Origin of the sequence: Sphingomonas sp., from assembly GCF_029239295.1 — a bacterium.
In the GTDB taxonomy this organism is placed as follows: domain Bacteria; phylum Pseudomonadota; class Alphaproteobacteria; order Sphingomonadales; family Sphingomonadaceae; genus Sphingomonas.
The window spans coordinates 226377-281522 of sequence record NZ_JAQZBC010000001.1 but is presented as its reverse complement, the minus strand read 5'-3'; the positions used below and the strand labels follow the sequence as shown (position 1 = coordinate 281522).

General features: G+C 63.7%; 62 protein-coding genes (2 of these 62 running past the window's edge). 36 read left to right on the top strand and 26 right to left on the bottom strand.

The window, feature by feature from the left end; all coding sequences use genetic code 11:
• The 4 genes in view from lptD to rsmA are tightly spaced (at most 47 nt apart) and all read left to right on the top strand, a layout consistent with a single transcriptional unit that may run on beyond the window.
• Positions 1-1655, top strand: partial view of an LPS assembly protein LptD gene (lptD, locus tag K0S66_RS01420; RefSeq protein ID WP_301073287.1) — the 3' portion only. The gene continues 589 nt to the left of window position 1, outside the view; only the last 1655 of its 2244 coding nucleotides appear in the window; its start codon lies off the left edge, out of view; its stop codon occupies positions 1653-1655.
• Positions 1656-1702: 47 nt separating this feature from the next.
• Entirely contained in the window at positions 1703-3097 is a 1395-nt protein-coding gene (locus K0S66_RS01415; protein WP_301073286.1) for a peptidylprolyl isomerase, read from the top strand.
• A 1-nt stretch (position 3098) separates the two neighbouring features.
• Entirely contained in the window at positions 3099-4103 is a 1005-nt protein-coding gene (gene pdxA, locus K0S66_RS01410) for a 4-hydroxythreonine-4-phosphate dehydrogenase PdxA (protein WP_301073349.1), read from the top strand.
• A complete protein-coding gene (gene rsmA, locus K0S66_RS01405) occupies positions 4100-4915 on the top strand; it encodes a 16S rRNA (adenine(1518)-N(6)/adenine(1519)-N(6))-dimethyltransferase RsmA (RefSeq protein ID WP_301073285.1) in 816 nt (271 codons plus the stop codon). The genes pdxA and rsmA overlap by 4 nt, the downstream gene beginning before the upstream one ends.
• A gap of 20 nt (positions 4916-4935) precedes the next feature.
• Here rsmA and K0S66_RS01400 read toward each other — a convergent pair whose 3' ends face one another.
• The 3 genes from K0S66_RS01400 to guaB are packed head-to-tail and all read right to left on the bottom strand — an operon-like array spanning position 4936 to position 8106.
• Positions 4936-5436, bottom strand: a complete 501-nt coding sequence (locus K0S66_RS01400; RefSeq protein WP_301073348.1) for a hypothetical protein — start codon at positions 5434-5436, stop codon at positions 4936-4938.
• A 33-nt stretch (positions 5437-5469) separates the two neighbouring features.
• On the bottom strand, positions 5470-6642 hold the full coding sequence (locus tag K0S66_RS01395) for an RsmB/NOP family class I SAM-dependent RNA methyltransferase (protein WP_301073283.1): 1173 nt from the start codon (positions 6640-6642) through the stop codon (positions 5470-5472).
• A gap of 6 nt (positions 6643-6648) precedes the next feature.
• A complete protein-coding gene (gene guaB, locus K0S66_RS01390; RefSeq protein WP_301073347.1) occupies positions 6649-8106 on the bottom strand; it encodes an IMP dehydrogenase in 1458 nt (485 codons plus the stop codon).
• A gap of 122 nt (positions 8107-8228) precedes the next feature.
• Between guaB and K0S66_RS01385 the strand changes: the two genes are divergently transcribed.
• Entirely contained in the window at positions 8229-9212 is a 984-nt protein-coding gene (locus K0S66_RS01385) for an SPFH domain-containing protein (protein ID WP_301073282.1), read from the top strand.
• Positions 9209-9658, top strand: a complete 450-nt coding sequence (locus tag K0S66_RS01380) for an NfeD family protein (RefSeq protein WP_301073281.1) — start codon at positions 9209-9211, stop codon at positions 9656-9658. The genes K0S66_RS01385 and K0S66_RS01380 overlap by 4 nt, the downstream gene beginning before the upstream one ends.
• An 8-nt stretch (positions 9659-9666) precedes the next feature.
• Here K0S66_RS01380 and K0S66_RS01375 read toward each other — a convergent pair whose 3' ends face one another.
• Complete coding sequence (locus tag K0S66_RS01375) at positions 9667-10743, bottom strand: mechanosensitive ion channel family protein (protein ID WP_301073280.1); 1077 nt, start codon at positions 10741-10743, stop codon at positions 9667-9669.
• A gap of 104 nt (positions 10744-10847) precedes the next feature.
• On the opposite strand from K0S66_RS01375, the gene K0S66_RS01370 reads away from it, so the two are divergent.
• The 9 genes from K0S66_RS01370 to K0S66_RS01330 are packed head-to-tail and all read left to right on the top strand — an operon-like array spanning position 10848 to position 17405.
• On the top strand, positions 10848-11552 hold the full coding sequence (locus K0S66_RS01370) for a response regulator transcription factor (protein ID WP_301073279.1): 705 nt from the start codon (positions 10848-10850) through the stop codon (positions 11550-11552).
• Positions 11521-13086 carry a stimulus-sensing domain-containing protein gene (locus tag K0S66_RS01365; RefSeq protein WP_301073345.1) on the top strand — a complete coding sequence of 522 codons (1566 nt, stop codon included), beginning with the start codon at positions 11521-11523 and terminating at the stop codon, positions 13084-13086. Before K0S66_RS01370 ends, K0S66_RS01365 begins: the two co-directional genes overlap by 32 nt.
• A gap of 4 nt (positions 13087-13090) precedes the next feature.
• Positions 13091-13522, top strand: a complete 432-nt coding sequence (locus K0S66_RS01360) for an HPr kinase/phosphatase C-terminal domain-containing protein (RefSeq protein ID WP_301073278.1) — start codon at positions 13091-13093, stop codon at positions 13520-13522.
• Positions 13519-14433 (top strand): RNase adapter RapZ, encoded by a 915-nt coding sequence (gene rapZ, locus K0S66_RS01355; protein WP_301073277.1) that lies wholly within the window; start codon positions 13519-13521, stop codon positions 14431-14433. The genes K0S66_RS01360 and rapZ overlap by 4 nt, the downstream gene beginning before the upstream one ends.
• A 17-nt stretch (positions 14434-14450) precedes the next feature.
• Entirely contained in the window at positions 14451-14864 is a 414-nt protein-coding gene (locus K0S66_RS01350; protein WP_301073276.1) for a PTS sugar transporter subunit IIA, read from the top strand.
• Positions 14861-15130 carry an HPr family phosphocarrier protein gene (locus K0S66_RS01345; protein WP_301073275.1) on the top strand — a complete coding sequence of 90 codons (270 nt, stop codon included), beginning with the start codon at positions 14861-14863 and terminating at the stop codon, positions 15128-15130. Before K0S66_RS01350 ends, K0S66_RS01345 begins: the two co-directional genes overlap by 4 nt.
• A gap of 14 nt (positions 15131-15144) precedes the next feature.
• The gene (locus K0S66_RS01340) at positions 15145-15960 is read left to right on the top strand and encodes an RNA methyltransferase (RefSeq protein ID WP_301073343.1); all 816 of its coding nucleotides are present in this window, start codon (positions 15145-15147) and stop codon (positions 15958-15960) included.
• Positions 15957-16436 carry an RNA pyrophosphohydrolase gene (locus K0S66_RS01335; protein ID WP_301073274.1) on the top strand — a complete coding sequence of 160 codons (480 nt, stop codon included), beginning with the start codon at positions 15957-15959 and terminating at the stop codon, positions 16434-16436. The genes K0S66_RS01340 and K0S66_RS01335 overlap by 4 nt, the downstream gene beginning before the upstream one ends.
• Before the next feature lie 60 nt (positions 16437-16496).
• Positions 16497-17405: a DUF481 domain-containing protein gene (locus K0S66_RS01330; protein WP_301073342.1), complete on the top strand. Its 909-nt coding sequence runs from the start codon at positions 16497-16499 to the stop codon at positions 17403-17405.
• A 49-nt stretch (positions 17406-17454) separates the two neighbouring features.
• Here K0S66_RS01330 and K0S66_RS01325 read toward each other — a convergent pair whose 3' ends face one another.
• The 4 genes from K0S66_RS01325 to thiE all read right to left on the bottom strand — a co-directional run bounded on the left by K0S66_RS01325 (position 17455) and on the right by thiE (position 20381).
• Positions 17455-18267 (bottom strand): inositol monophosphatase family protein, encoded by an 813-nt coding sequence (locus K0S66_RS01325; RefSeq protein WP_301073273.1) that lies wholly within the window; start codon positions 18265-18267, stop codon positions 17455-17457.
• A 110-nt stretch (positions 18268-18377) separates the two neighbouring features.
• Positions 18378-18941, bottom strand: coding sequence for an elongation factor P (gene efp, locus K0S66_RS01320; protein WP_301073272.1), 564 nt, complete (start codon positions 18939-18941; stop codon positions 18378-18380).
• A 34-nt stretch (positions 18942-18975) separates the two neighbouring features.
• Positions 18976-19425 (bottom strand): M23 family metallopeptidase, encoded by a 450-nt coding sequence (locus tag K0S66_RS01315; protein ID WP_366520762.1) that lies wholly within the window; start codon positions 19423-19425, stop codon positions 18976-18978.
• 278 nt (positions 19426-19703) lie between these two features.
• Positions 19704-20381 (bottom strand): thiamine phosphate synthase, encoded by a 678-nt coding sequence (gene thiE, locus K0S66_RS01310; protein WP_301073270.1) that lies wholly within the window; start codon positions 20379-20381, stop codon positions 19704-19706.
• Between the two features lie 105 nt (positions 20382-20486).
• On the opposite strand from thiE, the gene K0S66_RS01305 reads away from it, so the two are divergent.
• Positions 20487-21176, top strand: coding sequence for a fasciclin domain-containing protein (locus K0S66_RS01305; RefSeq protein WP_301073268.1), 690 nt, complete (start codon positions 20487-20489; stop codon positions 21174-21176).
• Positions 21177-21194: 18 nt separating this feature from the next.
• Here the strand turns inward: K0S66_RS01305 and K0S66_RS01300 are convergent, their stop codons facing one another.
• From K0S66_RS01300 to pgsA, 3 genes are read right to left on the bottom strand one after another with little or no spacing between them, the layout of a single operon-like run.
• Positions 21195-21644, bottom strand: a complete 450-nt coding sequence (locus K0S66_RS01300; protein ID WP_301073267.1) for a molybdenum cofactor biosynthesis protein MoaE — start codon at positions 21642-21644, stop codon at positions 21195-21197.
• Positions 21641-21892, bottom strand: coding sequence for a molybdopterin converting factor subunit 1 (moaD, locus tag K0S66_RS01295; protein WP_301073266.1), 252 nt, complete (start codon positions 21890-21892; stop codon positions 21641-21643). The genes K0S66_RS01300 and moaD overlap by 4 nt, the downstream gene beginning before the upstream one ends.
• Positions 21893-21898: 6 nt before the next feature.
• Complete coding sequence (gene pgsA, locus K0S66_RS01290) at positions 21899-22465, bottom strand: CDP-diacylglycerol--glycerol-3-phosphate 3-phosphatidyltransferase (protein ID WP_301073265.1); 567 nt, start codon at positions 22463-22465, stop codon at positions 21899-21901.
• 159 nt (positions 22466-22624) lie between these two features.
• Between pgsA and K0S66_RS01285 the strand changes: the two genes are divergently transcribed.
• The 3 genes from K0S66_RS01285 to K0S66_RS01275 all read left to right on the top strand — a co-directional run bounded on the left by K0S66_RS01285 (position 22625) and on the right by K0S66_RS01275 (position 25813).
• The gene (locus K0S66_RS01285; protein ID WP_301073263.1) at positions 22625-23920 is read left to right on the top strand and encodes an MFS transporter; all 1296 of its coding nucleotides are present in this window, start codon (positions 22625-22627) and stop codon (positions 23918-23920) included.
• 303 nt (positions 23921-24223) lie between these two features.
• Complete coding sequence (locus tag K0S66_RS01280; protein WP_301073262.1) at positions 24224-24748, top strand: gamma carbonic anhydrase family protein; 525 nt, start codon at positions 24224-24226, stop codon at positions 24746-24748.
• A gap of 87 nt (positions 24749-24835) precedes the next feature.
• On the top strand, positions 24836-25813 hold the full coding sequence (locus K0S66_RS01275) for a nitronate monooxygenase family protein (protein WP_301073261.1): 978 nt from the start codon (positions 24836-24838) through the stop codon (positions 25811-25813).
• Between the two features lie 118 nt (positions 25814-25931).
• Here K0S66_RS01275 and K0S66_RS01270 read toward each other — a convergent pair whose 3' ends face one another.
• Together K0S66_RS01270 and K0S66_RS01265 are read right to left on the bottom strand one after the other, a co-directional pair.
• On the bottom strand, positions 25932-26216 hold the full coding sequence (locus tag K0S66_RS01270) for a DUF3297 family protein (protein ID WP_301073260.1): 285 nt from the start codon (positions 26214-26216) through the stop codon (positions 25932-25934).
• A gap of 131 nt (positions 26217-26347) precedes the next feature.
• Positions 26348-26707 carry a hypothetical protein gene (locus K0S66_RS01265; protein ID WP_301073258.1) on the bottom strand — a complete coding sequence of 120 codons (360 nt, stop codon included), beginning with the start codon at positions 26705-26707 and terminating at the stop codon, positions 26348-26350.
• 139 nt (positions 26708-26846) lie between these two features.
• Between K0S66_RS01265 and K0S66_RS01260 the strand changes: the two genes are divergently transcribed.
• Entirely contained in the window at positions 26847-27254 is a 408-nt protein-coding gene (locus K0S66_RS01260) for an EVE domain-containing protein (RefSeq protein WP_301073257.1), read from the top strand.
• 24 nt (positions 27255-27278) lie between these two features.
• On the opposite strand, the gene K0S66_RS01255 is transcribed toward K0S66_RS01260, so the two are convergent.
• From K0S66_RS01255 to K0S66_RS01240, 4 genes are all read right to left on the bottom strand, one after another.
• Positions 27279-27983, bottom strand: coding sequence for a hypothetical protein (locus K0S66_RS01255; RefSeq protein ID WP_301073256.1), 705 nt, complete (start codon positions 27981-27983; stop codon positions 27279-27281).
• A 74-nt stretch (positions 27984-28057) separates the two neighbouring features.
• Complete coding sequence (locus tag K0S66_RS01250; RefSeq protein ID WP_301073255.1) at positions 28058-29104, bottom strand: oxidoreductase; 1047 nt, start codon at positions 29102-29104, stop codon at positions 28058-28060.
• Positions 29105-29282: 178 nt separating this feature from the next.
• Positions 29283-31106 carry a translational GTPase TypA gene (typA, locus tag K0S66_RS01245; RefSeq protein ID WP_301073254.1) on the bottom strand — a complete coding sequence of 608 codons (1824 nt, stop codon included), beginning with the start codon at positions 31104-31106 and terminating at the stop codon, positions 29283-29285.
• Positions 31107-31244: 138 nt separating this feature from the next.
• Positions 31245-33632 (bottom strand): TonB-dependent receptor, encoded by a 2388-nt coding sequence (locus tag K0S66_RS01240; RefSeq protein WP_301073253.1) that lies wholly within the window; start codon positions 33630-33632, stop codon positions 31245-31247.
• 202 nt (positions 33633-33834) lie between these two features.
• Between K0S66_RS01240 and K0S66_RS01235 the strand changes: the two genes are divergently transcribed.
• The 7 genes from K0S66_RS01235 (at position 33835) to dcd (ending at position 40107) form a co-directional block, all read left to right on the top strand.
• Positions 33835-35046 (top strand): toxic anion resistance protein, encoded by a 1212-nt coding sequence (locus K0S66_RS01235; RefSeq protein WP_301073252.1) that lies wholly within the window; start codon positions 33835-33837, stop codon positions 35044-35046.
• On the top strand, positions 35043-35771 hold the full coding sequence (locus K0S66_RS01230; RefSeq protein WP_301073251.1) for a hypothetical protein: 729 nt from the start codon (positions 35043-35045) through the stop codon (positions 35769-35771). Before K0S66_RS01235 ends, K0S66_RS01230 begins: the two co-directional genes overlap by 4 nt.
• A gap of 91 nt (positions 35772-35862) precedes the next feature.
• On the top strand, positions 35863-36642 hold the full coding sequence (locus K0S66_RS01225; RefSeq protein WP_301073250.1) for a tyrosine-protein phosphatase: 780 nt from the start codon (positions 35863-35865) through the stop codon (positions 36640-36642).
• 135 nt (positions 36643-36777) lie between these two features.
• Complete coding sequence (locus tag K0S66_RS01220; RefSeq protein ID WP_301073249.1) at positions 36778-37362, top strand: hypothetical protein; 585 nt, start codon at positions 36778-36780, stop codon at positions 37360-37362.
• A 77-nt stretch (positions 37363-37439) separates the two neighbouring features.
• Positions 37440-38159 (top strand): response regulator, encoded by a 720-nt coding sequence (locus K0S66_RS01215; RefSeq protein ID WP_301073340.1) that lies wholly within the window; start codon positions 37440-37442, stop codon positions 38157-38159.
• 10 nt (positions 38160-38169) lie between these two features.
• Positions 38170-39486 carry a HAMP domain-containing sensor histidine kinase gene (locus K0S66_RS01210; protein WP_301073339.1) on the top strand — a complete coding sequence of 439 codons (1317 nt, stop codon included), beginning with the start codon at positions 38170-38172 and terminating at the stop codon, positions 39484-39486.
• A 66-nt stretch (positions 39487-39552) separates the two neighbouring features.
• The gene (gene dcd, locus K0S66_RS01205; protein WP_301073248.1) at positions 39553-40107 is read left to right on the top strand and encodes a dCTP deaminase; all 555 of its coding nucleotides are present in this window, start codon (positions 39553-39555) and stop codon (positions 40105-40107) included.
• A 124-nt stretch (positions 40108-40231) separates the two neighbouring features.
• On the opposite strand, the gene K0S66_RS01200 is transcribed toward dcd, so the two are convergent.
• The 5 genes from K0S66_RS01200 to K0S66_RS01180 form a co-directional block, all read right to left on the bottom strand.
• Complete coding sequence (locus K0S66_RS01200) at positions 40232-40576, bottom strand: tetratricopeptide repeat protein (protein ID WP_301073246.1); 345 nt, start codon at positions 40574-40576, stop codon at positions 40232-40234.
• Positions 40577-40770: 194 nt separating this feature from the next.
• Positions 40771-41199, bottom strand: a complete 429-nt coding sequence (locus K0S66_RS01195; RefSeq protein ID WP_301073244.1) for a biopolymer transporter ExbD — start codon at positions 41197-41199, stop codon at positions 40771-40773.
• A 23-nt stretch (positions 41200-41222) separates the two neighbouring features.
• Positions 41223-41708 carry a biopolymer transporter ExbD gene (locus K0S66_RS01190; protein ID WP_301073243.1) on the bottom strand — a complete coding sequence of 162 codons (486 nt, stop codon included), beginning with the start codon at positions 41706-41708 and terminating at the stop codon, positions 41223-41225.
• 87 nt (positions 41709-41795) lie between these two features.
• Entirely contained in the window at positions 41796-42593 is a 798-nt protein-coding gene (locus tag K0S66_RS01185) for a MotA/TolQ/ExbB proton channel family protein (protein WP_301073242.1), read from the bottom strand.
• Positions 42594-42637: 44 nt separating this feature from the next.
• Positions 42638-43303, bottom strand: coding sequence for an energy transducer TonB (locus tag K0S66_RS01180; RefSeq protein ID WP_046410683.1), 666 nt, complete (start codon positions 43301-43303; stop codon positions 42638-42640).
• A 369-nt stretch (positions 43304-43672) separates the two neighbouring features.
• Between K0S66_RS01180 and K0S66_RS01175 the strand changes: the two genes are divergently transcribed.
• Positions 43673-44404 carry a hypothetical protein gene (locus tag K0S66_RS01175; RefSeq protein WP_301073241.1) on the top strand — a complete coding sequence of 244 codons (732 nt, stop codon included), beginning with the start codon at positions 43673-43675 and terminating at the stop codon, positions 44402-44404.
• A 20-nt stretch (positions 44405-44424) separates the two neighbouring features.
• Here K0S66_RS01175 and K0S66_RS01170 read toward each other — a convergent pair whose 3' ends face one another.
• Complete coding sequence (locus K0S66_RS01170) at positions 44425-44796, bottom strand: dihydroneopterin aldolase (RefSeq protein WP_301073240.1); 372 nt, start codon at positions 44794-44796, stop codon at positions 44425-44427.
• A 104-nt stretch (positions 44797-44900) separates the two neighbouring features.
• Between K0S66_RS01170 and K0S66_RS01165 the strand changes: the two genes are divergently transcribed.
• The 4 genes from K0S66_RS01165 (at position 44901) to K0S66_RS01150 (ending at position 47808) form a co-directional block, all read left to right on the top strand.
• Entirely contained in the window at positions 44901-45407 is a 507-nt protein-coding gene (locus K0S66_RS01165) for an N-acetyltransferase (RefSeq protein WP_301073239.1), read from the top strand.
• A gap of 63 nt (positions 45408-45470) precedes the next feature.
• Positions 45471-46031 (top strand): DUF1285 domain-containing protein, encoded by a 561-nt coding sequence (locus tag K0S66_RS01160; protein ID WP_301073237.1) that lies wholly within the window; start codon positions 45471-45473, stop codon positions 46029-46031.
• Positions 46032-46072: 41 nt separating this feature from the next.
• Entirely contained in the window at positions 46073-46630 is a 558-nt protein-coding gene (locus K0S66_RS01155; protein WP_301073338.1) for a CoA pyrophosphatase, read from the top strand.
• Entirely contained in the window at positions 46618-47808 is a 1191-nt protein-coding gene (locus K0S66_RS01150; RefSeq protein ID WP_301073236.1) for a CCA tRNA nucleotidyltransferase, read from the top strand. The genes K0S66_RS01155 and K0S66_RS01150 overlap by 13 nt, the downstream gene beginning before the upstream one ends.
• On the opposite strand, the gene K0S66_RS01145 is transcribed toward K0S66_RS01150, so the two are convergent.
• Together K0S66_RS01145 and parC are read right to left on the bottom strand one after the other, a co-directional pair.
• The gene (locus K0S66_RS01145) at positions 47778-49469 is read right to left on the bottom strand and encodes an EAL domain-containing protein (RefSeq protein WP_301073235.1); all 1692 of its coding nucleotides are present in this window, start codon (positions 49467-49469) and stop codon (positions 47778-47780) included. The genes K0S66_RS01150 and K0S66_RS01145 overlap by 31 nt on opposite strands.
• A gap of 51 nt (positions 49470-49520) precedes the next feature.
• Positions 49521-51776: a DNA topoisomerase IV subunit A gene (parC, locus tag K0S66_RS01140; RefSeq protein ID WP_301073234.1), complete on the bottom strand. Its 2256-nt coding sequence runs from the start codon at positions 51774-51776 to the stop codon at positions 49521-49523.
• A gap of 314 nt (positions 51777-52090) precedes the next feature.
• Between parC and K0S66_RS01135 the strand changes: the two genes are divergently transcribed.
• The 4 genes from K0S66_RS01135 to purQ all read left to right on the top strand — a co-directional run bounded on the left by K0S66_RS01135 (position 52091) and on the right by purQ (position 54699).
• Positions 52091-52840 (top strand): alpha/beta hydrolase, encoded by a 750-nt coding sequence (locus K0S66_RS01135; protein ID WP_301073233.1) that lies wholly within the window; start codon positions 52091-52093, stop codon positions 52838-52840.
• Between the two features lie 125 nt (positions 52841-52965).
• Positions 52966-53745 (top strand): phosphoribosylaminoimidazolesuccinocarboxamide synthase, encoded by a 780-nt coding sequence (gene purC, locus K0S66_RS01130; RefSeq protein ID WP_301073232.1) that lies wholly within the window; start codon positions 52966-52968, stop codon positions 53743-53745.
• A 61-nt stretch (positions 53746-53806) separates the two neighbouring features.
• Complete coding sequence (gene purS, locus K0S66_RS01125) at positions 53807-54037, top strand: phosphoribosylformylglycinamidine synthase subunit PurS (protein WP_301073231.1); 231 nt, start codon at positions 53807-53809, stop codon at positions 54035-54037.
• The gene (purQ, locus tag K0S66_RS01120) at positions 54034-54699 is read left to right on the top strand and encodes a phosphoribosylformylglycinamidine synthase subunit PurQ (RefSeq protein ID WP_301073230.1); all 666 of its coding nucleotides are present in this window, start codon (positions 54034-54036) and stop codon (positions 54697-54699) included. The genes purS and purQ overlap by 4 nt, the downstream gene beginning before the upstream one ends.
• 53 nt (positions 54700-54752) lie before the next feature.
• On the opposite strand, the gene K0S66_RS01115 is transcribed toward purQ, so the two are convergent.
• Positions 54753-55146 carry the 3' portion of a queuosine precursor transporter gene (locus K0S66_RS01115; protein WP_301073229.1) on the bottom strand. It continues 347 nt past the right edge of the window, so the window shows 394 of its 741 coding nt (coding positions 348-741); its start codon lies off the right edge, out of view; the stop codon is at positions 54753-54755.

Here is a 55146-nt window from a genome sequence, read left to right as displayed (position 1 = left end):
GTGCTCAGGTTCACCTGTTCGGCCTCCCGTCGATCCCCTTACCTAGATTCTCCCACCCGGTCGGTGAGGAAACGGCCAGCGGGCTGCTTTCCCCATCGATCCGCTATGACCGGGTGAATGGCCTGGAAGTCGCGACGCCATATCTTTTCCGACTTGCACCTAACCGCAAGCTGACTGTCACGCCGCACGTCTATTCGGCGGTGCTGCCGATGATGCAGGCGAACTACGAACATCTCGACGAACTCGGCGCCTTCAGCGTAACCGGGTATGCCACTGCCAGTCGGCGTAGTGACGATCTGGCAAGCGGCTTCTCCTCCTCCACGGAACAAGCCTTCCGCGGCTATCTCGACGGCGTGGGCCGGTTCCAGTTTGACGAAAAGTGGAGCCTTTCCGGATCGCTTCGGCTCGCCACCGACCGGACGTTCTTGCGACGGTACGATATTTCGAACGCGGATCGCCTGCGCACCACCGCTGCGCTGGAGCGCATCGACCAGGACAGCTACTTCTCGCTCGCGGGCTGGGCCACGCAGACGCTTCGTGTTGGCGAACGCCAGAGCATGCAACCGGTGGCACTGCCGGAGATTGATTATCGCCGCCGGCTTCAGGAAAATGTCCTGGGCGGCACCGTTCAGTTGCACCTGAATACGCTCGCGATCGGCCGTAAGGCGGGGCAAGATACCCAACGCGCTTTTGCAAGCGCCCGATGGGATCTGCGGCGGCTGACGACTTGGGGGCAGGAAGTTACCTTTACGGCCTTCGCGCGCGGAGACGCTTATAATACCAGCGATGCCGCGGCGACCCGGATCGTGAGCTACCGGGGCCTGGACGGTTTCCACACGCGCGCCATCGGCGCCCTTGCGGTCGATGTTCGTTGGCCGTTCGTTGGTGCGATCGGAAACGGCACTCAGCGTATTTCACCGCGTCTCCAGATCGTCGCGTCGCCGAAGATCGAGAACCTCGACATCCCCAACGAAGACGCTCGGTCGATTGACCTTGAAGATTCGAACCTCTTCGCACTGAACCGCTTCAACGGCTATGATCGCTGGGAGGATTCGACGCGCGCAACATACGGCTTCGAATATGCGCTCGATCTTCCCGGGTTCAGCGCAACTGCCAATATCGGGCAGAGCTATCGGTTGTCGGACAGGCCGGCGATCTTCCCCTCCGGAACCGGGCTAAGTGATCGCTTCTCCGACATCGTGGGCCGCACCACGCTGCGTTTCCGCGACTTCGTATCTTTTACCCACCGCTACCGCGTCGATAAGGACAGCCTCGCGGTACGCAGGAACGAGATTGATGCCACAGTCGGCTCGCGCTCGACCTATCTGCTCGTCGGTTATTTGAAGCTCAATCGTGACATCGACGAGTTGGAGGACCTGCAGGACCGTGAAGAAATTCGCGTAGGCGGCCGTGTTCAATTCGCCCGCTTCTGGTCGGCGTTCGCTTCAGGTTTGATCGACCTAACCGATCGCAGAGACGACGTTTTCTCCCTCGCCGATGGATTCGATCCCATTCGACACCGGCTCGGTGTTCAGTATGAAGACGATTGCCTCACCCTTGGGCTAACGTGGCGCCGGGACTATCGGACGACCGGCGACGCTCGGCGCGGGAGCAGCTATCTCTTGACGCTGGCATTCAAGAACCTCGGACGCTAAGCCACGGTTCAGCTACGTATATGCATGTGCCTGCTGGGCACCATGGCGTGCAAGATGGGATTCCGGAACGAGTGACGACGATGGGCAACAAGGCGGCACGACTCGGCCGGCTCGCAGGCTTGGCTTTGGCTGTCGCCGCGGCAGGAGCTGCAACGGGCCAGCAGACCGGAACAACGGTCGAAGATCAGGCTGTTCCGGAGACGGGCCTGAACATTCCGCAGAACCTGCAGATCTTCGGCAATGTCGATCCGAACGTCCGCAAGGCGACGGCCATCGTGAACGACAACGTGCTCACTCGGACTGACGTTGATCAGCGCGTGGCACTGATCCGGGCGGCGAACAACGTGGATCTCAGCGCAGAGGACCTCGACCGCCTGCGCCTTCAGGTGCTCCGCCAGTTGATCGACGAAGTGCTACAGATTCAGCAGGCGAAGACGGCAGACATCACCGTCACCGACGATGAACTGAACCAGAGCTTCGCCCGCGTTGCTCAGAACTTCAATCGCACGCCTGATCAGTTCCGTGAATTCCTGCGTCAGCAGGGCTCCTCCGAACGCTCGATCAAGCGACAGATCGAAGGCGAACTTGCTTGGCAGCGTTATCTGCGTCGACGCGTCGAGCCATACGTCAACGTTGGCGAGGAAGAAGTGAAGGCGATCCTTGACCGCTTGGAAGCGGCAAAGGGCACCGACGAATACCATCTTAACGAGATCTACCTGTCGGCAACGCCCGACCGTACGGAACAGGTGTACGGGGCAGCGAGGCAACTGATCGGGGAGATCCAAAAGGGCCAAGCTCCTTTCGGCTACTTTGCTCGTAACTTCTCCGAAGCGTCCACGCGTGGTGTGAACGGCGACCTCGGCTGGGTGCGCGCGGCGCAGCTCCCGCCGGAATTGTCGGAAGCGGCTAGCCAGATGCAAGTTGGTCAGGTCGTTGGCCCGGTGGCCGTTCCGGGCGGCTTTTCGATCCTCTACCTGGTCGACAAGCGGCAGGTGTTGATGGCCAACGCGCGTGATGCGCGGCTCAGCCTGAAGCAGATGACGATCAAGTTCCCGCCGGGCACGACGCAGGCGCAGGCCAGCCAGCGCACGGCGAACTTCGCCGGTACGATCCGCCAGTTGCAGGGGTGCGGTTCGGTGGAAAAGGTAGCCGCCACGATCAACGCCGAGGTCGTTCAGAACGATTCGATCCGCATTCGCGATCTACCGGCACCGTTGCAGGACATCATGGTTAATCTTCAGGTCGGACAGGCAACGCCGCCATTCGGCAATCCTGAGGAAGGTGTTCGTACGCTGGTTCTCTGCGGCCGCGACGACAGCGCGTCTGCACAGCTTCCGGGTTCGGAGCAGATCCAGACCCAGTTGGAGCAGCAACGCGTCAATCTGCGGGCGCAGCAGGCGCTTCGCGACCTTCGTCGTGACGCCATCGTGGAGTATCGCTGACATCGCGAGCCTAGCACCACTCGCCGTTTCCATGGGCGACCCGGCGGGCGTCGGGCCAGAGGTGATTGCCAAGGCCTGGTCCGCGCGCTCGGCCGCCGCTTTGCCGCCGTTCTTTGCGGTCGGGGATGCCCGGGCGATTGAACGCGTATGGACCGGTCCGATCGCCAAGATCGGTGATCTGCGTGAGGCATCTGCCGTGTTTGATGACGCGCTTCCCGTCCTGACGGTTGAGGATGCCGGTGAGATCACACCGGGAGAACCCGATGCAGATGGCGCACGATGCGCCCTGCACTCACTGGAACTCGCCGTCGGTCTGGCGCGGTCAGGGGCAGCCCGGGCTTTGGTCACCGGCCCCGTATCCAAGGCTCAATTATACGACATCGGCTTTTCTCATCCTGGCCAGACCGAATTTGTCGCTGAGCGTTTCGGCGTTGCACCGGAGAACGCGGTCATGATGCTGGCGGGGCCGTCGTTGCGTGTTGTTCCCATGACGACCCATGTCGCGTTGGCTGACGTACCTGGTCTGTTGTCCATCGATCTGATCATCTCAAAGGCGCGCGCTACCGCTAGGGGCCTGCGCCGCAACTTTGGAATCGAAAATCCGCGCCTAGCCTTCGCGGGGCTGAACCCGCATGCGGGGGAATCGGGCGCGTTGGGTCGCGAGGAAATCGACGTGATCGCACCCGCGGTGGCACTATTGCGCGAAGAAGGGATCGATGCCGTCGGCCCCTTTGCCGCGGACACCATGTTCCACGATCGCGCGCGGACCCACTATGACGCAGCGCTATGTTGCTACCACGATCAGGCGCTCATCCCCTTGAAGGCGCTCCATTTTGATGATGGCGTCAACATCACCTTGGGTCTTCCCGTTGTCCGCACATCACCTGACCATGGAACCGCCTTCTCACTCGCGGGTCAAAACCAGGCCGAACCAGGCGCCATGATCGCTGCAATCGTCATGGCGGCAGAGGCTGCGGCCCACCGGGCTGCCTGCCCTAACCTATGACCGATCTACCGCCGCTGCGCGACGTGATCGCGCGGCATGGGCTTAGCGCCTCCAAGGCCTTGGGCCAGAATTTCCTCTTCGACGCGCAGCTTCTGGCACGTATCGCACGCATCCCCGGCGATCTTGACGGGGCTGAGGTATTGGAAGTCGGGCCTGGTCCCGGTGGGCTGACCCGCGCATTACTGCAAGCCGGCGCAAAGGTGACGGCGATCGAGCGGGACCGTCGGTGCATTCCTGCTCTTGAAGAACTGGGCGAGGCATTTCCTGGCCAGTTATCCGTCATTGAAGGCGACGCACTGGCAATCGATCCGCAGCCCCTGTTCGCGGGGAAGCCACACATCGTTGCCAACCTTCCCTACAATGTCGGGACGGCGTTGCTGATCGGCTGGCTGTCTTCGCCCTGGCTGCCATGGTGGCAATCACTCACGCTCATGTTTCAGCGCGAGGTTGCTGACCGGATCGTGGCCGCACCAGGATCTGACGCCTATGGGCGGCTGGCCGTCCTCGCGCAGTGGCGTAGCATGCCGCGGATCGCGATGCCGGTGCATCGATCCGCTTTCACGCCGCCGCCGAAGGTAATGTCCGCGGTCGTTCACATTGTGCCGGATGAAGCACCCGAGAATGTTGAACTGCGGCGGCTGCAGGCTTTGACCGCAGCCGCCTTTGGCCAGCGTCGGAAGATGCTGCGCCAGACCCTGCGCAGCCTTCCAGGCGCGCTAGAGGCTTTGGAAGCTGAGGGAATAGAAGCTACTCGGCGAGCCGAAACGATCAGCGTCTCAGAGTTCGTCGCGGTCGCGCGAAGGTTGAGCTAGCCCCCGCTGAGCGCAGCCGCTCAGTTCTTGGTGCTGGCTTTCACCGGTACGGTGCTAGCCGTCGTCACCGGGGGACCCTTGGCAATTACACTGGCGAGCGCGTTGGCCTGCGGGCACGCGGTTTTGCATAGCGTTCGGACACGCGCGAGATTGGCCTTGGCGCGTTCCACTGCACCCTTCGCAACCAGCGCTTCACCCTGGCCCTGCAGGGCATTCACGTCGTTCGGCTCCAGCAACAGCGCTTCGCGGTATAGCCTGATCGCCTTCCCCGGCAGCCCGCGCGCTTTGGACAGTTCAGCAAGCTCGATAAAACCTTGGCGGTTACGCGGATCGACGACGACTGCTGTCTCGATCAGATCTATCGCGCCATCAACGTTGCCAGCCGCCCGCGCCGCCCTGCCCTGCTCCAGCAACGCCAGTGACTTGGCGTCGATCTGGTCGTCTGGGCGCGCACCTTGCAGCGACGTCGAGATCGAAACCAGCGCAAGAGCGGCTGCGACGGCGACGGACGTGTAACGCATCAGGGGCTCCAGCTTCGGCACGACGTCAACGAGTTAGCATGGCGCTATCAGGCGCGCGACGAAAAAACCGTCCGTGCCATCGCGGAAGGGGGTCAGGCGAACGCCCCGACCGTGAGGTGCGCCGAACGGAAGATCCAGCGGCGCCGCAACCCATCCGGTGTGACGCCGTAGAAATCCCTCGATTTGGTCCCCACCCTCTTCGTTGAGGAGGGAGCAGACGACATATACCAGGGCACCGCCAGGCCGAACGAGCGCTTCGGCAAGATCGAGAACATGGGCCTGAGTCTCCATCAGCCGTGTGAGCCGGTCCGGCGTCAGGCGCCAGCGCGCCTCAGGGTTGCGACGCCATGTGCCCGTCCCGGAACAAGGTGCGTCAACAAAGACCACGTCGGCCGCACGCTGCAGGTCAGGGATAGCCTCCAGTTCGCGCCCGGGATTGAGCAGGCGGGTTTCGACGATGGGAAGTTCAGCACGCGCAGCGCGCGGAGCTAGCCGCGACAGACGTGACCGGTCGACATCGCAGGCAATTATCCGCCCTTGACCTTTCATCGCATCACCAAGCGCCAGCGTCTTGCCGCCGGCGCCGGCGCAGAGATCAACGACGATCATGCCGGGCGACGCATGCGCTGCGAGGGATACGGTCTGGCTACCGGCGTCCTGCACCTCAATCGCCCCGCCGAGCGGAGCTACGTCTGTACCGGCGGGCAAACGCAGGCCTGCGGGAAGCCCAGCAATCGGCTGCGCTTCCGGTAGTTGGCGACGCACCAGGTCCTGGTCCACATCGGCTCTCACGCGGATATCAAGAGGCGCTCGCTCGATCAGCGACGGCCATTCGCCGGCCGTAATTCCAGCGCTGCCCAGTGCTTCGCCAATCCAGGCCGGTACCGTCCCCGGGATTGCAATCGGCTCGTCTGCTGACAACGCGGAGGGGCCATGAGGCGAACCGTCGAAGGTCGCAGCAAGATGCTCATCCTCGCTTGCGAGTAGATGCATTGCCGCGCGCCCGCTCGCGGGGCGCTCACCACAGCGCCGGATTGCCGCGTAGACCAGCTCTCGGACGGCGCGGCGATCCTTCGAGCCGGCGTAGCGGCGCGTCGCGAAGTACCGTGCAATCAGCGTGTCCGCGGCAGCGCCGCCTTCCCGCGCCGCAGCGATGATTGCATCCAGCAGCTCGATCGCCGCCTGTGTTCGTGCACCCGGGGTCACGAGTGGTCAGCGCGTCGGATAATTTGGCGCTTCGCGGGTGATTGTCACGTCGTGGACATGACTTTCCTTCAGCCCCGCGCCGGTGATCCGGACAAAGTTGGCGCGTTCACGCAGGTCAGCGATAGTGGCAGCGCCGGTGTAACCCATCGCTGCCTTGATCCCGCCAACCAGTTGGTGGATCACGTCCCGAGCTGGCCCTTTGAAGGGGACCTGACCCTCGATCCCTTCCGGCACCAGCTTCAGCTGATCTTTGATGTCGCCCTGGAAATAGCGGTCCGCAGACCCTCGGCCCATGGCGCCAACGCTGCCCATGCCCCGGTAGGATTTGTAGGCCCGGCCTTGATAGAGGAACGTGTCACCAGGTGCCTCTTCTGTCCCCGCGAGGAGCGATCCGACCATGCAGGTCGCAGCTCCAGCAGCCAATGCCTTCGCCAGATCACCCGATGTCCGCAGACCCCCGTCGGCGATCACCGGCACGCCGGTACCGCGCGCGGCTTCGGCACAATCCATGACTGCCGTCAGCTGCGGCACGCCGACGCCGGCGACCACCCGCGTGGTGCAGATCGAACCTGGGCCAATGCCTACCTTGATCCCGTCGGCACCCGCATCGATCAGCGCACGAGTCGCCTCGGCCGTGGCAACGTTGCCCGCGACCACCTGGACGGAGTTGGACAGCTTCTTCACCCGCTCGACGGCGCGGGCGACGTCCCGGTTGTGCCCGTGTGCGGTATCAATGACTACGAGGTCGCATTCCGCATCGACCAGGGCCTCCGTACGCTCAAAGCCCTTGTCGCCCACCGTTGTCGCAGCGGCAACACGGAGCCTGCCTGCACCATCCTTGGTCGCATCGGGATAGGTGACCGCCTTCTCGATATCCTTGACTGTGATGAGGCCCACACAACGATAAGCGTCGTCGACTACGATCAGTTTTTCGATCCGACGCTGATGGAGCAGGCGGCGAGCCTCCTCCTGCCCAACACCGACACGCACGGTCGCGAGGTTCTCGCGAGTCATCAGTTCGGACACAGGCTGCATCGGATTTTCAGCGAATCGAACATCGCGATTGGTCAGGATGCCGACCAACCGGCCATTCGACTCCACCACGGGAATGCCGCTGATCCGGTTCTGGGCCATTAGCGCCTGCGCGTCCGCCAGGGTCGCCCCGGGACTGATGGTGATCGGATTGACTACCATGCCGCTTTCGAAGCGCTTCACTTGACGAACCGCCGCAACCTGCTCTTCAATCGTCAGATTGCGATGCAACACCCCCATGCCGCCAAGCTGCGCCATGACGATCGCCATGTCTGCTTCGGTCACCGTGTCCATCGCGGACGAGAGGATCGGGATGTTAAGCGCGATATCGCGGGTCACCCGGGTGCGGGTGTCTGCTCCACTTGGCAACACCTCGGAAGCGCCGGGGACGAGCAGTACGTCGTCAAAGGTGAGACCGAGCCGAATATCCATGAGGTGCCGTTTCCGTTGCGCGGGGAGGTGGCGGGCCATGTAACCGCGCGGGCGCCAATCCGCTAGGCCCCCCCGACGCCGACTGCTAGACTGGCGGTCGAAAAGCGAGAGGATCGACACGAATGGCACTTCTCACCGCGGCGCTCATCCTGGTCCTGATCCTCATGTATCTGATGATCAGCATCAAGATCGTACGTCAGGGCTTCCAATATACGATCGAGCATTTTGGCCGGTACACGACCACGGCCGCGCCCGGCTTCAATTTCTATCCAGCCTTCTTCTATCGCGTGGGGCGTCGCGTGAACATGATGGAGCAGGTCATCGACATCCCGGGGCAGGAGATCATCACCAAGGACAATGCGATGATCTCCACCGACGGCGTGGTCTTCTTCCAGGTTCTGGACGCAGCCAAGGCGGCGTATGAAGTATCGGACATGCACATGGCGCTGCTACAGCTGACCACGACGAACCTTCGCACCGTGATGGGATCGATGGATCTGGATGAAACGCTGTCAAAGCGCGACGAGATCAACGCGCGACTCCTCGCCGTGGTCGATCATGCCACGACGCCATGGGGCGTGAAGATCACCCGGGTTGAGATCAAGGATATCCGTCCACCGGCTGATATCGTGAATGCGATGGGACGGCAGATGAAGGCCGAGCGTGAGAAGCGGGCCAACATCCTTGAAGCGGAGGGGATGCGCGCTTCGGAGATCTTGCGCGCCGAGGGCCAGAAGCAGGCCCGCATCCTTGAGGCAGAAGGCCGGCGCGAGGCAGCGTTCCGCGAAGCGGAAGCTCGCGAACGCGGGGCCGAGGCGGAGGCGAAAGCAACGCAGGTTGTCTCTGATGCGATCGCGCAGGGAGGCACGCAGAGCCTCAACTACTTCATCGCGCAAAAATATGTCGAAGCAGTCGGTAAGTTTGCCACCAGCCCGAATGCCAAGACGATCCTGTTTCCGGTCGAAGCAACTCAACTGGTCGGCACGCTCGGCGGAATCGGAGAACTGGCGAAAGCCGCTTTGGCAGAAGCAGGCGCCTCTTCAGCATCGCCATCCGCCACCGCGTTGCAGAAAGTGCCGCAAATGCGTGAGCGCGGAGCGGAATGATGCTGGATGTCATCGTCTCCAACATGGCGCTGACATGGCTGATAACGGCCGTTGCGCTGGGGATTGCAGAACTACTCATCCCTGGCGTCTTTCTGATCTTTGTCGCGATCGCCGCCGCGGTGCTTGCCGCCGTAACCTTCGCCTTTCCGGATCTCCCGCTCGCGGTCCAGCTGGCGGTATTCGGAGCATGGAGCGTCATGACCGTAATGATCGGGCAGAGCTGGTATCGCGACTATCCGGTGCATACCAGCGACCCCATGCTCAACGACCGAGCCGCGCGGCTGGTCGGGGAGCAGGTGGTGGTCACAACCCCGATTGTCGCCGGTCGCGGACGGATCAGGATCGGAGATGGCGAATGGCCTGCCACAGGGCCAGATACTCCGGAGGGCACCACGGTGCGCATCGTCAAGTTCGATGGCGTGACGGCGGTGGTTGAACGAACCTGACGCCAAGATCAGCGCTGAGCAGCGAACTGATCGTCTACATGAAGAAGGCGACGCCTTGGCAGAGCCTCGGGCATTTCGTCGCGGATGAAGGCGAGCATGGCCTCCCGCAAGTCGCAGCGAAGATCGAAGGCGGTTGCCGCATTCTTGGCGGTTGCCAAGACGCGTACCTCGATTGCGTCGGGCTTGGTGTCTGTCACCTGAAGAACAAAGGCGCGCCCGTCCCACCGTGGATTTGCCCGGACGATCTGCTCATATTTAGCGCGAAGTTTGGCGATGTCTGCGGTGGGATCGAGCCAGAAGAATGCACTTCCTAGCAGCTGGCTCGTGTTGCGAGTCCAATTCTGAAACGGCATCTCGAGAAAGCGGGAGACGGGCACCACCAAGCGTCGCTCGTCCCACAGCGCAACGACGACGTAGGTAAGGCGGATTTCCTCCACCCTGCCCCACTCCCCTTCGATAATGAGCACGTCATCGATCCGAATTGGCTCCGTGAAGGCGAGCTGGACGCCAGCAATAAGGTTCTTGAGTGCGGGCTGCGCCGCGGCACCGACCGCCAAGCCTGCAAGGCCCGCCGACGCCATCAACGTGATCCCAATGCTTCTGATGCTGGGGATCGAAAGAAGCATCAACGCGACGGTGATCAGCGCAATGCCGATCACAACGATCCTGCTCAGGATCGTCGCCCTCGTACGCCTCCGCCGTGCACGTAGATTGTCCTCAACCGCTATATCGTAGCGTATCTCGACGGCACGTGCGTACACGCGCACGATCGTGATCAACAGCCAGCCGACCAGGCCGGGAACGATAAAGCCGGCGGCGAACCGCCATAGCTCGTTCGCCCATGAGGGCAGTTCCAGAAACCGCCGGCTGGCCGCCAGTGCGACCGCAACCGCAATCCAGCGCAGCGGGCGCCGGGCGAGAAGCAGCGCTGCATCATCGATCGAGTCGGGGGTGTGCGCGGCGAGACGCCGACCGATCGTCATGAACAACCCATGCAAGACCAACGCCACCAGAGTTGCGCCGGCCGCGATAGCGACATTCGCGATCAGCGCGGGAATTTCCCAGCCCGTCCAGTCGATGCTCATGCCAACAGAAGCGAGCTCTGTTGCTCGTGGTTCCACCGCACTGCACCGTGCTGGTCACGCGGCACCATTGAGGCGAGCGCCACTTTGCAGTAACGCCCTGTTCCATGACGGCAACGATCGCGCTCGTCGACGACGACCGAAATATTCTCACCTCGGTATCGATCGCGCTTCAAACTGAGGGTTTTCTCACGCGGGTCTATTCGGACGGGGAAACCGCATTGAAGGCGCTTGTCGAGAATCCTCCTGATCTCGCCATTTTCGACATCAAGATGCCGCGTATGGACGGTCTGGAGCTACTTCGACGGTTTCGCGAGCGCAGCCAAGTGCCGGTCATCTTTCTGACCAGCAAGGATGACGAGCTCGACGAGGCGCTGGGCCTTGCCATGGGTGCCGACGATTATATCGCCAAGCCATTCAGCCAGCGCCTCCTGATCGCGCGCATCCGTGCTATCCTACGTCGCACCGATCTCGCGCTGGCGGCTGAACCCGGAGAGGCAGAGGCAATCGCGCCGCTGGAACGGGGGCACCTTTCGATGGACCCAGCCCGTCACAAGGTGACGTGGAAGGGGGAACCGGTAACGCTGACAGTTACCGAGTTCCTTATCCTCGAGACGCTGGCGCAGCGCCCCGGCATCGTTAAAACCCGTAACCAGTTGATGGACGCAGCCTACCAAGACGACATCTATGTCGACGATCGCACCATCGACTCCCACATCAAACGCGTCCGACGCAAGTTCCGCCAGGTTGATCCGGCATTTGACGCCATCGAGACTCTTTATGGCGCCGGATACCGCTTCTCAGAGGAATGATCCCAGCGATCTGACCCTTCGCTGGTCGGGTCGGGTCTCGCTGACGCGGCGAATTCTGGCGGTCAACGTATTCGCCCTTTTGCTGCTGGCCGGCGGGTTCTTCTATCTCGATTCCTATCGCAGCCGGATCCTCGACAGCCGAACTGAACAAGCGATCCGCGAGGCGCGCCTGATGGCGGAGGCGCTCGCGGTTGCGCCGGAGGCGTCGCGGGCTCCACTTGTCCGGCTATTTGCGCGGGACACCGGCACCCGGATCCGTCTTTTCGGCGCCAGGGGCAATCTTCTTACCGACAGCCGCGAACTGGGCGAACGCAACTTCATCCTGCGCGATCCAGACAAGGACGGGCTGGGTCAGCAGATCGCTCGATATCTTGACGCGGGGATCGATACCGTCGTGGGGGCAAAGCGTCCGCCGCTATACCGTGAGCGGGACGATGGTCTCGCCTGGACGGACGTGAAGATCGCGCTCAACGGTTATCCCTCCGGTACGGTCTGGCGCGCACCAGATCGCACGCCGGTTATCACTGCTGCGGCCCGCCTTCCACGCGGGAATGCCGTCGTCATGACCACGATCAATGCTCGCGATATCACTCAGACCGTGCGGGTTGAGCGCTTTCGGCTTAGCGTCGTGCTGCTGGTCGTAACGCTCGTCTCGATTTTCCTGTCGTTGTTTCTCGCGCGCACCATCGTACGACCGCTTCGTCGACTCGCCCGCGCGGCAGTGCGGGTCCGGCTGGGGCGGGCACGCGAAGTAGTAGTTCCCCGTCTGCCGGATAGACGCGACGAAATCGGCATGCTCGCACGGGCACTCTCCGACATGAGCCTTGCGCTACGCGCCCGCATTGACGCGACCGAGGCTTTTGCCGCGGACGTCACGCACGAATTAAAGAACCCTCTCGCCTCATTACGATCAGCGGTGGATGGTCTCGCCAGCGTCAAAGACCCGGAGCTTCAAGCACGTTTGCTGGCGATCGTTCGCGATGACGTCCACCGGCTGGATCGTTTGATCACCGACATCTCGGAAGCCTCGAGGCTTGATGCGCAGCTCAGCCGGGCCAAGTTCGAGCCTGTCGATGTGGGGGCAATGCTCAAGTCCATCATAGCTCACCATCAGCAGCGCGGCATTGGACGAGATGTACGTCTTCGGTTTGATGAGGCGAACGACTTGCCGCTGATCGTCCTAGGTGAGGGAGCGAGGCTGGAACGCGTGTTCGAGAACCTGATCGACAACGCTGTGTCATTCTCGCCGCCCGGCGGAGTCGTCTCGATTGCCCCGACGCTTACGCCCGGCAAGCTGGAGCTTCGCTTTGAGGACGAAGGGCCCGGCGTTTCCGAAGATGCACGGGAAGCCATTTTCCGTCGCTTCCAATCCATCCGGCCCGCGGACGAGGATTTTGGCCGCCATTCAGGGCTTGGGCTGGCAATAGCACGTACGATCGTTGAAGCGCACAGCGGAACGATACATGTTGAATCGCGAGAGGATCGATTGAGTGGTGCCCGCTTTGTGATCCGACTTCCTCTCTCAGGCGATTAATGAGATGCCTCCCGTTGAGACGATCCATGCGTCCACCGTTTCCATCGGGGGGAGAGCGGTCATGCTGCTTGGTCCGTCGGGCGCCGGAAAGTCGGACCTCGCGTTGCGGCTCATTGACCGAGGAGCATTGCTCGTCTCGGACGATTACACCCGATTAATACCCACGCCTTCGGCACTCCTCGCCAGCGCACCGACCACGATCGGCGGTCGGTTGGAAATTCGGGGGCTTGGCATCGTTCCAACTCCGCACATTGATGACGTGCCGGTTGCCTTGGCGGTGCGGCTCCGCCACGATGATATGCCTGCCCCGGATCGAATGCCGGAACGATCATTCGAGACATTCGCGGGGATCGCGATACGGCTGCTGAACCTTGATCCCCGCCCAGCCTCCGCCCCCATCCTCATTGAACAGGCCTTGAGACACAATCTGCCATGATGCCTCCTTCGCAAATCCTGCTTGTCACCGGCATGTCCGGAGCGGGGAAATCGACCGCACTGAAGACGCTGGAGGATTTGGGATGGGAGACCGTCGATAATCTCCCGCTATTTTTGCTCGACCGGCTGCTCGGCGCTGATGCCGCCCCCGGACTAGGCGAAATGTCACGACCCTTAGCAATCGGAATTGGCGCCATGACGCGCGAGTTCGATGCGGAAGCAATCGTTCAGCAGGTCGACCGGCTCCGCTCGGCTGGGCGGCATGGCATCAGCGTGTTGTTCCTAGACTGCGGCGCCGATGAATTGGCGCGGCGCTATGACGAGACGCGTCGTCGCCATCCCCTGGCCGCGGATCGCCCGGCGCGAGAAGGGATCGAGCGCGAGCGGACCATGGTCGATCCGCTTCGGCGGTGGGCAGCAGGTCTGATCGACACGAGCACTTACACCAGTTCGGATCTCTCGCAGGAGATTCGGCATCGGTTCGCCCATCCTGGGCTTGGGGAACCCGCAATCACAGTGATTTCGTTCGGCTTTTCACGTGGACTGCCGACGGATGCGGACCTCGTGTTCGACATGCGATTCCTCCGAAATCCACATTGGGATCCTGCGCTTCGACCCGGGACGGGCATCGATTCGCCGGTAGCCAATTATATTGCTGAAGACCCCGCCTATGAACCGGCGGTTTCGCGGGTCGAGGAACTGCTGTTGTTGCTGCTTCCCCGCTACCGCGCGGAGGGCAAATCCTATATAAACATTGCTTTCGGTTGTACTGGCGGAAGACACCGCTCGGTACATGTGGCGGAGCGGGTGGCGGCGCGGTTGCGCGGCGCGTCGTTTTCGCCCACGGTGGTTCATCGGGATCTTGCGGCACTGCAGCAGGATACTTTCGAGGATCGGCCTGACGGGCAATGAACGGATTGACGACGCAAATGATCGGGCTGGTGCTCGTTACGCACGGCCGCTTGGCCGACGAATTCGTAACAGCGATGGAACATGTGGTCGGACCACAGGAGCAGGTGCGTACTGTTGCGATTGGGCCGGACGATGACATGGAGGCTCGCCGCGCGGATATCCGGGGAGCCATCGCCGAGGTCGACGCCGGGCGCGGCGTTATCGTGCTGACTGATCTGTTCGGTGGCACCCCTTCCAACCTCGCGATCTCGCTCATGGAGCGGGGCCGGGTCGAGGTTATTGCCGGCATCAACCTGCCGATGCTGATCCGTCTGGAGTCGGCGCGGCGGAAGATGGATGTTGCGGCTGCAGTCGCCGCCGCTCGAGAAGCGGGCCGAAAGTACATCTCGGTTGCGTCCGAAGTCCTCGGCCTGGGAGAAACCGTCGCGTGACGGTGTCACGGACCGTGCTGATCGCCAATCGTCGTGGCCTCCATGCGCGCGCTAGCGCCAAATTCGTGACGTTGGCGACTCAGCAGCCGATCCCCGTCCATGTCGCGAAAGGTGGCGCGACGGTGACCGGCACTTCCATCATGGGGCTGATGATGCTGGGCGCAGCAAAGGGCGACACTATTACGATCAGCGCGGAAGGCGCTGAGGCCGCACACGTCGTCGAGACAATGTGCGCTCTTGTCGAAGCAAAGTTCGGCGAAGACTGATATCCGAGTCAAAAATGCCCCGTACCATCACCGCCTTCTCCAACCCGCTCGTCAAGCGGATCCAGTCGCTGCGCGACAAGCGCCATCGTCGTGAGGAGGGCCTGTTCCTCGCGGAGGGGCTGCGCATCTTGACCGAGGCGCGCGAAACAGGGCGCGTGCCGCAATATCTGTTTTTCGCGGCCGCCAGCGCGCGCCATCCGTTGGTGACGGCGCTCGTAGATGCTGTCGAGGCCGCAGGCGGCGAGGCGATCGAGACAAGCGAGGCGATTCTTTCGAAGCTGTCGGGAAAGGACAATCCTCAGGCTGTCGTCGGCGCGTTTGAAGCCTTCAATGCCGTGCTCACGGATCTTGACCGCGCTACTAGCCCCATCTGGCTCGTCGCGGAGCGACTTCGCGATCCTGGCAATCTCGGCACCATCCTTCGCACGGGCGATGCGGTTGGCGCCGGAGGCTTGATCCTGATCGGCGACAGCGTGGACCCCTTTTCGACCGAAGCGGTACGTGCGAGCATGGGGGCGCTGTTCACTGTGCCGCTGGTACGCGCATCTTGGGAGCAGTTCTTGCCATGGCTACGGGCTGGGCCAGGACAGCTTGTCGGTCTCAGCTTACGCACTGACAATCACTATCGCAGCGTGTCCTACGAAGCTCCGACCTTTCTTCTAACGGGCAACGAAGCCCAAGGGCTACCCGCGGAGATCGAAGCCGCCTGCGACCTGCTCGTAAAGATGCCCATGCTCGGCAAGGCGGACAGCCTCAACGCAGCTGTCGCGACTGCGGTGATGGCTTATGAAGTGCTCGCTCAGGCGCGCTCGGAGAGTAGCTTATCATGACCGACCTCGCCGATCTTCCTTACCGTCCCTGTGTCGGGATCATGCTGCTCAACGATGAGGGCAAGGTATTCGTCGGCCAACGGCTCGATAACACGCTGGAGGCGTGGCAAATGCCGCAAGGTGGGATCGATCCTGGCGAGGAACCCGCCGCTACCGCTGTGCGCGAACTGTGGGAGGAAACCGGAATTGCTCCTGAGCAGGTCAACCTGATCGCTGAGGCACCGCAGGAGTTCCGCTACGATCTACCGCCGGAGCTCGTAGGAAAAGTGTGGAAGGGAAAATATCGCGGTCAGGTCCAGCGTTGGTTTCTTTTCCGCTTCCTCGGCAATGATGCCGACATCCGCATCGAGACCGAGCATCCGGAATTTCGCGCGTGGAAATGGGCCGTGCCGAGTGAGTTGCCTGCGATCATTGTGCCGTTCAAACGCTCGCTCTACGAAGAAGTGCTCGCCGCCTTCTCGGCTCACCTCGACTGAGCCACCGGCCGTCAGCCGTCCGTTCACTCTGCTCCCCCACATAGGTACCGTCATATCGTGATGTACGCGCTCCTCTTCATCGCTGCGACCGCCGCTGCCGATGGAGGCGCGGCTCAGGGGGGCGAAGAGCGGATCGTCATACCGCCGCCGATCCGCGCCATGCTGGACGCCGCGATCGCCTCGGGCAATGAGAACGAAGTCTCCACTATCGTCAAATACGCCCGCGCCGCAGATCCGGCGAGCGGCGATGCGGTGTTGCGAATCGCTGACGAATGGCGCGAGGTCAGGGCAAAGGATCGTCAAACGCGGATCGTCAGGGCGGGCTGGACGGATCTGTGGGCCGGCCGGGCAGAAGTGGGCGGCTTCATCACGACTGGTAATTCGAACACTGCCGGGGCAACGGGTGTGCTCGACCTGACGCGCGAAGGATTGGAGTGGCGGCACAAGCTGCGCGGGCGCATCGATTATCAGCGAAGCCTGGGCATCACGACGCGCGAACATTATCTCGCGGCGTACGAGCCCAATTGGAAGCTCGATTCCCGTCGCTACGTTTACGGCGCCCTTCAATATGAGAGCGACCGTTTCCTCGGCTATTCCAATCGTTATTCTGCATCGGCCGGGGCAGGGTACAGCGCGATTCAAACGCCGGCGGTGACCCTCAACCTCGAACTCGGACCGGCATTCCGACACACTGAGTTCATCGATGCGGCGGTTGAGAGCAGTATCGCTGCGCGTGGCAGCGTGGATTTCGATTGGAAGCTGACGCCCGGCCTGACGCTGCGTCAGGACGCGTCAGCCTATTTGCAGCAGTTCAATTCAACAGTCAGCAGCACGACGGCGCTCGGCGCGAAGCTGCTGGGGCCGTTGTCTGCGCAGGTCAGTTATACCGTCCAATATGAAAGCATGCCGCCGGAGGGCCGCGTGTCGACCGACACGATCAGCCGGGCGTCTCTCGTCTACACCTTCTGAGAGACCGAGCGCGCGCTCCCCAAAAAGGGAGCGCGCGGGACGAGATGTCTTAGCGGAGCGCTCCGGCGAGCAGCTTGTGCAGCTTTGAGTGCATGCCGTCGTTCGCAGCGAGGAACTCGTTACGCTCAATTGCGCGATCACCGCCGCGGAAATCGGTAACGAACCCACCCGCTTCCTTGACCAGCAGCAAGCCGGCGGCGACGTCCCAGATCTTCAGCTTCGATTCCCAATATCCGTCGAATCGCCCAGCGGCGACCCACGCGAGGTCCAGCGCCGCCGACCCAAGCCGGCGGATGCCTGCGACCTGAGGGGCAATCGCGCCGAAGATGCGCGTCCACTCCGCGAAATCGCCGTGCCCCATGAACGGAATGCCCGTTGCAACTACAGCCTCGGTCAGCTCGCGACGCGAGGAGACTCGCAGGCGCTGGTCCTGCAGCCAAGCACCACGCCCCTTCTCTGCCCAAAAGCTTTCGTCGGTGAGCGGCTGGTAGATCAGCGCCGTGGTGATCTCGCGCTTGCCGTTGGGCATCGGTTCTTCCACGGCGATCGACATCGCAAAGTGCGGGATGCCATGGAGAAAATTGGTCGTTCCATCGAGCGGATCAACGATAAAGCGCGGCTTGTTCGGATCACCCGCCACTTCGCCACGCTCTTCCATGATGAAGCCCCAGTCGGGCCGCGCCTTGGAGAGTTCCTCATACAGCGTCTGTTCGGCGCGCTTGTCGGCCATGGAGACGAAGTCAGCCGGTCCCTTGCGGCTCACCTGAAGGTGCTGGACCTCGTTGAAGTCACGCCGCAGCCGCGGTGCGGCCTTGCGAGCGGCGCGTTCGATGACGGTGAAGAGACCGGAGTGGGATGGCATGTCTGCTACTTTCTACCTTCCCCTTCGGGAAGGGCGGGGAGGGCCTGGACTAACTGCGCGACGCCGGGAGACATGCCCTCCCCTGGCCCCTCCCGCGAGCGCGAGAAAAACTAATCGGCGCGGCGGACGTAGGTCTGCTCGTACACGTCAACGACGATGCGCGTACCGCTGGCGATATGCGGCGGCACCATCACGCGAACGCCATTGTCGAGCACGGCGGGCTTGTAGCTGGACGAGGCAGTCTGCCCCTTCACCACGGCATCCGCCTCGACGATCGTCGCTTCGATCGTATCGGGCAACTGAACGCTGATGGCTTCCTCCTCATGGAGTTCCATCACCACGTCCATGCCATCCTGCAGAAAGGCCGCTGCGTCGCCCAGCAGATCGCGCGGCAGCGTCACCTGGTCATAGGTTTCCTTGTCCATGAACACGAGGCTGTCGCCTTCGGCAAAGAGGAACTGGAAGTCCTTGGTGTCCAGACGGACGCGCTCAACGGTCTCTGCCGAGCGGAAACGGACGTTGTTCTTGCGCCCGTCGCGCAGGTTCTTCAGCTCGACCTGCATATACGCGCCGCCCTTGCCGGGCTGCGTATGCTGGATTTTCACGGCGCGCCAAATGCCGCCTTCATACTCGATAATGTTACCGGGACGGATATCGACGCCGCTGATCTTCATGGCCTATACCTGCTGGAAAGAGCGATGGGCGCGTCTAGCGGCGAAGTGCCGATCCGGCAAGCAGCGGGTATGGATTGACCGGTGTTCCCGCGTGCCAGCGATCGCCCGGCGCCATGCGGCTTACCCCGAAATGCAGGTGGGTATTGCCGGCGCCAGCGTTGCCGGTGTCACCGACATAACCCAGTACGGTGCCGCGGGTTACCGAGGAACCTTCCCGGATTCCAGGGGCATAGCCCGCTAGATGGGCGTAGTAATAGGTCCAGGCACGGTCTGGGGAGCGGACGTAGAGCGTGGTACCGCCAGCGGCACTGTTGAAGAGCTTCTCGACCTGGCCCGGCGCTGCTGCAATGACGAGGGTGCCCCCCGGCGCAGGGATGTCGATTGCCTGGTGCGACCGTGTTCCATCACCGCGGCTGTCGCCCCAGGTGTCGGCGATCTGATCCGCCGTCACACCCGCTACGGGGATAGCGATGGCGGCAATCATTGGCCTGTTGGTGGCAGTGATTGGAGTGGGATCGGCGGTAATCGGCCCCTTCCGGACTGCTGTCGGCCCGAAGGAAACCATCGAAGCAAAAGCGATTAGTGCTAGCACGATCAAAGACAGGATTGTTCCGCCCAATCGGGTCATCGCGCCATGCTTTCCCTGCCTATGCCAAGCTGCGGAGGCGGTCCACACGCGAACACCTCTTCAATCGGCAAACCGATCAGGCGGCGGTTGTTTCCCGATCGATCCAATCGGGGCCCTCCCCGCCCCCCGCGTAACTAGCCCAGCAGTTCGTTGAAGGCGCGCACCGCGGCGGCCTCGTCGCCGCTCCAGACCGCACCGGACACGGCGATGAAGTCGGCACCCGCAGCGATCAGCGGGGCCGCGTTCTGCGGCGTGATCCCGCCGATCGCAACGCACGGCAGTTCGAACAGGGTCGACCACCAGGAAAGGATGACCGGATCGGGCCGATGCTTCACCTCTTTGGTGGTGGTGGGATAGAAGCTGCCGAACGCGACATAGTCAGCCCCCGCGTCGCCCGCCTCCATCGCCAGGTGGCGGCTGTCGTGGCAAGTGACGCCGATCTGGACGCTCGGCCCCAGGATCTCCCGCGCCTCGCGCGCGTCGCCATCATCCTGGCCGAGGTGGACGCCATCCGCGCCGATCCGCTTGGCGAGCGAGACGCTGTCGTTGACGATGAAGGCGACATCACGATCGGCGCAGATCCGTTGCAGCGGCTCGGCAAGCCGCGCGGCATCATGCTGATTGATGTCCTTCACCCGGAACTGGAACGCCGCGACGGGGCCTGCGTCCAGCGCGCGTGCCAAGCGGTCGGGAAAGGCACCCGCCACGTCGAGCGGCGAAACAAGGTACAGCTGGCACGGCGGCCGGCGATCGTCGCGCTTGAACGCGGCGGCAAAATCGGGGTCGAGCGGGCCGAGAGGATCTTCGATCATTTCCGTCGCCTAGCCGTGCTGCGACGCATACGGAAGCCCGTGGCCTCACCCTCCCTCGTCCAAGCCGTGCAACGAACGCCGAACCTCCTGCGTTTGAGACCGATGATGGCACGTCGTTCGATACGCCTCGCGCTGCCGCCCCTGGCAGGTGTGATCGCCGCTTTGGCAGGATGCAGCCAGCCAGCGACTGAGGTCGCGCGCACGGCGCCTCCACCGCCCCTGACGGCCCCGCAATCAACGCCCTCCGCATCTGCGCCGACACAACTGACTGCAGCCGAGGCGCGTGCAGCCGCCGCCGCGACGGCGATCAATCCTGCCGTCGGCGGTGCCGCGATGCTTGGCACCCGCACCATCGCGGAAAACTGCGCCACCGCCCCGAACTTGCGCATGCTGAGCCGGGCGATCGGTCTGAGCAAAGCGCGCGAGCCACTGTCTGCCCGCGCGCCGGTGACGATCTTCGCACCGACCGACGCGGCCTTCCATCGGCTGGCGCCCGGTGCCGTGAATCAGCTTCTCGCGCCCGCCAACCGGCCGGCCTTGGACCGGGTGATGAGCTACCACATCGTTCCCGGGACGATCACGCTGGAGCAGTTGCGCGGGCGGATCAACGCCGCCGGCGGTTCGGTGCAGTTGCCAACGGTCGCCGGTGTGCCGCTTACCGCGACCAGCGAGGGCCAGGCGATCGCATTGATCGATGCCAATGGCAGCAAGAGTTATGTCGAGACGCCCGACGTCCAGCAGGTGAACGGGATCGTCCATGTGGTGAACGGCGTATTGGTGCCCCAGCTGGGCTGATCGTCAGACTGCCGCGAGTCAGGACCGCCACTTTGCGGCAGCCGTGTCGTCCGCGTGCCGCGCATCAACCCAGCGGGTGCTGCCACCCACCCGTTCCCGCTTCCAGAACGGTGCATCGGTCTTCAACCGATCGATGAGGAAGGCGCAGGCGTCGAGTGCAGCTGCGCGATGGGCCGAACAGGCAGCGACGAACACGATCCGCTCACCTGGACGCATCGGCCCGACGCGGTGAATGATGGTCACGCCGCTCAGTGTCCAGCGACGGGAGGCCTTCGTACATAATTCTTCGAGCGCGCGTTCGGTGGCGCCCGGATAATGTTCCAGCGTCAGCTCAGTCACGCCGTCGTCGCCGCGTACAAGGCCGGTGAAGGTCGCGACAGCGCCGCCCTGTGTGCCGCCGGCGGCCTCGGCTATTGCCATTTCGGCGCCGACATCGATTGGCGCCTCGCTCACGAGGACTCGGATCATCCTCCCGTTACCGGGGGAAAGAGCGCGATTTCTTTCGCGCCGTCGATTGGAGTGTCCAGCGACACGAACGCCTGGTCGCGCGCGGCGCGCAGGCGGTCCCGCTGTGCAAAGGCGGCAGCGTGGGCGGTGGACTGGCCGGAGAGCCAATCGACGAGATCAGCGATCGTGGCCACCGAGGCGGGCGGCAAAACATCCTCTTCCGAAACGCCGACCCGTTCGCGCACCCAGGCGAAATAGACCATCCGCATGGCCGGTCAGTCCATGTGCCGGATGCCGGCGCGCAGATAATCCCAGCCGGTCACCAGCGTCAGCGCCGCGGCGCCCCATAGCGCGACCAGCCCGACCTGCTTGATCCAGACGAGAGCGGGCAAGGCACCCGCGAGGATGAGCGCGCCAAGGGAAATGAGTTGCAGCGCCGTCTTCCACTTCGCAAGTCGCGACACGGGGAGCGACACCTGCAGGCCGGCGAGAAATTCGCGAAGGCCTGATACCGCGATTTCCCGCAGCAGGATGATCAGCGCGGCGATGATGTGAACGCCGGTGATGACCGCAATGTCATTGTGCCGCGTGCCCACCAGCATCAGGATCACGGCGGCGACCATGATCTTGTCCGCGATCGGATCCAAGAACACGCCCAGCTTCGACACCGTACCCTGGGCGCGTGCCAGATAGCCGTCGAAATAATCGGTCAGCCCCATCAGACAGTATAGCGCGAAGGCTAGGCCGAAGCCCGCCTGCCAACTGGGCCACCAGAGCAACGCCACCAACGCCGGGACGGCGACGATTCGTGACAGGGTGAGAAGGTTTGGGATCGACAACACGGTCGCAGACTTAAGCCTGCAGCGTCGCGGTGCAAGCCTCCACCATCCGTGATCGGGGAACCGGCCAGCCCACGGGTCGTACTATGCGCAGGGTTGGCATCCCGCGCGACCAGCGGCTATGCCCGCCATCATTCTGCCACAGCCGGGCCATTTTGCGCCATGATCAATGCCCTCGGGCTCCTTAAGCGGCGGCGATTTTTGCCGCTTTTCATCACCCAGTTTCTCGGCGCGTTTAACGACAATCTGTTCAAGACCTCGATGGTCCTGTTCGCCACCTATGAGATTTTCGCGAACGAGACTCAGGAGAGCTTCTTCAACGCGCTAGCCGCGGCGCTCTTCATTCTGCCCTATTTCCTCCTGTCTTCGCTTGCCGGGCAACTGGCCGACACGACAGACAAGGCGCGCATCATCCGCCTGGTGAAGATTGCTGAATTCCTCATCATGGCAATCGGCTGTGGTGGCCTGTTGCTGGCACGAACCGGGCAAGTGACGCTGCCGGTGGTGCTGATGCTGGTGGCAATAGTCGGCCTCGGCATCCATTCGACGTTCTTCAGCCCGATCAAATACGCCATCCTGCCACAGCATCTGGAAGATGAGGATGTGCTCGGCGGGACGGGGCTGGTCGAGGCCGGCACCTACCTGTCGATCCTGCTGGGCACGATCCTGGCCGGCTTCATCTACGAATCGATCACGCTGATCGCGGCCACGACCTTCCTGGTGGCGCTGCTCGGCTACATTTCCGCCCGCATGGTGCCGCCCGCACCCCGGCTGGGGCCGCCGTTGACGCTCGATTTCCATCCGCTGCGTGCGTCCTGGAAGCTGGTGGCGGACACGATGCACATCCCGCGCCTGTTCCTCGCCATTTGCGCGATCAGCTTCTTCTGGACGATCGGATCGGTGCTGGTGGTGATTTTCCCCCCGCTGGTGAAGAACGTGCTGACCGCCAACGCCAGCGTCGCCAGCCTGGTGCTTGCGATCTTTTCCGTCGGCGTGGCGATCGGCTCGGTGGTGATCAACCTGATGCTGCGGGGCCAGATTTCGGCACGCTATTCGCCCATGTCGGTGATCGCGATGGGGGCAGCGGTGCTCGCCTTCTGGTTCGTTGCGACGGGCTGGGAAGCGGCGCCGGCGGGTACCCTGTACGACATTCCAACCTTCATTACCCATCCAGGCGCGCCGCTGGTGCTGATCACGCTGCTGTTCGTGGCGATCTTCGGCGGGATGTTCGTGGTGCCGCTATACGCGTTCCTGACGACCACCGTGCCCAAGGATCAGACCGCACGTACCGTCGCCGCTAACAATGTCGTCAACGCCGGTGCGATGACGATCGGATCGGCAGCGGTGGCGGGCGTCACCGCCTTGGGTGCGACGGCGAGCCAGTTGCTGTTGCTGGTGGCGGGCATGTGCCTGGTGTCGGCGTGGATCGCGCAGCGGTTGCATCGCGCCTGCGACTGACCGGCAGGTGATGTACCACTCGGATCATGTGATCGGCGCTGTGGACGCGCGATTACATGATCAGGGTGTAGAAACAGATGAAAAAAGCGGTGAAGCTGAGGACGAACAGCTTCAGATCCTGATCGTCATCACGCCGCGCCTTCACCTTCGCAGGCGGCGCCATCACCTGGCGCATTGGATGGCGGGGCGCGGAATGGGGAGGCTGGCGATCCATAGGCGATGGTTAACGCCGCGTTTACCTTTTGGCACCCGGCTTTGTGCGGCGGCGTGCGCGAATGTCCAAGGTTGAGACAGGAGAGAGAGATGCCCCTTTACGAATTTCGCGGCCGCCGCCCCGTCTGCCACGAGACATCCTGGGTCGCGCCCAGCGCCGATCTGGTCGGCGATGTCCGGCTGGCGGAGGATAGCAGCGTGTGGTTTGGCGCAGTAATCCGCGGTGACAACACCCCCATCCCGATCGGAGCGCGCAGCAATGTCCAGGAAGGCGCGATGCTCCATTCCGATCCCGGCGCGCCGCTGACAGTCGGCGAGGATTGCACCATTGGACACCATGCCATCCTGCATGGCTGCACCATCGGCAACCGCGTGCTGATTGGCATGGGCGCGACCGTTCTCAACCGCGCGATCATCCCCGACGATTGCATCGTCGGCGCCAACGCCCTGGTGACCGAGGGGAAGACGTTCCCGCCCCGCAGTCTGATCGTGGGGAGCCCCGCGAAGGCAGTGAGGCAGCTGGATGAAGCCGCGATCGCGGGGTTGAAGGTCTCGGCGGCGCATTATGTACAGAATGCACGCGAAGCCGGTGAAGGCTTACGCAAGGTAGGCTGACCAGCCGATCGCAGCTCCTTTACGTTCGTTCAAGAAGCGACCGCTTGGCGCTGGACAGACCGTTTCGGGGAGGACATAACCAAAATTATGTCTGTCCCAGCGATCCTTTCTCGCCTGCGGTTGCCGGTCATCGGCTCCCCGCTCTTCATCATTTCCGGGCCCGATCTCGTGATCGCGCAGTGCAAGGCAGGGATCGTCGGATCCTTCCCTGCGCTCAACGCGCGGCCGCAGGGACTGCTGGACGAGTGGCTCCACCGCATCACCGAAGAGCTTGCGGCGCATAATCGTGACCATCCGGATCGTCCGGCGGCACCGTTCGCGGTGAACCAGATCGTTCACAAGTCAAACGATCGCCTGGAGGCGGATCTTGCGACCTGCGAGAAGTGGCAAGTGCCGATTACGATCACGTCGCTCGGCGCGCGCGAGGAATTGAACCAGGCGGTGCACAATTGGGGAGGGATCACGTTCCACGACGTGATCGACGACCGGTTCGCGCGCAAGGCGATCGAAAAGGGTGCTGATGGCCTGATCCCGGTGGCAAGCGGCGCCGGCGGCCATGCGGGTCGTCTGTCACCCTTCGCGCTGGTCAGCGAGATCCGGCAATGGTTCGATGGGCCTGTGGCGCTGTCGGGTGCGATCGCGACGGGCGATGCGGTGCTCGCGGCACAAGCTATGGGCGCGGATTTCGCTTACATCGGATCGCCGTTCATCGCGACGGTCGAGGCGAATGCCGACGAAGGCTACAAGAACGGCATCGTCGAAGGCAAAGCCGCCGACATCGTCTATTCAAACCTCTTCACCGGTGTGCACGGCAATTATCTGCGCGGCTCGATCGAACGCGCTGGGCTGGATCCCGACAATCTGCCCGAGGGCGACTATAAGACGATGAACTTCGGCCAGAGTTCGAACGGCGAGCCAGCGAAAGCGAAGGCGTGGCGCGACATCTGGGGATCGGGCCAGGGCATCGGCGCGGTGGAGAAGGTGGAAACCGTCGCCGAGCGGATCGACCGCATGGAGCGTGAATACAACGCTGCGCGCGCACGGCTGCAGCTGTCGGCCGCCTGACGGAAGGCGCCGGCCTAGCGCCGGCGCCTCCTGTTGGGAGATCATGAACGGCCGGGCGTGATAGCCCAATAGCAAGCACGGGGGAGCGAACGCCCTCCCCGTCCTTCAACGGCAATGATCAGGCGTTCGGCTCGTTGCCCTCGTCAGCGACGGCTTCCTGCTCGCCACCGGTCTGGAAATAAGCCTCTACCAGGCCGGTCAGCTTGATCGTCAGCGGGCGGCCGTGACGGTCCACCTTCTTGCCGAGCGCCACGCGAATCCAGCCTTCCGAGATCGAATATTCCTCGACATCGTTGCGCTCGACACCCTTGAACCGGATGCCGATGCCCCGCTCCAGCGTCGGCTGGTCAAAATACGGGCTGGAAGGATCGATCGAGAGGTGGTCGGGAGGCGTATCGGTCATGGTCGCGCGCCTAGCCGATCAGATCGCCACGCCCAAGAAAAAAGCGGCGCGGGAAGCAATCCTCCCCGCGCCGGCCCCTGCGTGACACTTCAATAACTGACAGCGTCGGTAAGTGACGATCGATCGCTGCCTCAGCGGCAAACCCGCACGGGCACGCGGCCGCCGTAATAGGGGTCGTAGCGCCACTGCTGGAAGCAGCGCGGGCGATAGTTGTAGCGATAGTCGTTGTAATAGGGCCGCGGCCCCCAGTTCCGGCGGTCGTAGCGATAGTCATAGCCATAGCCGCCGCGGTAACGATCGCGATCGTTGGAGGCGATCGCCGCGCCCAGGCCAAGGCCGATCACGCCGCCGATCAACGCGCCGGCCGCGACATCGCCGCCGCGATCATAGCCACGATGGCGCCAGCGCTGGGCATCGGCCGGAGCCGCTGCGGCAAGGGCGGTGGCGGCCATCGCCGTTCCCAGCCCTGCTTTCATCAGTAAGCCGTTCATCTCGAACCTCCTCATACAGATACGCTCGGTCCGCTCTGCCGGTTCAAACGCATGATACGGCCAGCGCGTTCATGCTAATTGCCCGATTCGGGCTGAACCGGCTCGGAATGTCGCGTTCACAAGGGGTTTAGGGAAAGACATGGCCTATTGGCTGCTCCGGTCGGAGCCGGACGTTTATGGTTGGGATGATCTGGTCCGTGACAAGGGAACCGAGTGGGACGGTGTCCGCAACTACACGGCGCGCAATTTCATCAAGGAAATGCAGCCGGGCGATCGCGCGATCTTCTATCATTCGAACAAGGAAAAGGCCGCCGTCGGAGTAATGCAGATCGCCCGCGCGTGGCGTCCGGATGGCGATGACGGCAAATGGGCGTCAGTGCGCGTCGAGCCGGTCGAGCGGCTTCCCACCCCTGTGTCGCTGGCGACGATGAAGAGCGACGCGCGGCTCGAAAAGCTGGAGGTGCTGCGTCAAAGCCGCCTTTCGGTGACGCCGGTACGCCCAGAGGAATGGGAGATCCTGATGGAGCTTGGCGGCGCCGGCGGCTGAGGCACCGGCACCGCTTTCACCACTTCAGAACTCGCGGATGACCCGCAGGCCTGCCGTCGGACGGGCGCGATGCGCGCGCAGCTTCTCCACGCCGAGCGAAAACTGGACGTTAGCGGCATGCGAGACGCGGCGGTGGATCTGAGGGCTCAGCTTCACGCTGCGCTCCGCGCCTCCAGCCACGTTCAGTTCCGCGCCCAGGATCGTGTCGGCGCGCGCATCGTAGAACAGCGCGTGGTTCAACAGCAGGCCGTTCCTGCCCGCGCCGCTGCCAAGGCTGATGTCGTCCAGCCCGATCATGTTCATCGTGCTCCAGCGCGCGTTGAAGCGAAGCCCGGCAAGGTACAGCAAGGTGTTCGAGTAGCGGCCGGTGTCGCGGTGATAGATGCCGAGATACTGGACGCCGTGCGCGGTTCGCCCGTCGGTTGAGACGCCAAGCAACGATTGCAGCCCAAGCTTGTAGGCGGCCAGACGACGGCCGTCGAATGGAAGCTCGAACTCGATCGCATGTCCTTTCGCGAAGGCATATTCGATCTCCGGCGCCCATTCCGTCTCACCGGCGCCAAAGGGTGAGCCGGTCTGCGCCAGGACATTCACCTCCAGCTCGCCGCGTTCGGCGCCAAGCGGCCGTACCATGTCGAAGATCATCGGCTCCGGGATCGAAGGATAGTCCGCGGCGCAGGCGACTCCGGCCAACAAGGTGAACGGCAACATCGCGCAGATCAGGCGCATAGTGTCTCCCTGTATCGTGAGGGAGGATGCCTATGGGCGCGCGAACATGCCTGCCAGCGCTAAGGCGTTTCCGACTATATTGTAATATTCGGCGTCGTTGCGGGGGCAATTGCCCGCCGCTCGGCTGACGAACGTAGCCCCGCCTCAACCAGCGCCATGGTGCACCATGCCTCTTCCGCCGGAACGGGGTTCTGCCCCTCCCCGCGGATCGCCGCCACGATGCCGCGGTAAAATTGTCGTTGGTCGCCCCGCTCGGTCTTCAGCAGTTGGCTCCCTTCGCCATCGAACAACAAGGCGTCATCCGGATCCTCGCCCCAGCCCGGCGCGCCAGGGATCATCCCGGCAAGTAACTGCGCCTCCTGCCGATCGCCCTGCTTCTTGACGACAGTCCCGAGTGTCCCGTGCGCAACGAAGCGAGCGCTGCCACCCGCAGACAGCATCGACGCGTGAACGATCACGCGTTTATCGGGATAGGACAGCACGGCATGCGCCCAATCGTCAGCCTGACCACCGGGACGGAGCACCGCCAGATCTGCCTCGATTAGCGACGGCATACCAAATAATTGCACCGCCTGGTCGAGCAGATGCGGGGCCAGATCGTACCAGATGCCGCCCCCCGGCACGCGCCGTTCGCGCCAGCGATCCCGCACCTGCGGACGAAAGCGGTCAAAATGGCTTTCCAGATGAACCACCTGGCCGATCTCGCCGCGGCGGATCGCGGCCGCGATGGTGAGGAAGTCGCTATCCCAGCGACGATTGTGGAACACGCTGACCAGCCGACCGGCGCGCTGCCCGGCCGCAACCACCTCAGTGGCGTCGGCGAGTGTCAGTGCGAACGGCTTGTCGATCACGACATGCTTGCCCGCTGCCAGCGCGGCCAGCGCCAGCGGGGCGTGCGTATCATTCGGCGTGGCGATCACCACCAGATCGATGTCATCGCGCGCGATAGCCGCTTCGGGCGTCTCCTCGACCGCCACATCGCCCAGCACGGCGCGAACGTCGTCGGGCCTCGACGAGGCAACGGCCGCAATGGCGATCCCGTCGGTGGCGCCGATAAGCGGCGCGTGGAACACCCGGCCGGCATAGCCAAAGCCGATCAGCGCAGCACGACAGACATCCATGCGCCATTCTCTCCGCCTTCAGGCACGCCCGAGCAAGCAGAGATGCGCTTCGAATCGGAGACGAACCGGCGGGTCAGACACACCGACGCCGCCTGCGCCAGGCAACCAGCGATGCTGGCTTTCCCCGGCGAGGCGGCGTCATGCCTTCGGATCAGTGACGATTCGAAAGTCGAGCGGGTCAGGCGGCTTCGGCCGAACGCTTATTGCGCTTGCGCTCGTTCGAATCGAGGAAACGCTTGCGCAGACGGATCGTCTTGGGCGTTACTTCGACCATCTCGTCATCGTCGATGTACGCAATTGCCTGTTCCAGCGTCATCTTCTTCGGCGGGGTCAGGCGAATCGCATCGTCCTTGCCGCCCGAGGCGCGGAAGTTCGTCAGCTGCTTCGCCTTCATCGGGTTGACCTCAAGGTCTTCCGTCTTGGCGTTCTCGCCGATGATCATACCCTCATAGAGGGCCTCACCGTGGCCGACGAACAGGATGCCGCGGGCCTCGAGCGGACCGAGAGCATAGCTGTTCGCTTCGCCAGCGCCGTTCGAGATGAGGACGCCGTTCTTGCGGCCTTCGATCGGACCCTTGTGCGGGCCATACTTCTCGAACAACCGGTTCATGATGCCGGTACCGCGCGTGTCCGACAGGAACTCGCCATGGTAGCCGATCATGCCGCGCGACGGCGCGGAGAAGGTGATGCGCGTCTTGCCACCGCCCGACGGGCGCATGTCGGTCAGCTCTGCCTTACGCAGGTTCATCTTCTCGACGACCGTACCGGAGTGCTCTTCGTCCACGTCGATGATGACGGTCTCGTACGGCTCGGTGCGCTTGCCGTTCTCGTCCTCGCGATACAGCACGCGCGGGCGGCTGATGCCGAGCTCGAAGCCCTCGCGGCGCATCGTCTCGATCAGCACGCCAAGCTGAAGCTCGCCACGGCCCGCGACTTCGAAGCTGTCACGATCGGCCGATTCGGTCACCTTGATGGCGACGTTCGATTCGGCTTCGCGGAACAGACGATCGCGGATCATGCGGCTCGTCACCTTGGTGCCTTCACGGCCAGCCATCGGCGAATCGTTCACCGCGAAGCGCATCGACAGCGTCGGCGGATCGATCGGCTGCGCCTGGATCGGCTCAGTCACGGTGATGTCGGCGATCGTGTTCGACACGGTCGCAACCGCAAGGCCCGCGAGGCTGATGATGTCGCCCGCGCGCGCCTCGTCAGTCGGCACGCGCTCAAGACCCTGGAAGGTCATGATCTTCGACGCGCGGCCGGTTTCGATCACCTTACCGTCCATGTCGAGCGCGTGGATCGGCTGGTTCACCTTCACGGTGCCCGAGGTGACGCGGCCGGTGAGCACGCGGCCCAGGAAGTTATCGCGATCGAGCAGCGTCACCAGGAAGGTGAATGGCGCATCGACGTCGAGCGCCGGCGGCGGCACGTGATCGACGATCTTCTGGAACAGCGGAGTCAGCGTGCCTTCGCGACGCGTCGGATCCTCGCTGGCGTAGCCGTTACGGCCCGAAGCGTAGAGAACGGGGAAGTCGAGCTGTTCGTCGCTCGCATCAAGGCTGACGAAAAGGTCGAACACCTCGTCGAGCACTTCCTGGATGCGCTCGTCCGGGCGGTCGACCTTGTTGACGACGACGATCGGACGCAGACCCAGCGCCAGCGCCTTACCGGTCACGAACTTCGTCTGCGGCATCGCGCCTTCGGACGAATCGACCAGCAGGATGACACCGTCGACCATGGAGAGAATACGCTCGACCTCACCGCCGAAGTCGGCGTGGCCTGGCGTGTCGACGATGTTGATCCGCGTGCCTTCCCACTCGATCGAGGTGGGCTTCGCGAGAATGGTGATCCCGCGTTCCTTCTCGAGATCATTGGAGTCCATCGCGCGCTCTTCGATGCGCTGATTGTCTCGGAAGGTGCCCGACTGGCGGAAAAGCTGGTCGACGAGGGTAGTTTTGCCATGATCGACGTGCGCGATAATGGCGATGTTGCGCAACTGCATCGGAATTCCTGAATGGCCGCAGACCTCGCGGCGTTCGGGCGCCGTTAGCCTATTTGCTGCGCTGCGGCTAGGCCCAGCAGATGTTCCGGGCAGAAGAACCTGTCTTCCACCCGGCACAAATCACCGTTTCCGCGCCGTTTAGAATCGGCCGTACAGCTCGATACCATAGATACGTGGCTCGCCGGCAATATAGGTCGGCGTTCCGAACGTTGCACCAGTATTGCCCGCGTCGATCAGATAGCGTTCGTTGGTGAGGTTCCGTGCGAAGGCGCCGATGCGATAGCGTCCATCGGCGACTTCGACGCCGGCGCGCAAGTTGACGAGTGCGTAGCCATCCTGGCTGATCTCTTCGCGGTTAGGCAATTCAAAGAAGACCTTGCTCTGATAGCTGACCGACGGTGTCGCGTAGACGATGATGCCTTCGCGCAACGGCAGGCGCAGGCTAGCGCCGCCCGCCGCAATCACCTCCGGCTGGAGGCGAAAGCGGTTGCCCGCGAAGACGTTGGTGCCGCCGCCGGGCAGCGGCTTGTCGCTGATCCCGCCATCGATGTAGCCGAAACTGCCGAACACACTGAGGAACTCGGCAGGGCGCCAGGTGCCTTCCAGCTCGACACCCAGGTTGTTTGCGGTGCCGGCGCTCTGCGTCGTCACGCGACCGGTTGGATCGGTGACGCTGACCTGGAAATCGTCATAGGTCTGGTAGAACACCGACAGCGTTCCCGACAACGTTCGACTGCCTGCCTTGATGCCGGCTTCATAGTTCCACACCGCCTCCTCCGGCACGATCTGAAGTGCGGGGATCGCACCGGCCGGGTCGGCCGCAGAGCCGAGCTGAACCACGGGGGAGCGACGCCCCTTGCTAACGGTGGCGAAGAGGTTGAGATCGTCAGTCATGCGGAAGAGCGCATTCACGCGCGGCAGCACCGCTGCGAAACTCCGCTTCGCCTCGAACTTCGCGCCGCCCGTGCTGACCGTGCCGAGCAGGCTGGTGCGCACCCCAAGCGGGGCGAGCAGGACCGAGTTCGGCTGGATCGCGCTATAGCCGGACTGGCGATCCTCGATCAGCACGCGCGCGCCGGCGGTCAGTTCGAACGTGTCAGTGGGGATCCAGGTCGCGTCCGCGAACACTGAATAGGTGTCGTTATTGCCGTAGTTCGTGAATTCCGAGGCATAAGGCACGACCGTCGCAGCGCCGCGCGATAGGATCTGCGTGGCGCGGGCCGCCAGGATCGTACCGTTAGGTGCGATACAGTTGGTGCCGGTCGGCAGGCCGGCCGCGTTCAGCGCGGCGCGCACCTGGGCATAAGGCGCGGCGACGGAACAGGCGATATACGTCCCCTCCTCGGTCGAGAACGGCACGCGCTGGTAGCCATTTTCAAAGAAGGCGTTCCAGCCGAATGAAGCGCGGTAGCGTTCGCCGCTGAAGTTGAAACGGCCTTCGTGGCTCCACTGATCCCCCTTCGCATCCTCTGCAAACTCGAGATACCAGGCTGGGCCGCCATCCGCGTCGAACGTCTCCAGAGCGTTGAATTTGCGATAGCCGTTCACGGTGGTGAAGGTGACACCCGGCGCGATATCGACGTTGATCGTCAGGTTCGCGTCATAAACGTCGCGATCGAGGCCGAGCTTCCGCTTGCCGAGCACCTCTTGGCTGAGCGGCGAACCGGACAGTTCAGCATAGCCATAATCCCCGGTCTGCCCGCCGGTCGGGGCGAACACGCGGCTCTTGAACGCAGTGGCGGGGTTACGCTGACCATCATAGGTGAGGATGAGATCGGCGGTCACCGCATCGGATGGCGTCCAGCGGAGCGACCCGCGAATGCCGCGCTGGTCCTGGCTGTTCAGGTTGTCCTGATCGACGCGACCCTGGTTCTGATTGGGAACGTTCGGATCACCGGCGATGTTGCGGACATAACCGTCGCGATATTTGTAGGCAAAGGCGAGGCGAGCGGCGAGTGTATCGCTGCCGGCGTTGATGAAACCCGACACCTGGGTGCGATCATAATTGCCGTAGGTGGCCAGCACTTCGCCCGAGAAGCCGGGCTGCGGCTTGGCCGAGACGATGCTGACCGCGCCGATTGCGGCGGCGGTGCCGAACAGCGTCGCCTGCGGCCCCTTCACCACCTCCAGTCGCTCGAGATCGAAAAGATCCTGGTACGCACCGCGAGAGCGGCTGATGTCGACGCCATTGTAATAGAGCGTGACGCGCGCGCCCTGCTGCGAGGAGCCCGAATCCGAGGTGATACCGCGGATCACGAAGCCCGGGTTGTTCGCGCTCTGCTCCTGCACCCGCAGGCCAGGCACGAACAGCGCAACTTCGGACAGCGAATTGACACCGATCTCGCGCATCCGTTCTTGCGTGACGGCCGTCACGGCGAGTGGCACGTCCTCGATCCGCTGTTCCACCTTTTGCGCGGTGACCACAATGTCGCCCTCGTCGCCGGGCCCCTGCGCCTGCGCGAGCGCTGCCGTCGACGAACAGGCGAGCAGCGTCGCAACGACGCCGCCCGAAAAGGCGCGGTTCATGATGTTCCCCCGATTGTTTTGGCTGTGATGATGCGCCGCTAGAGCCGGGACGTGGCAACTTCGTTACCGTACCGTGCCAATCGGAAGACAGGGAGCAAATCGCACGCCCTTTGCGCGTGGTTGCCCAGCGTCTTATATGACTGGTACACTTGAACGAAGCACCGTCAGCCGCCATCGTGGAGGCTGACGCTGGAGGATGTAGATGGCGACCACCCCTGAAACGATCACCGCGACGGAACCGGCGCTGAAGCTGACGCCGCCCGATCCGGTGCCCACCGTGACGGCGGAAAAAGCCGCCGGGCTTGTCCCGGTCGAGGAAGGCGTGAAATCAAAGCTGGAGGAGCGCGCGGAATATGCCGTTCAGCAGCTGATGGAGCGGGATGCGAACAGCCCGGAATTCGGCAAGGTGGTTGATGCGATCACCAACATGGGCGCGAAAGAAATCCGGGACGCGGCAGGCCAATCCAACCGCTTCCTCGATCGACCGGTCCGCGCGATGGATCAGGAAACCGGGGTAGGCAAGGATCTGGCGCAGCTGCGCCGCGTCGTCGAGGACCTCGATCCTGGCAAGAAGGGCAACCTGACAGCGCCGCAGAAGCTGTTCGGGCTGATCCCCTTTGGCAACAAGGCGCGCAATTATTTCGACAGCTACAAATCCAGCCAGACGCACATCGCCTCGATCCTGAAGAGCCTCGCTTCCGGCAAGGACGAGTTGCTGATGGACAATGCCTCGATCGATACGGAGCGGGCGAACTTGTGGACTGCGATGGGCAAGCTGGAGCAGATGATCCAGATGTCCCGGATGTTGGACCAGAAGCTGGAGGACAAGGCCAACGAGCTGGACGCGACCGATCCCGCCAAGGCGAAGGCGATCCGCGAAACAGCGCTGTTCTACGCCCGCCAGCGCACGCAGGATCTGCTGACGCAAATGGCGGTCACGGTGCAGGGCTATCTCGCGCTCGACCTGGTGAAGAAGAACAATGTCGAGCTGATCAAGGGCGTCGATCGCGCCTCCACGACCACGGTGGCAGCATTGCGCACGGCGGTGACGGTGGCGCAGGCGATGACCAACCAGAAGCTGGTTCTGGAACAGATCACGCAGCTGAACACGACGACGGCGAACATCATCGATTCGACTGGCAAGCTGCTGCGCTCCAACACGGCGCGCATCCACGAGCAGGCGGCAAGCTCCGCCATCCCGCTAGAAACGCTGCAGCGCGCCTTCCAGAATATCTATGAGACCATGGACGCGATCGACACCTTCAAGCTGAAGGCGCTGGATTCGATGAAGACCACTGTCGACACGCTGTCGGGCGAGGTCGAGAAGTCGCGCGGCTATATCGCCCGGGCAGAGGGAGCGGCGCAGAACCGTGTCGGCTCCTCGTCCGAGACGTTCAAGCTGGAGGCGCTGTGATCTCGCACGAGACGGATCAGGCCCTGTCAAACGCGCGCGGCACGCTGGATCGCGTGCGGCTGCAGTCGTTCGACACGATGCCCGGCACGCGCGCCGTCAGTCGCCGTCCCCGTGGGCGGCGAAGCGTGGCGAAGCGGGTCGCGGCGATCGGCGTGGCGAACGCTGCGATCCTGTTTGCCGCCGCGATCATCGGCATTGCGATCATGCCGCTGGGCCTTTTTGGCGCCCTTGCCGTGTTGATGATGATGGCCGCCGTGACGCTCGCGATCGCCTTCGCGCCCGGGCCGCGCCCGGTGACGCATGAGAAGCTCGCGCGTAGCGACCTCAAGGCACTGCCAATGCAGACGACGCGCTGGCTGGATGCGCAGCGGCCCGCCCTGCCCGCACCCGCGGTGCAGATCGCGGACCGCATCGGCCTTCGGCTCGACACCCTGGGCAAGCAGCTACAGACCGTCGGTGATGAGACGCCGGCGGGCGCCGACATTCGCCGGCTGGTCGGCGAACAGCTTCCCGATTTCGTGCGCGACTATCAGCGTGTGCCGCCTGAACTTCGCGGCACCGAACGCAACGGCAAGACGCCGGACCGGCAGCTGATCGAAGGTCTGGAGCTAATCGAGCGGGAGATCGGCCAGATGAGCGAGGAGCTTGCCCGGGGTGATCTCGACTCGCTCGAAACGCGCGGGCGCTTTCTTGAGATGAAGTACAAGGATGGCGACCCCGCCTGAGTGCCGTCACGTGCGGCGGTGACCTTCAGCGGTTAAGCCATCCTCATTAAACGACGCGACATTGTCATCGAAATGCGATACCCGAGCGCTCATGAATGAACGCGTCCGTAGCTTCGAAGGCATCCACAATTTCCGCGACTATGGTGGCTATGCCGCCAGCGGCGGACGGTTGAAAAGCGGCCTGTTGTGGCGTTCCGGCCAGCACGGCGCCGCTACCCCCGAGGACCTGGCGGGCGTGGCGCAGATCGGGCTGGCCACGGTGATTGACCTTCGCGGCGACAGTGAGCGGCAGTTGATGCCGTGCCTGCGGCCAGATCCGTTCGAAGCGATGGTCCTGTTCGCGCCTGGCGAAACCGCCGGCTCCGAACTGGCGCCGCATGAGGAAGCCGGGCGTGGGATCGCATCCGCGGCCGAGGCGAAAGCGGCGATGACGCGGCTCTACGTCAACATGCCGTATCGTGAAGTGCTCGTCCGGTCCCTCACGCTGTATTTCGAAGCGCTGGCCAGCCGCGACGGACCCAGCCTGCTGCATTGCCTGGCCGGGAAGGATCGCACGGGGCTGGCAGCGGCACTGCTCCATCGTCTGCTCGGCGTTCATGAAGATGACGTCATGGACGATTATCTGCTGACCAACGTCGCCGGCAATCAGGAGCGGCGCATTGCCGCGGCGGGCGACTCGATTCGCGAGCGATATGGCGATCAAATCACCGACGAGGCGATCGTCACGCTGATGGGGGTGGACGCGGACTACCTCCATGCCGCTTCTCGATCGATCGAGGAGCGTCACGGCTCGGTCGAACGCTATGCCGAAGCGGTGCTTGGTGTTGATGCATCCCGCCGTGATGCGCTGCGTGAGCGGCTGATCACTTAACAGGGCATCTCGAGCTTAGCGGCGACATTTTGCGACACATTTGAGGCGTCCTGACAAACACGCGCGACAATCGATCCTCATATCGGTCTCATGAAGGGAAGCAGCAGCTTCTTCTGAAGAAGGACCTTTAAACCGATGAAACGCTTTATCTTTGCAGCCGCCCTCGCCGGCACCGCCATCTCCGGGGTCGCCGTCGCGCAGAACGCCGCCCCTGCCCCGCAGCGCGACGTCGCCGCGGCCGACACCAACCGCGTAACCACGCGCGCCGAGGCACTGGCAGCGGCCGATGCCCGCTTCGACCGGCTGGACTCCGACAAAAACGGCAAGCTTACCGCTGGCGAACATCGCGGACGCCGGGGCGGGGCTCAAGTCGAAATGACTCGCGAGCAGTTCCGCGAGCGTGCGGCCCAGCGCTTCGATCGCGTCGATACCAACAAGGATGGCCGGATCGACGCTGCCGAGCGCAAGGCGATGCGGGACCAGTGGAAGGGCAAGCGCGGCGGCCGCCATGGTGGCGGTGGCATGGGCATGATGATGGGCGCGGACGCCAACCGTGACGGCATCCTGACCAAGGCGGAGGCTCTCGCAGCGACGGGCGCCATGTTCGACCGTATCGACACCAACAAGGACGGTCGGATCGACGCTGCCGAGCGCCAGGCCGCCCGTGGTGCGATGAAGGCGCGCGGTGCGCCGAGCGGCGAGGCCCGCCCGGTCCGCTGATCCATGAACCAGGGCCGGGCGACACTTACGTCACCCGGCCCTTCCCGGCGGAGCATGACATGCTAGATGCCGACACCATGGTCGATACGCCCCACCTGCTGCTCGTCGACGACGAGCGTTCTATCCGCGAGCCGCTTGCGCAATATTTGACCAAACAGGGATTTCGCGTGACTCAGGTCGGCGATGCGGAGGCGGCGCGCGTCCGGCTTAGCGCCTATGCGATCGACCTCGTCATCCTCGACATCATGATGCCGGGGGAAGACGGGCTCAGCCTGTGCCGCCACATCCGCGCGACCAGCGACATCCCGGTCATTCTTCTCACCGCGAAGAGCGAGGAAACCGACCGCATCGTCGGCCTGGAAATGGGCGCCGACGATTACATGGTAAAGCCGTTTTCGCCGCGCGAACTCGCCGCCCGGATCAAGGTGGTGCTGCGGCGTCTGCAAGCCGGCGGCGCGCGCCAGCATGCGCCCGAGGCAGGCGCCTATGCCTTCGCCGATTGGATTCTGAAGACCGGTGAGCGCACCCTTGTCGATCGGGAGGGCGTGGCGGTGCCGCTATCCACCGGCGAGTATAATTTGCTTCACGCGCTGGTCACCCGGCCACGCCAGGTGCTGACCCGCGATCAGCTGCTTGATCTGACGCAGGGGCGCGAGGCCGCAGCCTTTGACCGCGCGATCGACAATCAGGTCAGTCGTTTGCGCAAGAAGATCGAACTGGATCCCCGCAACCCGCAACTGATCAAGACGGTTTGGGGCGGCGGCTATACGCTAGCGGCGGAAGTGACCCGGCTGTGAGCAGCCGGTGATCGTTCGCTTTCCCCGCAACCTGTCAGGCCAGCTCGCCCTCCTTCTGGCGCTTGCGCTGTTCGCGGCGCAGGCGATTAACCTGGCTGTGATCCTGCGTGAGCGCGCCGCGTTCAAGATCGCCCAGGCGACCAGGCCGGCGGCAGTACGCCTCGCCGACGCGCTCGACCATGTCGTCGATCGCCGGCTGTCGCCCGACCGCGGACGCGTGCGCCATCGGCTCACCAATCCCATTCCTGCCGGTCTCGAACGCTTGCCCAAGGTGGGCGAGGAGCTGCGCGAACAGCTGGTGGAACTCGGCGTTTCTCCCGGACGGATCGACACCGGCATCCGTCCGCGTGAATCGCGCCCCGAACGGGCGGCGCGCCGCCACGTCGGGCGGCCCACGGACACGCTGATGTTCGCCGTTCAGCAGCGCGATGGCACCTGGATCACCACCAACGCGCCGTGGCCACGGCACGACAACCGCATCTTCTGGGCGCTGTTTGGCCAGACGCTGATCATCTACATCCTCATCCTGCTCCCGGTGCTGTGGATCGCGCGCCGGATTTCACGCCCGCTGCGCGCGCTGGCGATTGCGGCCGGATCGTTCACACCACGCGGGGAGCTGTCCCCCATTCCCGTCGAAGGGCCAAGCGACGTCCGCGACCTGATCGTCGCCTTCAACGGCCTGACCCAGCGTGTCACCGGGATGCTGGATGAAAAGGACCGGATGCTCGGCGCAATCGGGCACGATCTGCGCACCCCCCTTGCCGCGCTGCGCGTACGGATCGAATCGGTCGAGGACGATCAGGACCGCACCCGCATGGCCGCGACGATCGAGGAGATGAGTCGCACCCTCGACGACATCCTGTCGCTCGCCCGCTTGGGACGGCCAAGCGAAGCGGTGACCGAGGTGGATCTTGCAGCCCTGGTGGATGCGGTGGTGGAGGATTTCCGCGACCTGGGCGCTGACGTGGCGTTCGACGACGTCGCCCGGCTGCGTATGCGCCTGCGTCCTACCTTGTTCCGCCGCGCTGTGCGAAACCTGATCGAGAATGCGATCAAATACGCGGGGTCGGTGGAGGTTGCGATCAGCGCTAACGATCGGTCGGTCGCGGTATCCGTCGCTGATCGCGGCCCCGGCGTGCCCGAGGATAAGCTGTCCGCTGTATTCGACCCGTTCACTCGCCTGGAGGGCTCCCGCAACAGGGACACCGGCGGCATCGGCCTTGGTCTCGCGCTGGCCCGAGCGATCGTTCACGATGCTGGCGGCGAGATCACGCTCGCCAACCGTGCCGGGGGCGGCCTGATCGCAACGATTACGCTTCCACGCTAACTGTCACACGCCGGGGCTTGTCACCGACTTCGTGGGAGGCGAAGAGCGCGGCAAGGGAGCTGCCGCATGTCCATTCTGTCCGACCGTTGGATCCGAGAACAGGCGCTGGAACACGGCATGATCGAGCCGTTCGTCGAGGCGCAGCGCCGCGATGGCTGCATTAGCTACGGGCTCAGTTCCTATGGGTATGACGCCCGCGTTGCCGACGATTTCAAGATCTTCACCAATGTCGATTCGGCAACCGTCGACCCGAAGGATTTTGCCGCCAACAGCTTCGTTGATCGCAAGACCGACGTGTGCATCATTCCGCCCAACAGTTTCGCGCTTGCCCGAACGATCGAGTATTTCCGCGTTCCCCGCGACGTGCTGGTCATCTGTCTTGGCAAATCGACCTATGCTCGCTGTGGTATCATCGTGAACGTCACGCCGCTGGAGCCGGGATGGGAGGGGCATGTGACGCTGGAATTTTCCAACACCACCCCCCTTCCCGCGAAGATCTACGCCAATGAAGGCGCGTGCCAGTTTCTGTTCCTGAAGGGGAACGAACCGTGCGAGGTCAGCTACGCCGACCGGGCAGGAAAATATATGGGCCAGCGCGGAGTTACGCTGCCGCGGCTGTAGTCCGCACGTAGGAATCGCCAGCGCGTCCCCGCATTGATGCCGAAGAGGATGGTATGCGGCGGCCGGCGCCGCGAAAGGCGCGCTGGCAGCCTCAACGTACCCAAACCTCTAAGCAGCCGCGTGGTTACCTGACAGCCAGCGCCGCCGGTGCGAGGCTGCGTAGCCCCCGGAGTGCGACCTCGTGCGAAGTCTCGATCCCGCCGCCCGGAAGCGCCATCTCCACAGCGTCCGACGCCAGCGCGGCGCGATAGAGAATGGCCGCCTCTGATACCCTGCCGGTGCGCGCATAAACGGTGCCGAGGTTGATCATCAGCTCGGGTCGGCCCGGGAAGATGCGCCGCTCATTGAGCAGCACTCTCTCAGCCGCATCATAATTGCGAGCTTCAATCGCCTTGAAGCCGGTGCGGTCCCGCGCCAGCGCGGGGGTAGCGAGGCAACTCGCTAGAGCAAGGACGTACACAACACGCATCGCACCCTCTCCCGATAACCGTCGCGCCAGATTGCTTCGTTACGGTTTTGTGACACGTACATGTCACTTTCGAGACATGGGTACAAGTGGGGATGACGGAGCGGGTGGTCTGCGCTTCCTGAACGCATCTTCAGACACAAAAAAAGGGCGGCCTCGATGAGGCCGCCCCGTTGCGTTCTTGAAAACCGTAGTGATCAGAATTCGCGGTAGTACTGCTCGTTGCCGATGAAGCCGAGCTTCGTCACGTTCGACCGCTTGATCACCGCCAGCGTTTGATCGACCGTGTCGTAGCGAACCGTCGGATCCGGCTGGAAGTGCAGCTCCGGCTCCGGGTTCATCGCTGCTGCTACGTCGAGATACTGACGCAGACGCACCTGATCGACAGGCGATCCGTTCCAGCTGACGGTGCCGTCGGTCGCGATGGTGATCTTGTTCTTCTGCGGATCGACCGGGGGCCGAGTCGCATTCGGATCATTCACCGGCAGATCGACCTTCACCGCGTGGGTCTGGATCGGGATGGTGATGATGAACATGATGAGGAGAACGAGCATGACGTCGATCAACGGCGTCGTGTTCATCTCCATCATCGGCTCGCCATCGTCCTTGCCGCCACTCATTGCCATATCGATTACTCCTGGTGGCTTGCTTACAGACGCTCGGTGCCAGTGCCCGGCGGCGGCTCGGAAATGAAGCCGACGCGCGCAAAGCCCGCCATCTGCATGTTGTAGATCGCGCCTGCCACGCACTTCCACGGCACGTTGACGTCACCGCGTACGTGCGCTTCCGGCAGTTCGAGACCGGGGGCGTTCACGCCACCCTGCCGTTCGATCTCAGCCTTCAGCTTGGCCACGGCGCGATCCAGCAGCTCCTCGTGAGTCACCGGGGTCATGCCCCAGTAAACGGCACAGGCACCATCAGGCTTGGTCGTGATCGAGAGGGAAACGTTCTCGGGCTTGGTGGTGGTCGGGTCGAAGCGTACGCTCGGCAGCTTCACCGGAACCGATTGGATCACGACCGGCACCGCGATCAGGAAGATGATGAGGAGCACCAGCATAACGTCCACGAGAGGCGTCGTGTTGATGTCCGACATCGGGGTTTCTGCGGCGGAGTCTCCACCAGCGCTCATCGCCATAAGTCAGGCTATCCTATGTCTTCATTCCCACCGGTTATCCGGTCGGGAAAGGTGGCGGGGCCGCCGGCTGGCGACCCCGCTTTCCCATTACGAGCGGGTCTGCACGCCACCGGTCTGACCGGCAGTGGTGGTCGCAGCCGGCTTCGCCGCAACCGGCTTGGCCGCACCAGCGAACGCCGGACGAACGGCACCGTTCGACGCGAGGTAGCCGAGCACGTCGTTCGAGAAGGCCGACAGCTCTTCTGCGATCGACTTGTTACGACGCTGCAGCCAGTTGTAGCCGAGCACCGCCGGAACGGCGACCGCGAGACCCAGTGCGGTCATGATGAGTGCCTCACCAACCGGGCCGGCGACGGCGTCGATCGATGCCTGACCAGCTGCACCGATCTTGATCAGTGCGCGGTAGATGCCGATCACGGTACCGAACAGGCCGATGAACGGTGCGGTCGCACCGACGGTGGCGAGGAACGCCAGACCGGTGCCCAGACGCGAGTTGACCATCGCTTCCGAGCGAGCGAGCGAGCCGTGCAGCCAGTCATGGGCTTCGACCGGATCGGTCAGCTTCGAGTGCTGCTCCTGAGCCTGCAGGCCGTCGTCGACGATCTGCTTGTAGGCCGAGTTCTTCTCCAGCTTCGCCGAACCTTCGCGCAGCGAGGTCGTCTGCCAGAACGAGGCACGGACGCGCTTCGCCTGGTTGATGATCTTCTGCTGCTCGAAGAGCTTGGTGAACATGATGTAGAACGAGACGACCGACATCAGCACCAGGATGCCGAAGGTGCTCTGGGCGATGATACCGCCCTGCTCAAGCGCGGCGGCGAGGCCGTACGGGTTTTCGCCGCCGTGGTCTGCCGCACCTGCGGCAGCAGCGAAGATGGTGGTGATCATTCGATTAGTTTCCCTCTGAAAAGCGCGATTCTATTAAGGCTGGATCAATCCCGTGGCAGCTTCCAGACCACGCGGCGCGTCTGCGTCGTCGCGATCGGATTGCCCGCTGCGTCCGTGGCCGGCGTATACCGGGCCCGACGGGTCAGCGCGCGGCATGCCGCCTGGTCTAGCGCATTCGAGCCGCTCGACTCGGTGGTGACGCAATTCTCCACGCGACCTTGGGCGTTGATCGTCCACTTAATCACGGTCGTGCCTTCTTCTTCGGCACGAATCGAGCTTGGCGGATAATCGTCCGTGGTGATCCAGTCCGCAGGATTACCCTTCGCACCGGCAGCCTTGCTGACCACCGGCGGCGCGGGAGGCGCTGGCGGCGGGGGTGCAGGCGGCGCAACCGGCGTCGGTACATAGACCGGCGGCGGTGTCGGCACGGTGGCGATCGTCACCGGCGGTGCCGGAGTCGTCACGATGGGCGGCGGCGCCACGACGGGCGGCGGCGTCATCGGAACGTCAGGCGGCGGCGGTGGCGGCTCGTCCGGCGGCGGGGGCGGTGGTTCCTCAACGTCAAACGTATTCAGCTTCTCCGACACCTTTTTCACGTATTGGAACGCGAGGCCGGTGACGAAGGCGTAGCCGAGAGCAGCATGGATGAGCGCCACGATGACGATCGCGACGACCTTGCTCCCGCTCATCTTCTGGTCAGAGTAGGCCATTCAGCAAAAGCACTCCCTAATCCCTATGGCCCGAGGGGGCCGGGCGGCCTGCCGCGGCTTCCGCAAGGCGGAAAATGGGCGTGCCGATCCGTTGGCAAGGGCTAAACGGTACCCTTGCACCGACTGACTCCTAACTTGCGCCTTAACGACACGCAAACGCTTTGTCGGACGCAACAAACGTACAATCGTCCTGCGGCAGATTTATTTCTGTATCATAGGGAGGGGATCGATTAACCGAAGCGCATGGTCACCCGAACGATTAGTGCCTCAGCGCTTGGTCTCGCGCTTCTCGCCGCCGTCCCCATCAGCGCCGCCGCGCAGCAGCCTGCAGCTCAAGCCTACGGGGCGCCAGCCGTGTCTTATACCGAAATGGCCGATCTTCTGATCGGCAGCCCGCTCGTGCTCGACGCCACGATCGCTTCTGCCGTGCGGATCAAAGGCGCCGAGGCGGCAAATGTTCCGCCGGGCTTTATGCGCTTTTATATCGAAGCAGACGTTACCGCGCTGATCCGTGGTCCGGGAGCGATCCCGCCGCGCGTCGGCTATGTCCTAGACGCGCGGGTAGGACCGGATGGCCGCGCACCAAAGTATCGCAAGGCCCGCGTGATCCTGTTCGCGCGTCCCGTTCCTGGTGATGCCACGCAGATCCAGCTGACCGGCCCCGATTCTCAGCAGGCATGGAGCCCGGAGCTCGATTCCCTTACCCGCCGAATCAGCCGGGAGCTGGTTGCGCCCGACGCGCCGCCCGTGGTGACAGGTATCGGCAACGCCTTCCATGTCACTGGCTCCCTCCCCGGCGAGGGGGAAACGCAGGTCTTCCTGACGACGCAGGACAATCGCCCGGTGTCGCTCAGCATCCTGCGTCGGCCCGGCGAGCAGCCGCGCTGGGCGGTTGCGCTATCGGAGATCGTCGACGATGCCGCTGGCCCGCCGCAGCGCGACACGCTGCTTTGGTATCGCCTCGCCTGCGGGCTGCCCCGCGCCCTTCCTGCGCGTAGCACCCAGGCACTGGAGCCTGCCGACGCCGAGATTGCTCAGGCGGACTATCGTTTCGTGCTGCAACAGCTGGGTCCGTGCGTCCGCGGCCCGGCGGCGTACTGATCGCCAGGGTAACCGTCGCCTCAGCGACGATGGCGAACCAGGGTGATCCCAATCGATTCGCCATCCTCTGCGATGGCGAGCTTCACGATCTTGATCTTGACCCGCCGAACGCGAGCGTCCTGCAGGAACAGCGTTTCGGCGATGTGGTCCGCAACGCCTTCGATCAGCGTGAAGTGAACGCCCGGCGGAAGGGCCGCAGTTGCCGCATGCTTCAGGTCGAGATAGTTTTTCGACGCGGTGAGCGGCGTATCGGGCGCGAATCGGGCCGGCGCATCAAGCATCACCGTCATCGAGATCCGCAGCGGTTGAGGCAGGTGCGTTTCCTCTGAATAGACGCCGGTGAGCACCGGCACTTCCAGATCGTGCACCTCGAGTTCGAGCATGTCTTCCACGTCGCGCGCTTAGCGCCACGCGCCCGTCGACGCCATGCCCGCTTGCGTTCAGGGCGACTATCGATAGAGCGCCCGTCCCTTATTATACGAGGCAGGAGATGCCGGTGATCGAGTTGATCGGGCTGGAGCAGATTGATGGACGAGCGGTGGAGCAGTTGCTCGACCGCGCGTTCGGCACGGACCGACACACGCGCACCGCCTATCGCCTGCGCGAGGGTGTTGCCGCGCTCACAGGACCCAGCCTCGCCGCGATGGAGAACGGCAGCCTGATCGGCACGATCCAGCTCTGGCCGGCATTGTTCCACGGCGACGACGGGCGGCGAATACCACTCGTCCTCGTCGGCCCGGTCGCGGTGGTGCCGGAACGTCAGGGATCGGGCGTCGGCCGGACGCTGGTGGAGCAGGCACTCGCGCGCGTTCCGGAGGCGTCGCTGATGCTGATCGGCGATCCCGAATATTACGGCCGGTTCTTCGGCTTCACCGCGGATCGGACAGCTGGCTGGCGACTTCCCGGCCCCGTCGAACGACACCGCCTGCTGGCGCGCGGCGACGGCGTGCCCGATGGGCCGGGCGAAATCAGGCCCGCCGACGCCACTTCGGACCAGATCTGAGAGGATCGGCCGGCGCGGTCCGCCGACCTTTACCCGGGCGGCCCCCTCACCTACCTGTTGACCATGCCAATGGCACCACCTCCCGCGTTTGACACGCTCACCATTGCCGATATCGCCCGTCTGGCAGAAGAAGACCGCCTGCCGCCGGTCGATCGCTGGCATCCCGATCATTGCGGCCCCAGCGACATGCGGATCGCGCGCGATGGCACCTGGTATCACCAAGGATCGCCCATCGGCCGACCCGCCATGGTACGGGCGTTCAGCCGTATCTTGCGGCGCGAGCCTGACGGCAGCTATGTTCTTGTCACTCCGGTAGAAAAGCTGGACATCGAGGTTGAGGACGCGCCGTTCGTCGCGGTCGAATTGAAAGCCGAAGGTACAGGCCAGGATAGCCAGCTCGCCTTTCGCCTGAACACGGGGGAAACGGTGACGGCGTCGGCCGAACACCCGCTGCGGTTCGAGGAACGCGCTGACGGCCCGCACCCCTATGTTCATGTGCGCGGCGGACTGGAAGCGCTGATCACGCGCCCAGTCTATTACGAGCTGGCCGAGCGCGCGCTGGCTGATGACAGCGACTCGCCCGGCCTGTGGAGTGGGGGAAGCTTTTTCCCGATTGCCCCGTGACCTTGCTGGTAGAGCGCCTTAGCCAGGCGCTGACCGAAGGGATGGCGCAGCAGACGATCCTGCTGGCCGGCGATCACGGCGATCTCGCCCGCATTGCCGAAGGTAGCATGAAGCCAGCGGCCGTGTTGGTGCCGGTCACTGATCGGCCACGCCCAGGGGTGATCCTGACGCAGCGAACCGACACCTTGCGCCACCACGCCGGCCAGGTGGCGTTCCCGGGCGGGCGTCTCGATCCGGGTGAAGACGCGGTGGCCGCCGCCTTGCGCGAGGCAGAGGAGGAGATCGCCTTGGCGCCCTCCGCGGTCAGGATTGTGGGGGAAGCAGATCGCTATCGCACCGTCACCGGCTACACCGTCACCCCCGTGGTCGGCGTAGTGCCACCCGATCTCACGCTTCGGCCATCCGAAGCGGAAGTGGCCAAGGTGTTCGAGGTGCCGCTCGACTATCTGCTCGACACCGCCAATCACATCGAGGCCCGGTCCCAGTGGCAGGGCCAGGAACGACGCTATTACGAGATCATGTGGGACAATCATCGCATTTGGGGCGCAACGGCAGCCATGATCGTGAACCTGGGCCGGCGGCTGAAATGGAGCCTGTGACGCTGCCGAATGGCGGCTGGCGTGATCGCCCCGGCCTCGAAACATTGGTGACCGCGCTGGATGCGACGCATGGCGGGGCACGCTATGTCGGGGGTGCCGTACGTGACACGCTGCTCGGCCTTCCCGTCTCTGACATCGATCTCGCCACCCGGTTCGCGCCAAAAGACGTGATCGCGCGCCTCGAAGGTGCCGGGATCAAGGCGGTGCCGACAGGCCTCGCGCATGGCACGATCACCGCGGTATCGTCCGGAACGGTGGTTGAGGTGACGACGCTGCGTCGCGATGTCTCCACCGACGGGCGCCATGCGACCGTCGCCTTCACCGATGACTGGCAGGAGGATGCAGCACGGCGAGATTTCACGATCAACGCGCTTTTCGCCGATCCGGTGCACGGCACCGTGTACGACTGGTTTGGCGGGCTGGAGGATCTGCGCGAGGGCCGTGTCCGCTTCATCGGCGATCCATTCCGCCGGATCGCCGAGGATCACCTCCGCATCCTGCGTTTCTTCCGCTTTCACGCGCGCTTCGGCAGGGTCATCGATCCGGCGGGTCTGGACGCTTGCACCGTGCGGGCGAACGATTTGATGGCGCTGTCGCGGGAGCGGATCGCGGCCGAGGTGCTGAAGCTGCTCGTCGCGCCGCGTGCCGTCCCTGTCGTTGCGCTGATGGTGGAACACGGCATCTTCCGCCCCGTGCTGCCAGAGATTGAGGATGTCGCCGCGCTGGCGGCGCTCGCGGATCGAGAAACCGCAGCTGGCATTGCACCGGACCCCATCCGCCGATTGGCCGCCCTGATCACACCTGCTGCGGCCGAGGCTGTTGGCGCCCGGCTGCGACTGTCGAATGTCGATCGCAAGCGGCTGGAGGCGGCGGGTGGCCCAATTGGCGACGAGGGGCCGCGGCCATTGGCCTTTCGCATCGGCATCGAAAGCGCGATCGATCGCCTGTTACTGGCGGGTCAACCGTTGGACGAGCTGGCTGATTGGTCGCCGCCGCGCTTGCCGATTTCCGGCGGGGCGCTGGTGGCGCGCGGCATGGCTAAGGGGCCTGACGTGGCGCGCGCGCTCCGTCAGATCGAGGAACGGTGGATAGCGGAGGGCTTCCCGGATGCCGCCCGCACCGACCAGATCGCGCAGGACGTCTTAGATCAATTGTTGCAGCGAAGCAGCAGCGCGTAGGCTTCCTCGGCAGGCAACGGCGGGGAGAAAACATACCCCTGCCCGTAGGTGCATCCGAGGGCGGCGAGCGTCTGACTGACGTCGCGGCTCTCTACACCCTCGGCAATAGTTTCCATGTTAAGCGTGGTCGCTAGGCTCAGGATCGCGCGCACGATGGCTATCTTGTCACGGTCGGCCATCATGCCGGTCACGAAGCTGCGATCGATCTTCAGGACGTCGATCGGCAGCCGCTGCAGATAGGCGAGATTTGAATAGCCGGTGCCGAAATCGTCCATTGCGATAGAGGCGCCAGTATCCTTCAGCGCGCGGAGGATCGCCGCATTGCGATCGGGGTCAGCGATCAACGCGCTTTCGGTAAGCTCAAGCTTCAACCGGTCCCCGTCGAGCGCGTGCCGAGCTAACGCTTCTTGCACCACCGGAGGCAAATGGTCGCGCTGTAGCTGAATAGGCGAAATGTTGACCGCTATCTGGACACCGCAGTTCCCTCCGGCGCGCTCGTCCCATTCTGCCAGCGTGCGCAGCGCACCGTCGATCGCCCATCGGCCGAGCGGCACGATCAGTCCCGTTTCCTCCGCCACCGGGATGAAGTCCGACGGCGCGACGACGGAGCCCTCGTCGGTGGTCCACCGTGCGAGCGCCTCGAACGCGACAACGCGCCCGTTCGCCAGGTCACAGACCGGTTGATAATGAAGCGTCAGCTGTTCGGCGTCGATCGCGCGGCGCAATGCCGTCTCCATCGCGAACTGCACCCGCGCGCGGTCCAGCGCATGCGTTTCATAGGCTTCCGCCTGGCCGGTTTCCTGGGACTTACGCACCGCGAACTGGGCGTGCCGGATCACGTCTTCAGCGTCCTGCCCAGGGTCGTTAGCGAACGCCACGCCGATCGCGCAGGTTACGCGAATCTCGAAATCACTAAGGCGGAACGGCGTCGCGAGAACGTCGCGTATCCGGCGCACCGCCTGCTCCGCCTCATCACGACCCTGGTCCAGCGTCAGAAGGACGCCAAACTCGTCCCCGCCGATCCTACCAAGCACATCGGTGGCGCGAAGCGAGCCCTTGATCCGGCGTGCCACCGTCATCAGCAATTCATCGCCCGCCATGCTTCCCAGGCAACTGTTCACCCGCCCGAAGCGGTCGAGATCGATGACAAGCACAGCGCAGTCGAGCGTTCCGGCGCTGATGCATTCTTCCAATCGATCCCCGAATCCCTCGCGGTTCGGAAGTCCGGTCAGACTGTCGGTCGTCATCTCGCGCCGCAAGGAGGCCTCGGTGCGCATCTCCGCGGTCTGATCGAGCAAGGTCAGCAGGCACTGCGGTGCCCCTTCGGCACTGATCCTCGCGAGGGTCACGTCGAAATGACGCTGTTCGACGGAGCTGCCGAGGGAAAGCGAAAGGCGTTCACGCACCTCCTCACCCTCGAGAAACGCAATGATGCGTTGGCTCAGCTCCCCCAGCGGCTCGGCAAATCGCCTCGATTCGGCGGTGCCAAGCCCTAGCCGGCGGAACATGGCATTGGGCAGCTGGAACGCGAGCTTGCCCCCTTCCAGCCGCGCCACCACCGCCGCGATCGGCAGCAGTTCAAGCGCCCCTTCGGCAGCAGTTCGCCCCGGCAGGCCCTGATGGGGCTCACGAGCTACGGGGAGGACAGCGGAGAAGGGCATTGCTTCACCGCTAGCTTCGGCATCTTAAGTTTCGCTAAATTCGAGAGGATTTCAGGTGAAGCGGTTGTCGCGCGGGAAGCCGGTCGGCGGCATCCGCCCGGCGGCGCCACGCGCCGCGCGCCACGGCGACACGTCCGTCTCGGTCCGGGTCCGCCCCGTCTCGCCGCCCATCGCCCAGCTGATACCTTCGGCGAAGCGGAAGGTGATCGTGTCGCTCAGCCCGCCGTCACGATAGCGTTGCAGCTGCGCGCCCTGCCCACGTGTCATCTCGGGCAGCTCGCTCAGCGGGAAGACCACCAGCTTGCGATTGTCACCAATCGCCGCGACGTAATCGTCTTCCTTGCCGACGGGGCGAACGACCAGCAGCTTCGCGCCCGGCCGCGGCGTCACCACGGTCTTGCCCTTGCGCGTTTCCGCCAGCACCTCGTTCACCGGCACGACGAAGCCGCGACCGTCGCTGGCGGCCACCAGCAGTTTTCCGTCGCGCTCGGCCTTCAGCAGCCGGACGATGCCCACGTCGCCGTCGAGGTCGATCGTCGCGCGAACGGGTTCGCCAAAGCCGCGCCCACCCGGCAGCTTGTCCGCCGCCAGCGTATAAAAACGCCCGTTTTCGGCGGCGAGCAGCAGCTTGTCCGTCGTTTGCGCGTGAAAGGCGAAGGCGGGGCCATCGCCTTCCTTGAACTTCAGCGTCTCGGCCGATGCCAGATCGACATGGCCCTTGAGCGCCCGCACCCAGCCGCGCTGCGACAGGATGACGGTGATTGGCTCACGCTCGATCATCGCTTCCAGCGGGATCTCGCGCGCCGGCGCTGCTTCCTCGATGGTGGTGCGGCGCTTGCCGAGCGGGGTCTCGCGGCCATAGCGATCGCGGATCTTTTCCAGATCCTTTTTCATCCGCGTGCGCTGCCGGGCGTCGGATCCGAGCAGGAGCTGAAGGCTCGCCTGCTCCTTCTCCAGCGCCGCCTGCTCGCGCTTCAGCTCCATCTCCTCCAGCTTGCGCAAACTGCGCAGCCGCATGTTGAGGATCGCTTCGGCCTGCCGATCGGTCAGGTCGAATTCGGCGATCATCACTGGCTTGGGCTCATCCTCGTTCCGGATGATCTCGATCACCCGATCGAGATTAAGGAACGCGATGATGTAGCCCTTCACCAGCTCAAGCCGGTCGGCGATCTTGCTCAGCCGGTGTTCCGTGCGCCGGCGCAGGACAATGAACTGGTGCTCGACCCATGCGGTCAGTGCTTCGGCCAGGCTCATGACACGCGGGGTGCGGCGCGCGTCCAGTACGTTCAGGTTCAACGGGATACGCGTTTCCAGGTCGGACATGCGATAAAGCCCGTCCATCAGCACCTGCGGGTCGACGGTGCGGCTGCGCGGTTCCAGCACCAAGCGGATTTCCGCATCCGATTCGTCGCGCACGTCGGTCAGGATCGGGAGCTTCTTGTCGTTCACCAACCCGGCGATCTGCTCGATCAGCTTGCCCTTCTGAACCCCATAGGGAATCTCGCTGACGACGATCTGCCAGCTGCCGCCCTTCTCCTTCTCCACGCTCCAGCGGCATCGCACGCGAAAGGCGCCGCGCCCGGTGGCATAGGCCTCGCGAATGATCGCCGGCGCATCGACCAGCAGGCCGCCCGTGGGGAAGTCGGGGCCCTGGACGAACGCGAGCGGATCGGCTGGGGGATCATCGATCAGCGCGATGGCAGCGTCGAGTAGCTCGGCCGCATTGTGCGGCGGGATCGATGTCGCCATGCCGACTGCGATACCGCTCGCGCCGTTCGCCAGCAGGTTGGGGAACAGACCGGGGAACAACTCCGGCTCCTGCTCCTCGCCATTATAGGTCGGCCGGAACGCGACGGCATCCTCGTCCAGCCCGTCCATCAGGTCGATCGCGACCTGCGTCAGGCGCGCTTCGGTGTAACGGTAGGCAGCGGCATTATCGCCGTCGATGTTGCCGAAATTGCCCTGACCGTCGACGAGCGGATAACGCAGCGCGAAATCCTGCGCGAGACGCACCATCGCATCGTAGACCGACTGATCGCCGTGCGGGTGGTACTTGCCGATCACGTCGCCAACCACGCGCGCGCACTTCTTATAGCCCTGGGTCGGATCGAGCCGCAGCAGGCGCATTGCCCAAAGCAGCCGGCGGTGAACCGGCTTCAGCCCATCGCGCACATCGGGGAGCGATCGGGCGGTAATCGTCGACAGCGCGTAGACGAGGTACCGTTCGGACAAGGCGGAATCGAACGGCGCATCGAACACGCCCACAGGCGGATTATCGGGGGGTAGCGCGGTCGCATCGGTCGGCATGAGCGGCGTGCTAGCAGGCGAGAGCCTTGTTCCACAACCGTTCCGCTGGATCTGTGTCGACGACATCTATGCCGATCACCCGCGCCATGCGACAGACGCCCCCCATGCAATGCTTTCCGATCATGCCGCGACGCGTCCTCCATTCTCTCCTGCCGCTTGCCTGTGGGCTGCTCGCCACGCCATGGTCGGCGCACGCCATGCCATCATCATCCGACACTAATGCATCGTCATCCTTTCGGCCGCTCGGCTGGGATGATCTAACCCGCCGCCCCCGGCCGTCCGCCGACGCCACCGTTTCGTATGGCGACGACAACATGCAGAAAGTGGACGTCTGGCTCCCCGCCGGCCCCGGCCCACACCCGGTGGTCGTCATGGTGCACGGCGGATGCTGGCAGACGTCGATCGCGGATCGCACGGTGATGGACTGGGCCGCCGGAGATCTGCGCGACTCCGGCATCGCCGTCTGGAACATCGACTACCGCGGCGTCGACCGGAAGGGTGGCGGCTATCCGGGCACCTTTGCCGATGCTGCTGCTGCGGCGGACCTGCTGCTGACGGAATCGACGCGCTTCAAACTGGACACGTCTCGGATTGTTGCGCTCGGCCATTCCGCCGGTGGACATCTGGCGCTGTGGCTCGCGGGCCGCTCGCGATTACCACGATTGAGCGCGCTGTACGTGCGCCAGCCGCTGCCGATCCGCCATGTCATCAGCCTAGGCGGCCTCCCCGATCTGGAAGCGACCGCTGCCAGCCCCGATAACGGCTGCGGTACGAAGGTTATCGAACGGCTGGTCGGCAGCGATCGTGGCGATCCGTTCGCAGACACCTCAGTTCCGCGGCTGTTCCCGCTGGGCATCGCGCAGACACTGATCAACGGACGTGAGGATCGCATCATCCCCTATCGGATGGCGACCGACTATGTTGCCCGGGCACAGGCAGCGGGTGATCGAGCCGATCTCATCACGATACCCGATACGGGTCATGTCGAACTGGTGACACCGGGCACGTCAGCATGGACCGCCACCCGCTCTGCCATTCGCGCTGCGTTGGGTATGCCCGACTGAGGCTCAACGGGCGGGGAGCATCCGATTGCACCCCGCCGCCCCTTCCCCTATACGCCTCGCCATTCCCGCCCCGGCCGCGTCGCTACCGTCGCGTCGCCGGGGCTGTCCATTTCAGGGGTGATGCGATGGCGCGGCGCCGGCAGATTTACGAAGGCAAGGCGAAGATCCTCTACGAGGGTCCGGAACCAGGCACCTTGATCCAGTATTTCAAGGATGATGCCACTGCCTTCAATGCCCAGAAGAAGGGCACGATCAACGGCAAGGGTGTGCTCAACAACCGGATTTCCGAGCATATTTTCACGCTGCTCGGCAATATCGGCGTTCCGACGCACTTTATTCGTCGTCTCAACATGCGCGAGCAGTTGATCCGGCAGGTCGAGATCGTTCCGATCGAGGTGATCGTCCGAAACGTCGCCGCCGGCTCGCTGAGCAAGCGGCTCGGGATCGAGGAAGGCACACAGCTGCCGCGCACCATCCTGGAATATTGCTTCAAGGACGATGCGCTCGGTGATCCGATGATCTCCGACGAACATATCGCGGCATTCGGCTGGGCCAGCCAGGAAGAGATGCACGACATCGCTGACCTGGCGATCCGCGTGAACGACTTCCTCTCCGGCCTGTTCGGCGCAGTCGGCATCCGCCTGGTGGACTTCAAGCTGGAGTTCGGCCGGGTTTGGGACAATGACTATAGCCGCATCATCCTGGCAGACGAGATCAGCCCGGACGGCTGCCGCCTGTGGGACATGGTCACCAACGAGAAGCTCGATAAGGATCGCTTCCGCCGCGACCTCGGCGGCGAGGTAGAGGCCTATCAGGAGGTCGCACGCCGCCTTGGCTTGCTGCCGGAGGGTGGTGAGACGGCCGTGCTCGACATGGCCGAACACCGCGAGCGCCGGGGCAAGTAGGCCCCGGCTCGTTCATGGCAACGGTTGCGATCCGCGACTGCATCGAATAGCGGGCCACGACATGAAGCTTCGCATCTACGTAACGCTCAAGCCCGGCGTTCTCGATCCGCAGGGCAAGGCGATCGAACACGCCCTGTCCGGTCTCGGCTTTGCAGGCGTCGAGGGCGCCCGGGTGGGCAAGCTGATCGAACTAGAGGTGGCCGACACGGTCGATGACGCGCAGATCGACGCGATGTGTCGGCAGTTGCTCGCCAACACCGTAATCGAGAATTACCGGGTCGAGCGCGCATGAAAACGGCGGTCGTCGTCTTTCCGGGGTCGAACTGCGATCGGGACATCGCCGTGGCGCTGGAAAGCGTCACCGGCACGCCGCCGATCATGGTCTGGCACCGCGAGACGGAATTGCCGGAGGGACTGTCTCTTCTGGCGGTGCCGGGCGGCTTCTCCTACGGCGATTACCTGCGATCCGGCGCGATGGCGGCTCGTTCGCCGATCATGCGCGCGGTCGCCGACAAGGCGGCCGGCGGGCTTCCCGTCTTTGGCGTTTGCAACGGGTTTCAGGTGCTGACTGAGGCGGGTCTTCTGCCGGGCGCGCTGATGCGGAACGCCGGGCTGAACTTCGTCTGCCGCGATGTGGCGCTGACCGTTGATAATAGCCAGAGCGCCTTCACTAGCCGTTATGCCGCGGGCGAGACGATCACCATCCCGGTGGCGCATCACGACGGCAATTACGTTGCTGATCAGGACACACTCGATCGCCTCGAAGGCGAGGGCCGCGTCGCCTTCCGCTATGCCGAGGACGTGAACGGATCCGCGCGGCGCATCGCGGGGATTCTCAACGACGCCGGCAATGTGCTCGGCATGATGCCCCACCCGGAGCGTCGGGTTGAGAATGCGCACGGAGGCCTCGACGGGCGTCGCTTGTTCGAAGGCCTGCTGGAAAAGATCAGCTGAATTCAAGCGGGCGGCGCGCCGATGCTGCGCGCCCGCCCCTTTCCCGCTGATGGCTAGACGCGGGCGACAAATGGCGTGAAGTCAGTGCCGTCGTCATAGACGTCGACGCCCTCTGCGCGCTTGAGCCAGCCAACCACCAGATAGGTGACCGGCGTCAGCAGCGCCTCCCACGACACCTTGAGCACCCATTGCGTGACGAGCACCGTCAGAACGAGTTGCGACGTCCAGCCTTCGGCTCCCCAGAATGCCAGTGGGTAGAAAATCAGGCTGTCGACACCTTGCCCCGCGACCGTCGACCCGATCGTTCGCATCCACAGATGCTTGCCCCCGGTCGCCACTTTCATACGCGCCAGCACATAGGAGTTAACGAACTCGCCGGCCCAGAAGGCGCACATACTGGCGATCACGATGCGCGGCACCTGACCGAACACCGCTTCGTACGCCGCC

Excerpts from the sequence above, each read along its gene's own strand:
- rsmA (WP_301073285.1), top strand. The coding sequence starts at position 4,100 with ATGACCGATCTACCGCCGCTGCGCGACGTGATCGCGCGGCATGGGCTT.
- K0S66_RS01400 (WP_301073348.1), bottom strand. The coding sequence starts at position 5,436 with ATGCGTTACACGTCCGTCGCCGTCGCAGCCGCTCTTGCGCTGGTTTCG.
- guaB (WP_301073347.1), bottom strand. The coding sequence starts at position 8,106 with ATGGATATTCGGCTCGGTCTCACCTTTGACGACGTACTGCTCGTCCCC.
- K0S66_RS01385 (WP_301073282.1), top strand. The coding sequence starts at position 8,229 with ATGGCACTTCTCACCGCGGCGCTCATCCTGGTCCTGATCCTCATGTAT.
- K0S66_RS01380 (WP_301073281.1), top strand. The coding sequence starts at position 9,209 with ATGATGCTGGATGTCATCGTCTCCAACATGGCGCTGACATGGCTGATA.
- K0S66_RS01375 (WP_301073280.1), bottom strand. The coding sequence starts at position 10,743 with ATGAGCATCGACTGGACGGGCTGGGAAATTCCCGCGCTGATCGCGAAT.
- K0S66_RS01370 (WP_301073279.1), top strand. The coding sequence starts at position 10,848 with ATGACGGCAACGATCGCGCTCGTCGACGACGACCGAAATATTCTCACC.
- K0S66_RS01365 (WP_301073345.1), top strand. The coding sequence starts at position 11,521 with ATGGCGCCGGATACCGCTTCTCAGAGGAATGATCCCAGCGATCTGACC.
- K0S66_RS01360 (WP_301073278.1), top strand. The coding sequence starts at position 13,091 with ATGCCTCCCGTTGAGACGATCCATGCGTCCACCGTTTCCATCGGGGGG.
- rapZ (WP_301073277.1), top strand. The coding sequence starts at position 13,519 with ATGATGCCTCCTTCGCAAATCCTGCTTGTCACCGGCATGTCCGGAGCG.
- K0S66_RS01350 (WP_301073276.1), top strand. The coding sequence starts at position 14,451 with ATGATCGGGCTGGTGCTCGTTACGCACGGCCGCTTGGCCGACGAATTC.
- K0S66_RS01340 (WP_301073343.1), top strand. The coding sequence starts at position 15,145 with ATGCCCCGTACCATCACCGCCTTCTCCAACCCGCTCGTCAAGCGGATC.
- K0S66_RS01335 (WP_301073274.1), top strand. The coding sequence starts at position 15,957 with ATGACCGACCTCGCCGATCTTCCTTACCGTCCCTGTGTCGGGATCATG.
- K0S66_RS01330 (WP_301073342.1), top strand. The coding sequence starts at position 16,497 with ATGTACGCGCTCCTCTTCATCGCTGCGACCGCCGCTGCCGATGGAGGC.
- K0S66_RS01325 (WP_301073273.1), bottom strand. The coding sequence starts at position 18,267 with ATGCCATCCCACTCCGGTCTCTTCACCGTCATCGAACGCGCCGCTCGC.
- efp (WP_301073272.1), bottom strand. The coding sequence starts at position 18,941 with ATGAAGATCAGCGGCGTCGATATCCGTCCCGGTAACATTATCGAGTAT.
- K0S66_RS01315 (WP_366520762.1), bottom strand. The coding sequence starts at position 19,425 with ATGATTGCCGCCATCGCTATCCCCGTAGCGGGTGTGACGGCGGATCAG.
- thiE (WP_301073270.1), bottom strand. The coding sequence starts at position 20,381 with ATGATCGAAGATCCTCTCGGCCCGCTCGACCCCGATTTTGCCGCCGCG.
- K0S66_RS01305 (WP_301073268.1), top strand. The coding sequence starts at position 20,487 with ATGGCACGTCGTTCGATACGCCTCGCGCTGCCGCCCCTGGCAGGTGTG.
- K0S66_RS01300 (WP_301073267.1), bottom strand. The coding sequence starts at position 21,644 with ATGATCCGAGTCCTCGTGAGCGAGGCGCCAATCGATGTCGGCGCCGAA.
- moaD (WP_301073266.1), bottom strand. The coding sequence starts at position 21,892 with ATGCGGATGGTCTATTTCGCCTGGGTGCGCGAACGGGTCGGCGTTTCG.
- K0S66_RS01285 (WP_301073263.1), top strand. The coding sequence starts at position 22,625 with ATGATCAATGCCCTCGGGCTCCTTAAGCGGCGGCGATTTTTGCCGCTT.
- K0S66_RS01280 (WP_301073262.1), top strand. The coding sequence starts at position 24,224 with ATGCCCCTTTACGAATTTCGCGGCCGCCGCCCCGTCTGCCACGAGACA.
- K0S66_RS01275 (WP_301073261.1), top strand. The coding sequence starts at position 24,836 with ATGTCTGTCCCAGCGATCCTTTCTCGCCTGCGGTTGCCGGTCATCGGC.
- K0S66_RS01270 (WP_301073260.1), bottom strand. The coding sequence starts at position 26,216 with ATGACCGATACGCCTCCCGACCACCTCTCGATCGATCCTTCCAGCCCG.
- K0S66_RS01265 (WP_301073258.1), bottom strand. The coding sequence starts at position 26,707 with ATGAACGGCTTACTGATGAAAGCAGGGCTGGGAACGGCGATGGCCGCC.
- K0S66_RS01260 (WP_301073257.1), top strand. The coding sequence starts at position 26,847 with ATGGCCTATTGGCTGCTCCGGTCGGAGCCGGACGTTTATGGTTGGGAT.
- K0S66_RS01255 (WP_301073256.1), bottom strand. The coding sequence starts at position 27,983 with ATGCGCCTGATCTGCGCGATGTTGCCGTTCACCTTGTTGGCCGGAGTC.
- K0S66_RS01250 (WP_301073255.1), bottom strand. The coding sequence starts at position 29,104 with ATGGATGTCTGTCGTGCTGCGCTGATCGGCTTTGGCTATGCCGGCCGG.
- typA (WP_301073254.1), bottom strand. The coding sequence starts at position 31,106 with ATGCAGTTGCGCAACATCGCCATTATCGCGCACGTCGATCATGGCAAA.
- K0S66_RS01240 (WP_301073253.1), bottom strand. The coding sequence starts at position 33,632 with ATGAACCGCGCCTTTTCGGGCGGCGTCGTTGCGACGCTGCTCGCCTGT.
- K0S66_RS01235 (WP_301073252.1), top strand. The coding sequence starts at position 33,835 with ATGGCGACCACCCCTGAAACGATCACCGCGACGGAACCGGCGCTGAAG.
- K0S66_RS01225 (WP_301073250.1), top strand. The coding sequence starts at position 35,863 with ATGAATGAACGCGTCCGTAGCTTCGAAGGCATCCACAATTTCCGCGAC.
- K0S66_RS01220 (WP_301073249.1), top strand. The coding sequence starts at position 36,778 with ATGAAACGCTTTATCTTTGCAGCCGCCCTCGCCGGCACCGCCATCTCC.
- K0S66_RS01215 (WP_301073340.1), top strand. The coding sequence starts at position 37,440 with ATGGTCGATACGCCCCACCTGCTGCTCGTCGACGACGAGCGTTCTATC.
- dcd (WP_301073248.1), top strand. The coding sequence starts at position 39,553 with ATGTCCATTCTGTCCGACCGTTGGATCCGAGAACAGGCGCTGGAACAC.
- K0S66_RS01200 (WP_301073246.1), bottom strand. The coding sequence starts at position 40,576 with ATGCGTGTTGTGTACGTCCTTGCTCTAGCGAGTTGCCTCGCTACCCCC.
- K0S66_RS01195 (WP_301073244.1), bottom strand. The coding sequence starts at position 41,199 with ATGGCAATGAGTGGCGGCAAGGACGATGGCGAGCCGATGATGGAGATG.
- K0S66_RS01190 (WP_301073243.1), bottom strand. The coding sequence starts at position 41,708 with ATGGCGATGAGCGCTGGTGGAGACTCCGCCGCAGAAACCCCGATGTCG.
- K0S66_RS01185 (WP_301073242.1), bottom strand. The coding sequence starts at position 42,593 with ATGATCACCACCATCTTCGCTGCTGCCGCAGGTGCGGCAGACCACGGC.
- K0S66_RS01180 (WP_046410683.1), bottom strand. The coding sequence starts at position 43,303 with ATGGCCTACTCTGACCAGAAGATGAGCGGGAGCAAGGTCGTCGCGATC.
- K0S66_RS01175 (WP_301073241.1), top strand. The coding sequence starts at position 43,673 with ATGGCCGATCTTCTGATCGGCAGCCCGCTCGTGCTCGACGCCACGATC.
- K0S66_RS01160 (WP_301073237.1), top strand. The coding sequence starts at position 45,471 with ATGCCAATGGCACCACCTCCCGCGTTTGACACGCTCACCATTGCCGAT.
- K0S66_RS01155 (WP_301073338.1), top strand. The coding sequence starts at position 46,073 with ATGGCGCAGCAGACGATCCTGCTGGCCGGCGATCACGGCGATCTCGCC.
- K0S66_RS01150 (WP_301073236.1), top strand. The coding sequence starts at position 46,618 with ATGGAGCCTGTGACGCTGCCGAATGGCGGCTGGCGTGATCGCCCCGGC.
- K0S66_RS01145 (WP_301073235.1), bottom strand. The coding sequence starts at position 49,469 with ATGCCCTTCTCCGCTGTCCTCCCCGTAGCTCGTGAGCCCCATCAGGGC.
- parC (WP_301073234.1), bottom strand. The coding sequence starts at position 51,776 with ATGCCGACCGATGCGACCGCGCTACCCCCCGATAATCCGCCTGTGGGC.
- K0S66_RS01135 (WP_301073233.1), top strand. The coding sequence starts at position 52,091 with ATGCAGAAAGTGGACGTCTGGCTCCCCGCCGGCCCCGGCCCACACCCG.
- purC (WP_301073232.1), top strand. The coding sequence starts at position 52,966 with ATGGCGCGGCGCCGGCAGATTTACGAAGGCAAGGCGAAGATCCTCTAC.
- purS (WP_301073231.1), top strand. The coding sequence starts at position 53,807 with ATGAAGCTTCGCATCTACGTAACGCTCAAGCCCGGCGTTCTCGATCCG.
- purQ (WP_301073230.1), top strand. The coding sequence starts at position 54,034 with ATGAAAACGGCGGTCGTCGTCTTTCCGGGGTCGAACTGCGATCGGGAC.